Here is a 55,191-nt window from a genome sequence, read left to right on the forward strand (position 1 = left end):
GAAAAATGCCAACGGGAATTTGCGGTTCTTCAATCTGCCGCTGAACCGGGTGATTGAGCTGGGGACTCAGGTGGAGATGTAGCCGCGCCCTAGCTGGAAAGCCCCCGTCAGCCTTGTGGCTGGCGGGGGCTTTTTTGTGCTTCACATAAACCTCTAACCCACTGCAAATCCCCTGTGGGAGCGAGCTTGCTCGCGAAGGCCGAGTGTCGGTCGAGACATGTGGTGGCTGATCCACCGCATTCGCGAGCAAGCTCGCTCCCACAAGGATTCTGTGGTGTCAGTGGCTTTCAGGCAATTCTTCTTCAGATTCGGTCCTCGTCCGCGCAGGTCGCGGCATCAGCGTTTGGATCACGTCATCAATCAAGGCTTTGCCCATCACGGTGAGGTAATGCGCAGCCCAGGCGTGACGATCGGTATCTCTGATGAAGGCGGCGTCTTCGGTGAATGATTTGGCGAGGGACAGCAGGTCGGAGGATTGGGACAAGGCATCGAGGATCGGGATGCCAGAGCGGACATTGAAGAGCGCTTGATCCGAGTGGTAGAGGAAGAGGGTGAAGCCGATGGTTTTAAGATCAGATGGATTGTTCATTGTCAGTTCCCTTGATTTCGAGAGCTGCCGCATCCGATACCAAGCGAATGGGTGGCAGCTGTGCGCAGGTTGGTAAACCGGGGAATCAAGGAAACCGGCACGCTCGAAAGCGTCCCACACACAGCTGCCATAACACAGGGGCTCGGACGGGATAACGCCTGAGTCGTGTCGGGTGCGCTGTTGCGCCTTATTCCACCGGGTTACCAAGCCCGATCGCTGAATGGGTCAGCGACGTCCAGAGAGTATCCCGTCGAAAAACAGCGCAACAGAGCGGAAAAGTGCCTAAACACGAGATTGGGAGTTTGCCTACAAGGTATGCGGATGTCATCTGATATTGCGACACCGGTAACCGGAATTAAGGTGGCGAGCAATCTCGGGGCAGGTGGATTCTTGAGTTGGCGCCACAGGAGCGGGGCCGAATAAAGGGCTTGACTATCGGATATTTTGAATGAGACAAGTGCCCACGTTTTATGGAATGTGGACACTTGGGGTTTTAAGCTTCATGAAGAGTCAAGACATTTTGCTTTTGTTCAAGATGACCAGCCTTCACGCTCAGGAGGAAAACCTCTTTGGGGTAATGGAGTCGGAGTCAAATTCGAACAGAGTCGAGGAGTTGTTGAAGCCCTGCGTGGTCGGTCAAATGACGGCGGCCGGCCGGGTGGGGCAACCATTGGTCACCTACTCCACCGACGGTGAAGATACTGTATTCCGCCGACAGGATTTCGATTCGCCCTTGGACGATGAGGCAGGGTGGGAAGGGTGGTCGGAGCCGGTAGCTGTTCCACCACTGGCGAGCTGGAGTGAAGGTTACTCGTTGCGTGCGTTGTCTGCTTCACTTGGGCTAAGCAAGAGCGAAGTTTCAAATTCCATCGCCAGGTGTCGTGTGTCCGGGCTGCTCACCAATGACTATGACACCGGACTTCCAAAAGTTAACCGGCGGCAGTTGCTAAACATCACCGAGCACGCTCTGAAATACTTTTTCCCTGTAAAGCCCGGGGCAATGGTTCGCGGCATCCCGACGGGTTTTGCAGCACCGGCACTGTCCAATAGCATCAAAAGTGCTGGCGGACTGATTCCGGTTTGGCCAGATGCACTTGGAGCGGAGCGTGGTCAGGCGATAGAGCCGCTCTACAAGACAGTGCCGGAAGCGGTGAAGAAGGACAGGACTCTTTACCACTATCTTGCGCTTGCTGATGCAATCCGCCTTGGAGGTCCGCGAGAGTGTGGTGTTGCGGTCAACATTCTAAAAGCAGGGATGGGACTGAAATAACATGTCATCCAACGCTGATCACAACTACGAGCTTATAGAGTTTGTTACTGAGGGTTTGGGAGAGGCGTTTCTCGCGGAGGTTGCCTTTGTCGGAGGTTGCACCACAGCCATGCTGGTAACTGATGCTGTTGTGCTGGACGACATTCGCTTCACCGATGATGTTGACCTGGTGATCGAGCTGGCAGGCATTGGCGCCTGGCAGCAGCTTACCGAACGGTTGGCGGCCAGGAATTTCAAGATTACTGGCGAGGATGAAGTGAACTGTCGTTTCCGCTTCAACGACATCGTCGTTGACGTGATGCCTTCTGATCCCGAGGTTCTCGGATATGCCAATCGCTGGTTTGTAGAGGGGCTGGCGCGGGCCAATAAATTTACGTTGCCCAGCGGTACCGTCATCCAGATATTCAAACCGACCTATTTTCTCGCGACAAAACTGGAAGCCTTCAGTGGTCGTGGCGGTGGCGATCCATACCATAAAGACGTCGAAGACATCATTATCTTGATTGATGGACGTCCAGAGCTTTTAGAGGAGGTTCGGCAGGCGGAATCCGAGCTCAAAGAATTCATCACGAATGGAGTTCGAGCACTCAGGGTTCTCAGTGGCATTGACTATGTGATTGAAAGCTCGGGCTCGGTACAGGCCAATCCGGGAAGAGGGCAAATCATTCATGGGCGCATGAAAGAACTGGGCAGCGCATGAAATACCACTTCAGATCGGTAGCAGGGCGAGCCAGGAGAACCAATCATGACTTTGCTGGAGCGCTCTGTGATGGAGAAAACGGCGTATTTGTTATCACGGACGGTACCTCAAGGGTTGGCAGTGGCCAGTTGGCTGAGTCCTTTGTGAAAGGTGTTTTAGAGGTATGGTCAAAACACATTGATCACGGCCTCGATATCACTGAGTGCGAAGCTGTTGAACAGGTACTGCTTTCTATACTGGCCAACCTCCACCCCGTTTTGTTTGCAAGTCACACGGGCGCCACTTGTTATGTGGTGGGTGTCGCTGCTCATGGGAAACTCACGCTTGCGTATGAGGGTGATTGTTCGTGCGGTGTTGTGACGCCGGCAGGCGCGATCGAATGGATTACGTCGCCCCACTGTAAGGCTAACTGGAGGCGCGACCGTTCTCACTCCGAGCTGGCGCAAGATCCCGCTCGACACCGGGTGACTCGATGCTTGAAGGCGAGTCGCGCACCGAACCCTGACTTTGTGTTTCATTCATTGACCCCAAGAGAACGACTGGTATTTGCAACCGATGGCTTTTGGGCGGAGCTAACCGAGTTACAGCAAAGCTACTTGCTAGCAGCGCCGGATGGCAGCTGTATCGATGTAGAAGATGACATCACGTGGATAGATGTTCAGCTTTAGTCTCGGTATCGATAGAAGTTTCGACTGGCAGGAAGTGCTGCAAGTTTGCGTAAAAAAGCCCCCGCAACCGTGAAGTTGCGGGGGCTTTCCGTTGGTGCGCTTCAGATCACTCTGCCGGTTGATCCTTGCTCTGACGCTTCTCGATCAAGTCCACCAGACGCTTGGCCAGCGCCGGGTAGTTCTCGTCGAAGTGGTGGCCGCCGGGCAGTTTCACCGCTTCGCCAACTGCCGTCTTGTCGGTGCAGCCGCTTTCGTCGGTTTCTTCGGCGCCGTAGATGCACACCACTTTGGCCGCTGGCAGCTTGGCCATTTCCGGGCCGGTGGCGGCTTCTTTGCCGGCGTTGCCGAGCCAGCCTTCGACTTCGATTTCGAAGCTGCCGGTGCGGGCGAAGGCCAGCAGGATAATGGCGTCGACGCGTTGCTGCTCGGTGTCCGGCAGGCGGTTGTAGATCGCCGGCAGGACGTCGGCACCGAACGAGTAACCGGTGAGGATGAAGCGCTTGGTGCCCCATTTCTGCCGGTAGTGCTGCATCAGTTCGGTCAGATCCAGTGCGCTTTGTTCAGGGCTCTTGTGCTGCCAGTAGTAGCGCAGGGTGTCGATGCCGACCACCGGGTAGCCAATCTTCGCCATCTCGCCGGCCACGTCGCGGTCGAGGTCGCGCCAGCCGCCGTCACCGGAGAGGAACAGGGTCACGGTGTCTTTGGCCTGACCGGCCGGCACTTCCACTACCGGGATCGCCAGACCGCCGTTGGCCTTGTCGCCGCCGACGAGGATCTTGCGCAGTTCGTTGTTCAGCACCTGCGGCAGGTTGATGTCGTAGTCGCTGATGCTGGTTTCGGCGTTCGGTTGATCGCGCACGAAACCGGCGCTGGTGTCGTCCGGGTTGTCGTTCCATGCCACCAGCCAGTGGCCATGAGCCGCGGATTTCGGCAGCAGGTGGGTGCAACCGGGTTTTTCCAGCGCCAGGTCGACCGAGATCGCCTGGGCCTTGTCGTCCTTCTGCTCGGACAACCAGCGCCAGGCCAGTACCGCGCCAGGGCCGATACCGCTGACCAGCGTGGCCGGGCCATTCAGTTCGCGCAGGCCGGTTTGCAGGGCGCGGCTCTGTTGCAGGCAGTCCTTGGGCAGAATCACCTGAACGATCTGCGCCGAGGCGCTGCGGCTCAGGGTGCTCAGTTGGTTGTCGGTCAACTTCTGGTCGTCATTGACCGCGACCAGCACCTGAGCCTTGGGCTGGGTGCCGGGAATGACGCGGGTCATGACCGTGCCGTCGGCGGCCGTCAGTGGTTGCAGAGTCGGTTGCGGTGCCGGGCGTTTGAGGTACCAGTAACCGCCGCCGGCAATCACGGCCAGCACGATCAGTGCGGCCAGGATGTACTTCAGGGAGCGTTGAATCATCAGCGTTTCACCAATCCAGTCAAGCCGCCCGCGATCAGGGCAGCAGTATCGGCCAGTGCCACCAGCGGATCGAGTCCGGCGGGCACTGCCATATAACGGGGTTCCCAGTCAGGCTGGAACTTGTCTTTGAAGCGGCGCAAGCCTTGGAAGTTGTACAGCTGCTCACCACGGCGGAAGACCATCGAGCCCAGACGCTGGGTCAGCGGTGCACCACGCCGGGGTTGCAACCCCGACAACGGCACCATGCCCAGGCTGAAGCGCGCGTATCCGTGACTCTTATAGTGTTGAATCAGGCCGACCATCAGGAATTCCATGGTCAGCTTGGGGGCGTCCGGGTGCGAGCGCATCAGGTCGAGACTGGCCAGGTCATGGCTGAAAGTCTCGAGCAGGTTGGCGAACGCCACCGGGCGACCTTCGAAGCGAATCACCGCAATGCGGAAATGCTTCAGGTAATCGTCGCTGAATCGACCGAGGGAGAAACCTTTCTCGCGCACGTTCTTGCCGGTCAGCCACGCATCGGAAATCACTTTCAACTCGTCCATCGGCGCCTGGCCCGGCTCATGGATTTCCAGCGACAGACCATCGCGGGTACCACGGTTCCAGGTGTAGCGCAGGTCTTTCATCTCTTTGCCCTTGGCTTCCAGGTCAAAGCGCTGCAGATCGACCCGGGCTTCTTCGCCGAGCTTGATCGCGGTCAGGCCGATGTCCATGTAGTACGGCAGGTTTTCCGCACGTACCTGATAGAACACCGGGCGAGCGTGATGGATGTCGCACAGATCGCGGAACTGCCAGATCATCTCGGCGCGTTGCTGACCGGGGCCGATCGGATCGTACAGTGCCACCAGGCTACGGCCACGGCGGGCGTACATCAGGAAGGCTTCGTCGTTCTGGTGAAACAGCAACGCCTTGTCACCGGTCAGCGCGAGGCCGCCATCGGGTTGCGACGAAGCCATCAGGATTTTCGCCGCGCGATCCAGTTCGTCCGGGGTCGGCAGGTGGATCACCGGGCGCGCGGTACGCAGCAGCCAGGTCAGGGCGATCACCAGCAACAGCACGGCGGCGCCGAGCAGCGAACGCAAGCCGCGCGGGGCGTCAGCGTCGAGGGTGAACTGCCACCACAGTTGATGGCTGTAAGGCACGTCCTGATAGGCGAACAGCAGCAACCAGGTCGAGGCGCCCAACACGCAAAGGCTGGCCACCAGATACAGCGGCGAGAAGGGCAGCTCGGTCAATCGGCTCGGGCGATAAAACGAACGGCGGAACACTCCCAGCAGCGCAGCGGTGAGGGTCATCAGCGTGGCTTCTTCCCAGTCGAAGCCTTTGAGCAGCGAGAGCAGCGCGCCGACCAGCAACAGAATGGTGGTCAGCATCCACGCGGCTGACAGGCGACGGCGCAGGCCCTGCGCCAGCATCAGACACAGCACGCCGATCAGGCTGGCGCCGAAGTGCGAGGCGTCGACCAGGCGATGCGGGATCAGAAAACCGATGTGTTCCAGACGCGTGTCGATCTCCGGGGTGGCGCCGGAAAACAGCAGTACCACACCGGACAGGAACACCAGCACCGCCAGAATCGGTGCGGCCAGACCGGATGCGGCGCGCATGGTCTGGGTCTGGAACAGGCGCTGGCCTTCGTTGATCAGCAAAAACAGGCAGGCCACCAGCAGCGGCAGCACGACGTAGATCAGACGATAGAGCAGCAGGGCGGCGGCCAGCGGCGCGGCACCAAGGGTGTCGGCAAACGCGGCCAGCAGGATCGCTTCGAAGACCCCGACCCCCCCCGGCACATGGCTGAGGACGCCGGCGGCCAGGGCCAGCAGGTACACCAGCAGGAAAGCGCCGAACGGCGGGGCTTCCGGCAGCAGCAGATACAGTACGGTGGCCGCTGCGGCGACGTCGAGGGCGGTGATGATCAGTTGCAGGAAGGTCAGGCGTCGGCCGGGCAGGCGCAGCGTCCGGCGACCGGCCCTGACCAGCAGGTTGTCGCGGTACGGCTGCTCCGGCAGGCGTCGGCGATAGATGCCGATCGCGAGAATCGCGCCCAGACCCAGCACCACCATGGCAATCGTGCCGAGCAGGCCTTCTGACAGGCCCAGTGCGGCGGAGGCGGCGGGCAGGTCGCTCAGGGTCGCGAGAGCCGCCAGCGGTGGCAGGGCGCAACCCAGCGACAGGCTGGCGAACAGCGTCATGTGCGCGACTTCGGAGGCGCCCAGCCCATGGCGTGCATATAAACGGTAGCGCACCGAGCCGCCGGACAGCAGCGACAGGCCGATGGCGTTGCCAATCGCAAATGCGGTGAAGCCGCCCAGCGCCAGAGTGCGCGGCGGCAGTGTCACGCCGGCATAGCGGCTGGCCGACCATTCATAGCCCAGCAAGATGATGAAGCCGACCACCGTCGCAGCCACTGCGCCGAGCAGGGCCGGTTTTGGCACCGCCAGGATCGAGTCGTGCAATGCGTAGAGATCGAGCTCGCTCAGCAGATGGCGACAGGCAATCAGCGCAATGGCAAACAGCAGCAACGTGACCGCCAGACCGATCGGCTGGCGATATTTGCTCAACCGATCCAGCAAGCGCAGGCGCTCGGGTTTGATCGGATGTTCTGCTGTGACGGTGTCTTGTGAATCAGACGAGTTGGCGCGCATCAATCACCTCTTGGATTGTGCGCGACAGGATGGAGGTATCCAGCCAAGTTACCAATCCCTGTAGAAAAAAATAATCACAAAATACTACGCCTCTCATCCGGGATCGGCGAGGGCGGGTCATGGATTGCAGACGTCTTGCCTGCGACTCAAGCATAGTCGCAACTTGGCGGGTCTGATGATCCTGAGCGTTTCACTGCAGCGTGACAGATCATTGTTGCGAAAGGACTTTTTCCACAGATACAAAAAAGGCCACTCTTTCGAGCAGCCTTTTTTGATGTTTGGTTGCGGGAGCCGGATTTGAACCGACGACCTTCGGGTTATGAGCCCGACGAGCTACCAGACTGCTCCATCCCGCGTCTGTGTGGCGGCATTCTACAGGCGAACGGCGAGGTGTCAACCGCTAATCCCGTAAAGGGTCAAATAAGTGTGAATTTGCGTCAAACGGTCGCAGCCCAGCGGTAAGTTTCGGAAATGCAACGAATTCCTGTTCGTGCGGCTGCGCGTGATACAGCACGTCGGTTGAAAAACAGGCGCGCACAAAAAAGGCCACTCTTTCGAGTAGCCTTTTTTGATGTTTGGTTGCGGGAGCCGGATTTGAACCGACGACCTTCGGGTTATGAGCCCGACGAGCTACCAGACTGCTCCATCCCGCGTCTGTGTGTCGGCATTCTACAGAGGATCACCGGGGTGTCAACCTTGAATCTGGATAAATCTGTTCCTGTTCAATCGCTTAGCGCTTTTTGCAGTGCAGGAGAAGGGCGCGCAGGGCAGGTGGGGCAAGGCTTTCAGCTCTATCGGTCGGCGATTCTCGATTGAGAAAATAAATTCATGGTTGTTTTCCTACAACCTGAAAAGAACATTCAGACCACTGGTGCTATATACAGGTGTCAGTGAGATACTGCGTTTCCGGCTCGCCATGTTTCCTTTTCTGTCATGACCCAGCGAAAAATCATCCACGTCGACTGTGACTGTTTCTACGCCGCCATCGAAATGCGCGACGACCCGAACCTGGCCGGCAAGCCCCTGGCGGTGGGCGGGTTGGCGGATCGGCGTGGGGTGATTGCGACCTGCAACTACGAAGCGCGGGCGTATGGCGTACGTTCGGCAATGTCGTCCGGGCATGCCTTGAAACTGTGTCCCGACTTGACCATCGTCAAGCCGCGCATGGAGGCCTATCGCGAAGCCTCGAAGGAAATCCATACGATCTTTCGCGATTACACCGACCTGATCGAGCCACTGTCGCTGGATGAGGCTTATCTCGACGTCTCCGACAGCGCGCATTTTGGCGGCAGCGCCACGCGCATCGCTCAGGATATTCGCCGGCGGGTCTCCAATCAGTTGCACATCACCGTCTCTGCTGGCGTGGCCCCGAACAAGTTTCTGGCCAAGATCGCCAGTGACTGGAAGAAGCCCAACGGGTTGTTCGTGATTACCCCGGATCAGGTCGATGATTTCGTCAGTGGCTTGCCGGTGAGCAAGTTGCACGGCGTCGGCAAAGTCACTGCCGACAAACTGGGCAAGCTCGGCATCGTCGATTGCCTGCAACTGCGCGAGTGGGACAAGCTGGCACTGGTGCGCGAATTCGGCAGTTTCGGTGAGCGACTCTGGAGCCTGGCCCGTGGGATCGATGACCGGTTGGTGCACAACGACAGCCGCCGTCAGTCAATCAGCGTGGAAAATACCTACGACGTCGATCTGCCGGATCTGCGCAGTTGCCTCGACAAACTGCCGGAGCTGCTGGAAACCCTGAAAACCCGCATGGAGCGGATCGACAGCAGCTATCGCCCGGGCAAGCCGTTCGTCAAAGTGAAGTTCCATGACTTTACTCAGACCACACTGGAGCAAGCCGGCGCAGGGCGCGATCTGGGCAGTTATCAGTTGATGCTGACCCAGGCGTTCAACCGGGGCGGGAAACCGGTGCGGTTGTTGGGTGTGGGGGTGAGGCTGGAGGATTTGCGCGGTGGGTTTGAGCAGATGGAGCTGTTTGAGCGGTAGATTTGCGGTGTCCGTCAGGACCTCTTCGCGAGCAAGCTCGCTCCCACATTAGATTGCATTCCACTGTGGGAGCGAGCCTGATCGCGAAGCTTTTGCTGTTAATTCGGTCCTGGATCCGCGACCAGGCGCCCCGCATCCTTGGTCAGCGACTTGAGAAACTCGGCCTGCAACTCAGGATCGTTACGCGTCAGTTCAATGAGGCTTTGTTCCAGCTCGCTGGCCTCTTCCTCCAGACCCAGTTCCGACAGACGCTTGACCCGGTGGACCCACTGGCTCACTTCGTCGTCTTCCAGATCGTCGTAAATCAACCCGTGCGCTTCGAGCAACTTGCTGCGCAAATGGCTGCTGATCGCCAGGGATGAGTCGCTGTGCACGTCATCCTTGCCGTCTTCGACGCTGATCTGCAGCTTGCCGATATGATTCAGGTCATTTTCGGCGAACGGACTGTCCAGCAGGTTCAGGCGCAGCACGCCGTTGCGGTCGGTGGTCATGTCGAAGGTCTGTTTGCCGGCCTTGACCTGCACCGGGCGCTCGCTCCACGGCAGGCTCGAATACTCCATGCGCTTGTCGCGCTGGACTTCATCGATACCGGCCAGGTTCTGTTGCGCACGGCCGTGGGACTGCACGTTCATGAACGGGTTGACCCCGGCAATGCCATAGTTCAACCAGTCTTTGGTCACGCTGTCCGGCAGGTTGCCCAGAGCGAATACGTTGACCACATTGGCGCCGATACCGGCGACCACGGCCACTGCGCCCAGCGGGATCTCGTAGATTTCGCGCCAGGGCTGATAAGGCGTGTAGCGATCGTAACGACGGGTGACTTCGAACTCGGTGACTTCGAAGGTCTTCTGTTCGTTGATTTTCACGCGACGCTGCGGCAGCTCGAGCTCCTTGGGCTCACCGACATCGATCTGCAGGCTGTGATCGAGCAATTTGCGCTCGACCCGCTCTTCGTGCTCGCTGCGCTGTGACATCTGATTGGCACAGCCGCTGACCAGCAGGGCGCCGCACAAGGCGGCACCACCGAGGCCCAAGGTGTTTCGCTTGAACATGAGGTCTCTATCTGGATTCAGCGGCGGATACGGGCCTGAAGGAAGGACAGCACATCGGCGACCGGCAGCGCTTGCGCTTCGGCCTCGGTGCGGCTCTTGTATTCCAGGTTGCCTTCGGCGAGGCTGCGGTCGCTGACCACGATCCGGTGAGGAATGCCGATCAGCTCCATGTCCGCGAACTTGATGCCCGGGCTGGTTTTCTTGTCGCGATCGTCCAGCAGCACTTCGAAACCGGCCGCCGTCAGTTCTGCGTACAGCTTGTCAGTGGCTTCGCGCACCTGCTCGGTTTCATAACGCAGCGGTACCAGAGCGATCTGGAACGGTGCCAGGGTGTCGCTCCAGATGATGCCTTTTTCGTCGTTGTTCTGCTCGATGGCGGCAGCGACCACGCGGGATACGCCGATACCGTAGCAACCCATTTCCAGGGTGACCGGCTTGCCGTTCTCGCCCAGCACTTCGCACTTCATCGCCTTGCTGTACTTGTTGCCCAGCTGGAAGATGTGCCCGACTTCGATGCCGCGCTTGATTTCCAGGGTGCCTTTGCCGTCCGGGCTTGGGTCACCGGCCACGACGTTACGCAGGTCGGCAACGGTTGGAACCGGCAGATCGCGCTCCCAGTTCACGCCGAAGTAGTGCTTGTCGTCGATGTTCGCACCGATGCCGAAGTCGCTCATCAGTTCGACCGAGCGGTCGATGATGATCGGCAGCGGCAGATTCAGCGGGCCGAGCGAACCGGCGCCGGCGCCAATGGCGTCACGCAGTTCGGCATCGGAAGCCATGACCAGCGGGCTGGCCACGCCTGGTTGGTTGGCAGCCTTGATTTCGTTCAGCTCATGGTCGCCACGGATGATCAGGGCAATCAGCTTGCCTGGCTCTTCGGCGTGGACGATAAGGGTCTTGATGGTCTTTTCAATCGGCAGATTGAATTTTTCCACCAGCGCGGCAATGGTCTTGGTGTCTGGAGTGTCGACCAGGCGCAGCTCTTCGGCCGGCGCTGGACGCGAGGTTTCCCGTGGCACGGCTTCGGCTTTCTCGATGTTTGCCGCGTAGTCGGAACCGTTGCTGAAGACGATGTCGTCTTCGCCGGACTCGGCCAGTACGTGGAATTCGTGGGAGCCGGCGCCACCGATCGAGCCGTTGTCGGCTTCAACCGGACGGAATTTCAGGCCCAGACGGGTGAACACGTTGCAGTACGCCTGATGCATGCGGTCGTAGGTGACCTGCAGCGAAGCCTGATCGGCGTGGAACGAGTAGGCGTCCTTCATGATGAATTCGCGGCCGCGCATCAAACCGAAGCGTGGGCGGATTTCGTCACGGAATTTGGTCTGGATCTGGTACAGGTTGATCGGCAGCTGTTTGTAGCTGCTCAACTCGTTGCGCATCAGATCGGTGATCACTTCTTCGTGGGTCGGGCCCGCGCAGAAGTCGCGACCGTGGCGGTCTTTGATGCGCAGCAACTCAGGGCCGTATTCTTCCCAGCGTCCCGATTCCTGCCACAGCTCGGCCGGTTGGGTGCTCGGCATCAACACTTCAAGAGAGCCGGCAGCGTTCATCTCTTCGCGAACGATGGCTTCAACCTTGCGCATTACCCGCAAGCCCATCGGCAGCCAGGTGTACAGGCCCGAAGCGAGTTTGCGGATCATGCCGGCGCGCAGCATCAGCTGGTGGCTGACGACGACCGCATCGGAAGGCGTTTCTTTCTGTGTGGCGAGCAAAAATTGACTGGTGCGCATGGTTGGCCGTTGTCGGTTGCTATGACTGGAAATGACGGAGCAGTGTACCGGCGAGATTTGCCGACGTACAGGATTGCGCTCGGCGGTGAGGCGCTACGGCGGGAATCCTCCCGCCGTAGCTGAAGTGTCCTACGACTCTTCGACGACGGAGGTTGGTGCCGGCTCTGGCGTTGGCGTCGGGCCCGCACGGCGATTTTCCTGGAACCAGTGCAGGGCGATCAGCAGCAGTGTCGGCACGCCGAGCAGTGCGGTGATCATGAAGAAGCTGTGGTAGCCGAACTTCTCGACCATCACCCCTGAATAGCCACCCATCAGGCGTGGCAGCAACAGCATGATCGAACTGAGCAGGGCGTACTGGGTGGCCGAGAACTTCAGGTTGGTCAGGCTCGACAGGTAGGCGACGAACGCCGAGGTCGCAAGCCCTGAACTGAAGTTGTCGAGGGAAATGGTCACCACCAGCATCTTCAGGTTCGGCCCCATATCGGCGAGCATCACGAACAGCAGATTGGTTGCCGCTGACGCCGCGCCACCGATGAACAGGATCGGCAGGATACCGAAGCGCACAATCAGCAGGCCGCCCATACCGGCGCCGACGAGGGTCATGATCAGGCCAAAGATCTTGCTGACGCTGGCGATCTGATCCTTGGTGAAGCCCTGGTCGATGTAGAACACGTTGGCCATCACGCCCATCACCGTGTCGGACATCCGATAGGTCGCGATCAGTCCGAGTAGCAGCAACGCCTGCCAGCGGTAGCGCAGGATGAAGTCATTGACTGGCGTCAGCACCGGGGCCAGGCCGCGACGGCCCATGGTCGACAGGCACAGGCCGGTGAGCAGGGTGTAGAGAATGGCGCGCAGGAAGGCGCGGTCTTCGAGCAGCAGGTCGAGCGGACTCATGTTGCCGAACAACACGCTGGCGAAATCGGTGTTATAGAGCTGGGTAAACATCGCCGGAACTGACACCAACAGCACGATCAGCACGAATACCGAGGCCAGTTGATGCACGAAGCTGTAGCGACCGGCCTGCAGTTGCGTGCGCAGTGGCACCGGCGGCTCGCGCATCAGCAGCGAAGTCAGCAGGGCAGGGACCATCAACACGCCGAACAGGGCGTAGGTGCCGGTCCAGGCCGAATGTTGATAGTTGAAGCCGGTGGAGCCGAAGCCTTCGGCGAAGAACAGTGCGCCCGCCGTGGCCAACAGGGCGGCGACGCGATAGCCGGACATGTAACTGGCCGCCAGCGCAGCCTGCCGGCTGTCGTCGGCAATTTCCAGGCGATAGGCGTCGACCGCGATGTCTTGGGTGGCGGAGGCGAAAGCGACGATAACGGCAATCGCAATCAGCCAGGACAGGTGTTTCTGCGGATCACAGAAGCCCATGCCGATCAGGCCCAGAATCACCAGGGTCTGCGAGAGCACCAGCCACGAACGGCGGCGGCCCAGCTTGCCCAATAAAGGCAGGCGCCATTGGTCGAGCAACGGTGACCAGACCCATTTGAAGGCGTACGCCAGACCGATCAGGCTGGCGTAGCCGATGGTTTCACGGGCAACGCCGGCCTCACGCAGCCAGACGGAAAGCGTCGAAAACACCAGCATGTACGGCAGGCCGGCAGCAAAACCGAGCAACAACAGCACGAGCGTCGAGGGACTGGCATAGGCGGCGAGCGCGGCGCGCCAGGTTTTACGGGGCATGGGCTGAAGTCTGCCTCAAGATTGCGAAAACAAAGCGCGCACTCTAACCGCTGTGCTCTACCGGACGCCAGCCATGGCGCTGAATATCCACACGATTGTTCAGGACGGTGACGCTTTCAGAGCGTAATCGTGCCCGTTGTTCGTCCCCCGAGGGGCTGCCCAGCGGCAGACTGATCCGACCGCCGGCACCCAGTACCCGGTGCCACGGCAGTTTGGTATCTCCGGGTAATTGGCTCAGGGTCCGACCGACCCAGCGGGCGGCACGCCCCAGCCCTGCGAGTTCAGCCAACTGACCATAGCTGACCACCTTGCCTTCAGGTACTTGAGCAAGGGTCGAATAAAGCGCCGTGCGTCGGATTTGCGCCTCGCTTTCATCGGGATGGTTCGGCTCTTTCACCTGCGCGATTCCTGAATATCAGTCGTGTGGATGGGCTTAAGCGTAATCGCTCGTTGGCCAGATGAGAAATGAACTCAATGGAAATCGCCCGGTCAGTCCTTGTCAGGGTCTTATTCCCACGGATAATGCCGACCTTTTCGCAAACTTGAGCCCTCGATCCGCTTATGTTGTCCAGAACCTTGTTGTGCCTTGCTGTCTTCAGTGCCTCCACGCCGCTGCTTGCCGATACCGTCTGGTTGAAAAACGGTGACAAGTTGAGCGGCAAGATTTCCGTTTTCGATGGCGGCAAATTGCTGATCCAGACCCAGTATGCAGGTGCGGTCAGCATCGACTGGAAAGAGGTCAAGACCCTGCAAAGCGATCAGGAGCTGCTGGTCAAACAGGACGCCTACAACGGTGAAAAAGCCAAGTCGCTGACCGCTGCCGATGACGGCAAGGTCACCCTGGCCAACGGCGAAGCGCCGAAAACCGTGGAGCTGGCGAGCATTCAGCAGATTCTCAAGCCGAAACCGGTGGTCGAGGATCTGGTGTGGAAGGGTAACGTTGGCCTGGCCCTGGATTATCAGCGTGCGGAAAAGGACACCGACGACTACGACATCGACTTCAAGACCACCGCGCGTCATGGCCGCTGGCGGCACACCGCCGAGGGCGAATACAACCGCGAAGTGCAGGACGAGCAGGTCACCACCAATAACTGGCGTGCCGAATACGCACTCGACCGCTTCCTGACTGACAAGTGGTTCTGGCAGGGTCGCCTGAACTACAAGCGTGACTACGTTGAAGAGCTGTCGCGTCAGCGTGTGGTCGGCACCGGTCCGGGTTACCAGTTCTGGGATGACGAACTGGGCGCGTTCTCGCTCGGCTCGCTGCTCAACCGCACCGATTACGAGTACAGCGATGGCGGCAAGGACAACTTCTACTCGGTCGCCATGAAGTGGGATTACAACCGTTACCTGATCGGCAAAAAAGTCGAGTTCTTCACCAATGGCGAACTGGGCAAGCCGCTATCTGACGTAGCCAACTACGCGCTGGATGCCGAGATGGGCTTGCGCTACAAGGTCACCGACTGGGCCTCGCTCAACCTCAAGGCTGAGCGCGACATCATCAGCGGCACCAAGGATGCGGATTTGAACAAGACCCGCTACACCGCAGGGTTTGGCGTGGCCTGGTAAAGCAGAAGCAAAAGATCGCAGCCTGCGGCAGCTCCTACAGGAGGACTGTCGCAGGCTGCGATCTTTTTTTGCGCATGGAAAAACACGCGCCCACAAAAAAGCCCCGCTTTTGAGGGCGGGGCTCTTTTCTAAAGAAGCTACAAGTTAGATAACTTGTACTTCTTCAGCTTGCATGCCTTTCTGACCGCGGGTAGCGATGAAAGAAACCTGTTGGCCTTCTTTCAGGCTTTTGAAGCCGTCGGACTGGATAGCTTTGAAGTGAACGAACAGGTCGTCACCGGATTGTGGAGTGATGAAGCCGAAGCCTTTTTCATCGTTGAACCACTTAACGGTACCGGTTTGGCGATTAGACATGGTGTAACTCCTTGAACAAAGATAACTGCGACTCAGGAAGAACCCTGGCCGAGACTGAGTGCAAAGAGCAGGAAAAATTCTTGTAGATGGTTGGATCGAAATTCAACATATCGTGTAGAGATTCTCAGTGACACAAGCAACACAGTGGCGCCACCTTAACCCTTTTTCCGGAACGTGCCAATGTTTCTTGCGAAGGTTTCTCTGTTTTAGGGATCGACGGTGTGACGGTTCGTCGCCAGGGCCTGTATTTCCAGGGTGTTCGGCGAGAATTGCAGCGCGGACTTTGAACCCGGCGGCGCGCCCGGTAAGATGCCGGACAGATTTTTTCCACCTCGCTATTCAGGACACCCGCCATGAGCATCAAATCGGACAAGTGGATTCGCCGCATGGCGCAGGAACACGGCATGATCGAGCCTTTCGTCGAGCGCCAGGTGCGCGGCAGCGACGACAGCCGTGTGATCTCCTACGGTGTGTCGAGCTACGGCTACGACGTGCGCTGCACCAACCATTTCAAGGTGTTCACCAACATCAATTCGGCGATCGTCGATCCGAAGAACTTCGACGCCGGCAGCTTCGTCGACATTCACAGCGACGTCTGCATCATTCCGCCGAACTCCTTCGCCCTCGCCAGCACCGTCGAATACTTCCGCATTCCGCGCAACGTATTGACCATCTGCCTGGGTAAAAGCACCTACGCGCGCTGCGGCATCATCGTCAACGTGACCCCGCTCGAGCCTGAGTGGGAAGGTCACGTGACGCTGGAGTTCTCCAACACCACCAACCTGCCGGCGAAAATCTACGCCAACGAGGGCGTGGCGCAGATGCTGTTCCTCGAATCCGACGAGCAATGTGAAGTTTCGTACAAGGACCGCGGCGGTAAATATCAGGGCCAGCGTGGCGTGACCCTGCCGCGTACCTGATCCATCCGGCAGTTCGCGGGAATTCTTTGGCGGGCAGACACTCTATGGGGTGTACTGCCCGTTTTTGCTTCTGGTAAAGCGGGCCTTCGCCGAGGAGGGTTCCATGAAGATCGATCCGCATATCACCGCCGAACTGGCAAGGCTTGAGCCCAATCAGGTTGGCGTTTTGGCCTGGTCCTTGTTGGCCCACCCGCTGAACATGGCCGGCGGGATTCCCGGTCAGCCTGATCCCGATACCCCCAACGAACAACCGACCGAACCGGGCGAGCCGACGCTGCCGGATGAGCCACCACCCGCGCCAGTGGCCTGAGCCGCTACCCCATGAATGGCCAGTCAGCTGAGGTTTGCCAAAGACCTCAGCTGACTGGCCATATTTCCTCGTCGCCGATGACGAAAATCCTGCAGGCGTGGTCTTTCTCCACCGGATAGCCGCCGGTAAACGCGCCAAACGCCGGAAGCAGGCTCAAACGCTCGCCCAGCCGGAAGCAGGCCAGGCGCAGGCTTTGCCGCCCCTTGCCGGTAAGCCGATAGACCGGGTGCACGTGCCCGGCCAGCACATGCCGTTCGGGGTGCGGGTCGGGTTCGTGTTGCAGGGCAAACGGCCCGAGCAGCAACGGTTCCGGCACCACCCGGATGTTCAATGATGCCGGAGGATCCCCCGCGCGCTTGTCATGGTTGCCACGAATCAGCGTCATCGGCAGATCCGCATGCCGTGTGCGCCATTCGGCCAAGGCATTCAACGTACCGGCCGCATGAGAGCCGGGACCGTGCAGAAAGTCGCCGAGGAAGATCAACTGACGACACGGCAGTTTTGCCAGCAAGCGGTCGATCACTTCGATATTCGCTGTCGTAGTGCCTTGCGGCACTGGCTGGCCGAGGCTGCGATAGGCGGCAGCCTTGCCGAAATGCACATCGGCGATCAACAGCGCTTGCTGCGCCGGCCAGTACAAGGCCTTTTCCGGCAGCAGCCAGAGTTCTTCGCCGGCCAGGCGCACCGGATAACCGCCGCTCATCAGGCTTTACCTTTGTCAGCAGATTTTTCCAGGTCGCCAACCATGCGCCGGATGCGGTCGGCGAGTTTTTCCGAACTCATGCTTTCGCGCATGCGCTCCACCAGCAACGGAAAGCCCAGCGGTGTAGGACGTTTGATCGGGTGCATGTCCAGTTTCATCCGGTTGATCCGCTCCAGTGTCTGTTCCAGACGACGAATATCCAGTTCTTCCCGTAGGACTTCTTCCCCGGCCTGAGCCAGCAGCAGGTTGTCGGCGTCGTATTGCTTGAACACTTCAAAGAACAACCCGCTGGAGGCCTGCACCTGACGGGTGCTTTTCGGCGCGCCGGGATAGCCGGCGAACACCAGCCCGGCGATCCGCGCGATTTCACGGAAGCGCCGCAGCGCCAGCTCCCCGGCATTGAGGCTGGCCAGCACGTCGCGCAACAGATGATCGGGGCTGAGCAGCGCCGCATCGAGTTGCCCGGACCAATCGACCGGCGTGGCGCTGAGCAACTCCAGCCCGTAATCATTGACTGCAATCGAGAACGTCAGTGGCTGGCGTTGACTCACACGCCACGCCAACAGGCTGGCGAGCCCCAGATGCACCTGGCGCCCGGCAAACGGGTAGAGGAAAAGGTGCCAGCCCTCGCGGGATTTCAGTACCTCCGCCAACAGACTGTCAGAGGTGGGCAGACCCGACCAGCGCGCCTGGGTTTGCAGCAACGGCTGCAGCGCGTGCATTTCCGCGCCGACGAACTCACCGCGCGCTGCCGCCGTGAAGCGGCTGACTACGGCGGCGGCCAGTTCGTTGGAGAGTGGCATCCGCCCGCCGTTCCAGCGTGGTACGGCGGCCTTTTTCGCGGTGCTGCGTTTGACGTAAGCGGTCATGTTTTCCACCCGCACCAATTCCAGCAGACGCCCGGCGAACAGGAAACCGTCGCCCGGTTTCAGCCGCGCGATAAAACCTTCCTCGACACTGCCCAACTGCTTGCCGCCGCCACCCTTGCTCCAGAATTTCAGGTTGATACTGGCGTCGCTGACGATGGTGCCGATGCTCATGCGATGCCGGCGGGCGAGTCGTGCGTCGGGGACGCGCCAGACGCCGTGTTCATCCGGTTCGACCCGGCGGTAATCCGGATAGGCCGTCAGCGACATCCCGCCATGACGTACGAAAGCCAGCGCCCAGGCCCAATCCGCCAGCGTGAGGTCACGATAGGCCCAGGCACCACGGACTTCTTCGTACAGCTCTTCGGGAATGAAGCCACCGCCCAGCGCCATGCTGACCAGATGCTGCACCAACACATCGAGCGGTTTGTGCGGCGACAGGCGCGGTTCGATGAGTCGTTGCGCCACGGCGTCGCCTGCGGCAGCGGCTTCGATCAGTTCCAGGCTGTGGGTCGGCACCAGCGTCACTCGCGAGGTGCGCCCCGGCGCGTGACCGGAGCGCCCGGCGCGTTGCATCAGCCGCGCCACGCCTTTCGCCGAGCCGATTTGCAGCACCCGCTCCACCGGCAGAAAGTCCACGCCCAGATCCAGGCTCGACGTGCAGACCACGGCTTTCAACTGCCCGTCCTTCAACGCTTGCTCGACCCAGTCGCGGGTCTCGCGGGACAGTGAGCTGTGGTGCAGCGCGATCAACCCGGCCCAGTCCGGCCGCGCCTCGAGCAGCGCCTGATACCAGATTTCCGATTGTGCGCGGGTATTGGTGAACACCAGGCTGCTGGCGCAGGCGTCCAGTTCGGCAACAACCTGCGGCAGCATCTTCAGACCGATGTGCCCGGCCCACGGAAACCGCTCGATGGCCGGTGGGATCAAGGTGTCGACCTCGAGTGATTTTTCACTCTGGCCCTGCACGCTGATGCCGCCACCCTGTGGGATCAGCACCTGTTCGGCGTGGGCTTGATTACCGAGGGTGGCGGACACGCCCCAGACGATCAGTTCGGGTTGCCAATGGCGCAGGCGGGCGAGGGCCAGTTGCAGCTGTACGCCGCGTTTGTTGCCGAGCAATTCATGCCATTCATCGACGACGATCATGCGCAGGCTCGACAGCGCGGTTTTCGCATCGGCACGGGCGAGCAGCAGGGTCAGGCTTTCCGGGGTGGTGATCAGCGTGGTCGGCAGGCGCCGGCCCTGACGCGCACGTTCGGCGCTGCTGGTGTCGCCGGTACGCAGGCCGATGCTCCATGGAATCTGTAAATCAGTGACCGGCGCTTGCAAGGCGCGCGTGGTGTCGGCGGCAAGGGCACGCATGGGCGTGATCCATAGCACGGTCAGCGGTTCGCTCTGGGGTTTGCGTTTACTGGTCGTGGCTGCGGACGCCGCTGAACGGGCGAAGCGGTTGAGCGCGGCGAACCACACCGCATAGGTTTTACCGGCGCCGGTGCTGGCGTGGAGCAAACCCGACTGACCTTGTTTGACGGCGGCCCACACCTGCTTTTGAAAGGCGAACGGCTTCCAGTTGCGTGCGCTGAACCAGGTTTTTGCGAGGTCGGGGGATTTCGCCATGCCGGCTGCGCGCTCTGAAAGTGTTCCTTCAGTGACCGCGCGGCAGGTCGACAAGTTTGATTTTTCAGGCTGGAACGGTGTGCTTTTTTGTAGGAGTGAGCCTGCTCGCGATGACGTCAGCACATTGAACATTGATGTGTCTGCAACACCGCTATCGCGAGCAGGCTCACTCCTACAGGGGACGGTGTCCGGGGTTACTTGAGGTTCCCGCTGAGGAACTGCTTCAGCCGTTCGCTCTTCGGGTTGCCCAGCACGTCTTCCGGTGCGCCTTCTTCTTCCACCAGCCCCTGATGCAGGAACAACACCTGGCTGGAAACCTTGCGGGCGAAGCTCATTTCATGGGTCACCATGATCATCGTCCGGCCTTCCTCGGCCAGTCCCTGAATCACCCGCAACACCTCACCCACCAGCTCCGGGTCGAGGGCCGAGGTCGGTTCGTCGAACAGCATCACTTCCGGCTCCATCGCCAGTGCCCGGGCAATCGCCACGCGCTGTTGCTGGCCGCCGGAGAGAAACGCCGGGTACTGATCGGCCACCCGCGCCGGCAGGCCGACCTTGTCCAGGTAGCGGCGGGCGCGGTCTTCGGCTTCCTGCTTGCTGCAGCCCAGCACCCGGCGCGGGGCCATGGTGATGTTTTCCAGCACGGTCATGTGGCTCCACAGGTTGAAATGCTGGAACACCATGGCCAGTCGCGTGCGCAGGCGTTGCAGTTCATTCGGATCGGCGACGTGCATGCCGTGGCGGTCGGTGACCATGCGGATCGCCTGGCCGTCGAGGCTCATGGCGCCATCGTTGGGTTGTTCGAGGAAGTTGATGCAGCGCAGAAAGGTGCTTTTACCCGAGCCGCTGGCGCCGATCAGGCTGATCACGTCGCCGGTCTTGGCCTTGAGCGAAACGCCTTTGAGTACCTGATGGTCGCCATAGCTTTTGTGCAGACCTTCAACCGTCAATTTGTACATGGGACAGACATCCTCAAGGCGAAAGTAGGTAGCCGCTGCGATAGGCTTCGGCGCCCGCCACGTGGGCGATCACCATGCCGGCAGTGGCCATGCGCCGCAGCGAGCGGGCGTACAGCAGGCCGGCGGCAGTGCAATGAATGGGGGTGACCCGGTCGTGGATCGGGTCGATGATTTCGGCAATCTGTTGCCCGGCTTGCAGGTATTGCCCGGCCGTGGCGGTGTACACCAGCAAGCCGCCCACCGGCGTGGTCACCGGTTCGACGCCGGCCAGCGGCGTGGCGGGGAAGGGCAGGGGCGGCTGCGGCTTGGTCTCGCCGACGATCGCGTCGAACTGGATCAGGTAATCGATCAAGGCCTGGCAGTCACGGCTGGCCAGCGGGTGATTGACGTCACCCTGGCCGCGCAACTCCACGGTCACCGAAAAACTGCCCAGCGGAATCTCGAAGTGTTCGCCAAAGCGTTCCTGCAGTTGCCACCACAGCAGGGTGAAGCATTCGTCGAACGATTGGCCGCCTGAGTCGGTCGCCAGCAGACTGGCCTGGGCTTCGATGTAACGCGCCAGCGGCTCGACCTGCGGCCACGCCTCGGGGGTGGTGTAGAGGTGAACCACGGATTCGAAATCGCAGTGCAGGTCCAGCACCATGTCGGCGTCGCACGCCAGCCGTTGCAGGGTCAGGCGCTGGGATTGCAGCTGCGTGCCGGGCGTTTGCCGGGCGAGCGCGTTGCGCAGGCTGGCGCGGATCAGCTCAAGGTTGCGTTGCGGGTCGTCGCTCAGCTTGCCTTCGATGTCGTTGCCGATTTCTTCGCTGAGGTCGACGAACCAGCGATTGAAATTCTGCCCGCTTTCCATCTCGTAACGGCCCAGCGGTACGTCCATCAGCACTTGTTCGAGGCCGACCGGATTGGCCACCGGCACCAGCACGATCTGACTGCGCAGGCGCCCGGCGGCTTCCAGCTCCGCCAGGCGCTGCTTGAGGTGCCAGGCCACGAGCATGCCGGGCAGTTCGTCGGCATGCAGCGAGGACTGGATGTAGATCTTGCCTTGGGCCTGCTCCGGGCCGAAGTGGAAGCTGTGGATCTGTCGTGCGGTCCCCGGCACCGGGGCCAACAGGTCATGGATCTGGTGTCGCATTACAAGTTTTCCTAGTGGGTCGGCCCGAGGAACGCCAGCCATCGGCGTTCGGCGAGGCGGAACAGGCCGACCAGCGCAAAGGTAATGGTCAGGTAGATCAGCGCGGCGATGCCGAACGACTGGAAGGTCAGGTAGGTCGCCGAGTTGGCGTCCCGCGCAACTTTCAGGATGTCGGGGATGGTCGCGGTGAAGGCCACGGTGGTCGAGTGCAGCATCAGGATCACTTCGTTGCTGTAATACGGCAACGACCGGCGCAGCGCCGAAGGCATGATCACGTAGGCGTACAGCTTCCAGCCGGTCAGTCCGTAGGCCTTGGCCGCTTCGACTTCGCCATGGTTCATGCTGCGGATCGCCCCGGCGAAAATCTCCGTGGTGTAGGCGCAGGTGTTCAGGGCGAACGCGAGGATCGTGCAGTTCATCGCATCGCGAAAGAAACTGTCGAGCAACGGCTGCGCGCGCACGGCGGCCAGGCTGTAGATCCCGGTGTAGCAGATCAGCAACTGGATGTAGAGCGGCGTGCCACGGAACAGGTAGGTGTAGAACTGCACCGGCCAGCGCACATAAAAATGCGAAGACACACGGGCGATCGACAACGGGATCGACACCAGAAAACCGATGAAGATCGAGGCGCTGAGCAGCCACATGGTCATCGCCAGACCGGTGATGTTGTTGCCGTCGGTATAAAGGAAGGGTTTCCAGTATTCCTGCAGGAGTTCGATCATCGTACGGCCTCCCGGGCACCGGCGGCGTAGCGACGCTCGAGCCAGCGCAGGATGACGTTGGATGCACTGGTGATCAGCAGATAGATCAAGGCGGCGAGTACCAGGAAGTAGAACAGTTGATAGGTGCTTTTACCGGCGTCCTGCGCGGCTTTGACCAGATCGGCCAGACCGATGATCGACACCAGTGCGGTGGCCTTGAGCATCACCATCCAGTTGTTGCCGATGCCCGGCAGAGCAAAGCGCATCATTTGCGGGAACACCACAAAGCGAAAACGCTGGCCGCGCTTGAGGCCGTAGGCGGTGGCCGCTTCGACCTGACCGCGTGGTACGGCGAGGATCGCCCCACGGAAGGTTTCGGTGAAATACGCGCCATAGATGAAGCCCAGGGTGATCACCCCGGCGGTAAAGGAGTCGATCTCGATGTAGTCCCACTCCATGACGTCGGTCAGGGCGGTCAGCCAGGTTTGCAGGCTGTAGAAAATCAGCAGCATCAGCACCAGGTCCGGCACCCCGCGAATCAGCGTGGTGTAGAGCTGGGCAGGCAGGCGCAGCAGTTTCGATTTCGACAGTTTGGCACTGGCGCCCAAGAGGCCGAGCAACACGGCCACCAGCAGCGACAACGCCGACAATTTGATGGTCATCCAGGTGCCTTCCAACAGCAACGGACCGAAGCCCTTGAGGCTGAAGGCGGAGAGCCCCAGATTTTGTAAGAGGTTTTCGAACATAAATCAGCAACCTGAGCGGATGGAAAAGGCGCCCATCGTGGATGGGCGCCGGGGGCATTATTTGCCGCTGTACAGATTCAGATCGCCAAAGTGTTTCTTTTGAATCTCGGCGTATTTGCCGTCATCGTGTAACGCTTTGATACCTTTATCTAAAAGCGCCTTCAGCTCTTTGTTACCTTTCTTAATACCGACAGCGGTTTTGGCTGGCAGCAATTCACTGTCGACCGGCTTGCTGACTTCGTAGTTGGCGCCATCCGGCGACTTCAAAAAGCCCAGTTCGGCTTGCAGCATGTCCTGAATCGAGGCGTCGAGACGGCCGTTTTTCAGGTCGGCGTAGACCTGATCCTGGTTGGCGTAAGCCTGGATTTTCACCCCGGCCTTCTCCAGCACAGCCTTGGCGTAGGCTTCCTGAATGGTGCCTTGCTCGTAACCGACCGATTTGCCCTTGAGGGACGCGACGTCATCGCTCAGGCCGGAGCCCTTCTTGAACACGTAGGAAGTCGGGCCGGAGAACAGCTCGCTGGAGAAGTCGATCGCCTTTTCACGGGCCGGGGTCACGGTCATCGACGAGATCACACCGTCGAATTTGTTGGCGTTGAGGCCCGGAATCATGCCGTCGAAGTCGCTTTCAACCCATTTGCACTTGACCTTCAGCTCGGCGCAGATCGCGTTGCCCAGGTCGATGTCGAAGCCCACCAGGCTGCCGTCAGCCGCTTTCGACTCGAACGGTGCGTAGGAAGGATCAACGCCAAAACGCAGCTCTTTGTATTCCTTGGCCAGCGCGGAGCCGGCAGCCATGCACAACGCCAGTGCAGAAAGGGTCAGCAATGCTTTTTTCATTATTCAATCCCTAAGAACCAATATGAGCGCTTGTGGCGCAGAATTATTGTTACTGCAACGCGTACGACCTATAGAAAGTAGCAATTTCCGAACCAGAGTCCCGAACAAGTGTTTTAAAAGGTTGGGGGAGGGAGAAGGGAGAGGGATTGGTGCACGAAAATGGGCGCGGGGAATGAGCTGCACCAAGTTGGGTCGATGCAGAATTTTTTAGTGATGTGATGAGCTATTGTGGCGAGGGAGCTTGCTCCCGCTGGAGGGCGAAGCACTCCCCCAGGATTTTTCAGACAGACCGCATTTTTTGCGACTGCCGCGCAGTCGGGCGGGAGCAAGCTCCCTCGCCACAGGGAGTGCATTCAGTTGATTGTAATCAGTGTCCCGGAAAACCCGGTCAGGCCAGCAAATCCTGCAATGTCGCCAGGCTGTCGGCCTCATCCACCGTTTTATCCTGCCGCCAGCGCAGCATGCGCGGAAAACGCACGGCGATCCCGCTCTTGTGCCGCCGCGACAGGGCGATGCCTTCGAACCCCAACTCGAACACCAGACTCGGTTTGACGCTGCTGACCGGGCCGAATTTTTCCACGGTGGTCTTGCGCACAATGCTGTCGACCTGGCGCATCTCTTCGTCGGTCAGCCCCGAATAGGCCTTGGCGAACGGCACCAGCGCGCGTTGGCTGGACTCCGGCGGGCCGTCCCATACGGCGAAGGTGTAATCGCTGTAGAGACTGGCGCGCCGGCCATGTCCGCGCTGGGCATAGATCAACACCGCATCGACGCTGAACGGATCGACCTTCCACTTCCACCACACGCCCATGTCCTTGGTGCGGCCCACGCCATACAGGGCATCGCGGGCCTTGAGCATCATGCCCTCGACCCCGAGGCGCCGTGACGCCTCGCGCTGACGGGCCAGATCGAACCAGTCACTGCCGGTCAGAATCGGCGAGGGCAGTAACACCGGGTTGTTACCGTGGGCGATCACTTGTTCCAGTTGCGCCCGCCGTTCGGCCTGCGGACGGTTACGCCAGTCCTCGCCCTGCCACTCCAGCAAATCGTAAGCGAGCACCACCACCGGCACCTCTTCGAGGATTTTCCTGTCCAGGGTCTTGCGCCCGATCCGTTGCTGCAGCAGGGCGAACGGTTGCACCGCGGGTGGCTCTGTCGATTGCGGATCGAAGGCGTCTTCGGTGCTCGGGTGGGTACTTTTCCAGACCACGATTTCGCCGTCGATCACCGTGCCGTCAGGTAACGAGTGGATCAAGGTATCGAATTCGGGGAAGCGTTCGGTCACCAGCTCTTCACCCCGTGACCAGACCCACAACCGACCCTCGCGCTTGACCACCTGCGCGCGGATGCCATCCCACTTCCATTCCACCTGCCATTTGCTCGCCGGCCCCAGCAGCCCTTCAAATTCCTCGACCGGTTGCGACAAGGCATGCGCGAGGAAAAACGGGTAGGGCTGGCCGCCACGTTGCGCATGTTCGTCGGCGGATTCCGGCGCGATCAGTTTCAGGTAGCTGGTCGCGTTCGGCCGGTTCGACAGGTCGGTGTAACCCACCAGGCGCTGCGCCACGCGTTTGCTGTCGAGGCCGGCCATCGACGCCAGAGCGCGAGTGACCAACAGTTTCGACACGCCGACGCGGAAGCTGCCGGTGATCAACTTGATGCACAGCATCAGGCTCGGCCGATCCAGTTGCGCCCACAGCGCGGGCAGATGGCGAGCGAGGTATTCCGGGGTTTCACCGCGCAGCGGCAGCAGCTTGTGTTCGATCCATTCGGCAAGGCCGGCCTCGGAGCTGTGCAGATTTTCCGGCAGCACCAGGGAAATGGTTTCCGCCAGATCGCCGACAGCCTGATAACTTTCCTCGAACAGCCACGGCTCCAGCCCCGAGACCTCGACGGCCAGTTCGCGCAGGATGCGCACCGGCACCAATTGTCTTGGGCGCCCACCGGACAGAAAGTACACCGCCCACGCCGCATCCTGCGGTGCAGCCTTGGCGAAGTAGGTTTGCATGGCGGCCAATTTGGCGTTGCTGGACGTGGTGGCGTCGAGTTCGGCATACAACTCGGCGAAGGCTTTCATGCTTGCACCTCGGCGATCACAGGTTCGGCGCTGATGTTTTCCTCTTCATCGTCGCCGTATTCGGTGTTGAAACCCTGCGCATCCAGACCCTTTTCTCGCAGATGCCGCACCAGCACGCCGATCGAACCGTGGGTGACCATCACCCGTTCGGCGCCGGTCTGTTCGATGGCCCAGAGCAGGCCGGGCCAGTCGGCGTGATCCGACAACACGAAACCGCGATCCACACCGCGCCGCCGGCGGGTGCCGCGCAAACGCATCCAGCCACTGGCAAACGCATCGCTGAAATCACCGAAGCGGCGCATCCAGGTGCTGCCGCCCGCCGAGGGCGGGGCGATGACCAGCGCCTGGCGCATGATCGGGTCAGACTTTTTCACATCACCGGCGTAGATCGTCGGCGGCAGGTACACGCCGGCCTCGCGGTAAACCCGGTTCAGCGGCTCGACTGCACCGTGGCTGAGGATCGGGCCGAGGCTGGCGTCGATGCCGTGAAGAATCCGCTGAGCCTTGCCGAATGAATAACAGAACAGCACGCTGGCCTTGCCCGCCGCAATGTTCGCCTGCCACCACTGGTTGATCTCGTTGAACACCTGCGCCTGTGGCTGCCAGCGATAGATTGGCAGGCCGAAAGTCGATTCGGTGATGAAGGTGTGGCAGCGCACCGGTTCGAACGGCGCGCAGGTGCCATCAGGTTCGATCTTGTAGTCGCCGGATGCGACCCAGACTTCGCCACCGTATTCCAGACGCACCTGTGCCGAACCGAGCACATGCCCGGCGGGATGGAAACTCAAGGTCACGCCGTGGTGGGTCAGTCGCTGGCCGTAGGCGAGGGTTTGCAAGTTGATGTCCTGACCCAGACGCGCACGCAAAATCCCTTCGCTGGCGCTGCTGGCAAGGTAATGCTGGTTGCCGCCACGGGCATGATCGCCGTGGGCATGGGTGATCACCGAGCGCTCGACCGGGCGCCACGGATCAATATAGAAATCCCCGGCAGGGCAATACAAACCTTCGGGGCGGGCGATAACAAGGTCCATGTCGTTACCAGAATGGGGGGCTTGTTAGCTATGAGGTTGGCGCGAGTCCGGAAGTTCTATCGATTATTTTAGAGTCGCTACAAAACCAATGTGGGAGCGAGCCTGCTCGCGAAAGCGGTTTAACTGACACATCTATTCTGACTGTGTCTCCGTCTTCGCGAGCAGGCTCGCTCCCACAAGGGAACTGCGTTTATTTGCCCGGAGTGAGGGTCAAACGCGTCTTGCCATATACCCGGTCAAAGTTCTGCGGCTGCAGCGGCAAGCCGATGTACTGGCCCTTGAGCCAGGCGTCGATGCCGTTGAGGTAGTTCGGACTGGCCGGGTTGCCGGACTGGCCGGTGCCGTTCTGGCCCATCAGCGGTTCGCTCTGGCTGAAGTCGACGATGAAACGCATCGACGGCGCACGGGTGGTGTTGAAGTCCTGACCCCAGGCAAACGCCGCGGTGTTGAGCGTGGTGTGATCGCCACCAGCAGCCAGCGGGCCGCGAACGGTCTGGCCGTTGGCGTTTTTCCACGTGTAGCTGTGCAGTTTGCCCCACTGCCAGGCCTTGTGATCGCCACCCAACTGACTGTCGCCAGCGTTGATCGCGGCGGCCAGACTGCGCGCCAGAATCACAGCTTTGTCTTCTTTCTGCGGGGTACGCAAGTCATCCCAGAACGGGCTGTCTTCGCGCCCGAGCAGGTGATCGGCCTGCGCCGCGTAGGACAAGTCGCCATTGGCAACAAAGGCTTTCCACGCCGAGCTGGACTCGGGGCCAAGTTCGTCGAGGAAGATCTGCTTCATGCTTTCCTGCAGGAACAGTTCATAGATCGCCGCATCCGCCGAGGTCGGGCTGAGCTTGCCGTCGAACGCCATCAACCGGGTAAACGCTTCGCGGGCCTTGCTGCGATCGGCTTCCGGCAGGGCGTCGATCGCCTGTTTCAGCGGCTGCTTCATGCCCGGCGCTTCGAACATTTTCTTCAGCTTGGCGGCAAAGGTGGTGGTCTGGTCGTACTGCATGGCGATCACGCTGCGACCGTCCTGTTTGCCACTGCCGGCCAGTTCTGCCAGACGTTCGCCGCGCTCCGGCGCCGCCCACGAGTTGGACAACTGCATGCCGTAGCCGTGAGGAATGACCCGCTGGTTGGCGGTGCCGAGCCAGCCCTGGGTCGGGTCCTGATCGTACGGGTGCAACATCGGGTCGGCGTAACCGTCCCAGTCGTAACGACCCTCCCAGCCCGGCGATGGCAGCAAACCTTCGCCTTCGCGACGGTTGGGGAAACGTCCGGTGACCTGCCAGCCGATATTGCTGGCGTCGGCGAACACCATGTTCAGGGCGATCGCACGGATCTCGCGGCTGGCGTCTGACGCGCGTTCAACGTTCTGCGCACGGGTCAGGTCGAAAAATGCGTCCAGCGATTTGTCGTCGGTGAAGCTCGGGGTTTGCAGGGCCAGGCCGAAACCGTTGACTTGCGCCGCAGCCTGGGCACTGTTGAGCAGCGCGCCGTGGCGGGTTTCGTACACGGCTTCGCGAATCGGCCGCTGGCCTTTGACGAAATAGGTTTCATTGCGCACGCCCAGCGGCTGCCATTTGCCGTTGACCTCGTAGGTCAGGCTGCTGCCCTGACGGCGGATTTTTTCCAGGAACAGGTCCTGGTTGTCGCCGAGCACGCTGGTGGCGCTCCACGCGACTTTGCCGTTGAAGCCACCGAGGACCATCGGCAAACCGGCGACGGTGACACCGGCGGCCTGATATTTCGGCGCGCGGATCTGCACGAAAGTCCACAGCGACGGCGCTGCCAGTGGGCCATGGGCATCGCTGGCGAGAATGCTCTTGCCGCTGCGGCTGCGTTGCGGGCCGATGGCCCAGTTGTTCGAGGTGCTGGCGCCCAGCAGATTCACCGCCGCCAGTTGCTGGCTGGCGTTGCTCAGTTCGGTCAGGCCGGGGACCTGCCCGTTGAGCTTGAGGCCTTGCAGCTTGTCAGCCTCGGCCAATGGCAAGTTCTCGTCCGGCGCGGACGGGGTCAGCCAGGCGAGTTTGTCGCTGCTCACGGTTTGCGCCAGCACCAGCGAGGAAATCTCTTCCGGCAGGTTGGCCGACTGGCTGAAGTTCAACAGCGCAAAGATCAGCGCCGAGTCTTCCGGTTTCCAGTATTCAGGCTTGTAGCCGCTGGACGCGAGGTCGCCCGGCAGTTTGTCGGCGTAGCGGAACAGGTAGGCGTTGACGCCCCGCGCATAGACTTCGAAGAAACGCTTGAGGCGTGGCGACGAGGCCTTGTACAGCTCGTCGGCGCTTTTCTTCAGGTTGACCGCGCGCATGTAGCGGTCGGCGTCGAGCATCGAAGCGCCGGACATTTCCGCCAGGCGCCCCTGGGCCAGCAGGCGCAGGGTGACCATCTGGTTGATGCGGTCGCTGGCGTGGACGTAACCGAGGGTGAACAGTGCGTCGTGGAAGCTATTGCTTTCGATCAACGGCATGCCCATGGCATTGCGTCGCACCGAAACGTTCTGCGCCAGACCCTTGAGCGGTTGCACGCCGGAGGTGGGCGGGAGGGTGTCCTGCGCGTTCCAGGTCTGGCAACCGGACAGGCTCAAGACACCGGCCACTGCTGCGGCAACGCCGAACCGGGGAAGAAAATGTATGAGGGCTGGCGAGGCCATGGCAAAGCTCCTGCGGGGGTGTAGAGGCTGGGGGCGCAATAAAGCCGCTACGTTAGTGAGCAGGAGATGGCCGCGCAAGCGGGGCGAGCGGTTATTTCTGTATTTGTCTGACCAACAGCAAATCTGCAGAGATAACAGTGTTTTTGTGGCGAGGGAGCTTGCTCCCGCTCGGCTGCGCAGCAGTCGTTATCCAGACTGCGCATTTTACTGATAGATCGCGGCGACCAGTTTGGGAGCGTTTCGCACTCCAGCGGGAGCAAGCTCCCTCGCCACAACAACGATCCATCCAGATATCAGGATTTCGGCGGGTTGATCTTCTGCACCAAGACATACGCGTTCACCGTCGCCGGGCGATCCTTGATCGGGTTGAATCAGAGCTTGCTCACCCCGTGGCGGTGATGCTGAAGTGCGGGAAACTCAATGACCCTGCGTGAGACAAATCGCCATGGAGCTTCAGACCAACGCAGCACTGATCATTATCGACCAGCAACAAGGCATTCTGCAGCCGCGCCTGGGGCGGCGGAACAATCCACAGGCCGAAGAACGCATGCTCGATTTACTGAGGGCGTGGCGCAGTAGCGGACGGCCGGTGATTCATGTGCAGCATCTGTCGCGCGAACAGGGTTCGGTGTTCTGGCCCGGACAGTCAGGAGTTGAATTTCAGCAGAGATTCTTGCCGCAGGACGGCGAATGGCTGATCCAGAAGCAAGTGCCGGATGCGTTCTGTGCCACGGGTCTGGAAGGGCAGTTGCGTGAGGCCGGGATCGGGCAATTGATCATTGTTGGTGTCGCGACCAACAACTCGGTGGAATCCACGGCGCGTACGGCGGGTAATCTGGGGTTTGAGGCGTGGGTGGTGGAGGATGCGTGTTTCACCTTCGACAAGGCCGATTACTTCGGCACACCGCGTTCAGCCGAAGAGGTGCACGGGATGTCGCTGGGGAATTTGCACGGGGAGTATGCGACGGTGGTTAGTGCTGCGCGGATTCTGGCAGTCGCCTGAGGAACCTGTGGAAGCTGGCTTGCCAGCGATAGCGGAGTGTCAGGCTGCATCAATGCTGGATGTGCCGGCCTCATCGCTGGCAAGCCAGCTCCCACAGTCGACTGCGTAGGAATGCGGTCAACTGTGGGAGCGAGCTTGCTCGCGAAGGCAATGTGTCAGGCGAAGAATATCTTCACCGGAAACATCAAGCGCCGTGGCACTTCTTGAATTTCTTGCCGTTGCCGCATGGGCAAGGGTCGTTGCGGCCGACGTCCTTCAGGGCGTTGCGCACCGGTTCCTGGTGGGTGTGGCCGCAGTTCGGGCCGTGGACATGGCCATGGTCGTGATCGTGATGATGGTCATGATCGTGGTTGCAGTCAGGGCCATGGACATGAGGTTGCTGAGTCATCGGTTGTGCTCCGGAATTAAATCGGCGGGGATTATCACGCCATTGCGCTCCAGGTGCACGTAGTGGGCGATGAATAAACCGGTTTCCATTTCGCCCTGCAGCCGATAGGGAATCTGCTGATTGGGACTTTTCAGCATTTTCACCACGTCTTTTACCCGAGGCCACAGGTTGGTGCGGATCGGTATCCGGTAGAACCCGCTGCTTTTCGGCCCCACGGTGATCCAGTGTTCATGCTCGCCTTCGGCCAGCAGCATATCGGCCAGATGAATGCGATATTCCATGCCGCGCACGGTCAGGTCGCTGTCGTTGGGATTGTCGATACGAAAGTGCAGGATGAATTTCTGCTCGAGCAGCTTGGCCCGCACCACCTCGACTTTCACCAGGTGCACGGCGGGGTCGATGCTGTCGTCGCTGAACCATGAGGCGCAACCGCCGAGGTTCAGGATCAACAGCAGGGGAAGAATGTTGAATGTGCGCCATAGTCCGAGCATGAGTTAACTCCCTTTGCAGCCAGTCTAGACGCTAAAAAGATCGCAGCCTGCGGCAGCTCCTACATGCGTTGCGTTCCCTGTAGGAGCTGCCGCAGGCTGCGATCTTTTGATCCTACACGCCGAAATACCCCGCACAGCACTTCTTGAACTTCTGCCCGCTGGCACACGGGCAACTGTCATTGCGCCCCAGCTTCAACTGCACGGTCGGGTCGATGAAGTACCAGCGGCCGCTGTTCTGCACGAACGAGGAGCGCTCGCGGTGGCTGTGTTCGCCCTGGCTGTCGTGCCAGCGCGCGGTGAAAGTGACGAAGGCGTGTTCGGGCTGGCCGCCGAACACTTCCGAGCTTTCGACTTCAAGACCGAGCCAGGTGCTCTGCGCGCTCCAGGCGCTGATCGCCTGGCGATCCAGACCGGCCTGCTGAGCGGGCAGGGTGGTGGCCACCAGATAGTCGATCAGCCCCAGCACGTAGGCGCTGTAGCGTGAACGCATCAGCGCTTCGGCGCACGGCGCCGGGTGGCCTTCGTGATAGTGACCGCAGCAGGCTTCCAGCAGGTTGCCGCTGCCGCACGGGCAAATGGCTGTACTCATTGCATTACCACCAGTATTTCCCGAAGTTTTCCGGATTGGCCCAGAACCGTGAGTTGAGCCAGTCGGGGACTTGTTTGTAGTCAAGCAGATCGTAGGTGAACAGGGTCAGTACCTGCTCGTCGCGCTGAAAACGTTCGCTGGCTTGCAGCGCCAGTGAGTAGAAATCGGTTTCCTGCCAGCCGCTGGCCGGCAGATCCGCCAGCACGGCGATGCGGCTGGCGTTGAGGTTGCGGATCCCGCCCAGCAGATTCAAACCGTCACGCTTGGGCAGATGTTCAAGGCAATCGACCACCAGCGCCAGATCGAAGCGCCGCGCTGCCAGTTCGGCGGGCAATGCACCGGGTTCGGCGTGGGCCACGCAGCAGTCCGGGTGCGCCTGCTTGAACGCGGCGAGCGCCGGAAATTCGCTGGCGCCGATCAGCAGCAGACGCGCCGGGGCATAGCGATCCAGTAAAGCGGCCAGCGCCTGTTGCGGCGTGCGCGGAGAAATGGCGACGTTCATCGGAGCTCCTCAATCAGATCGCCAAGACTAGCGCGCCAGACGGATCCGGCCTAGACCCCGTTTTGTCACGCATGGCAAAAGTGCCAAATCCCTGTGAACACGGTCCCAAATGACGCTGGCCTATTGCTGGCGGAGATTAAAACTCCGGTCTTTACTCCGTGAATCGGTTCTAAGCCGATCCCTCAGGAGAAAACCAGATGAGCATAGTTCGGACAGCATTACCTTTGATTCTGCTAACCAGTGTGTTGACTGGTTGCGCAGGTTTGCAGAAAACCGACTGGCCGACCTGTGCGGCGGTCGGTGGTGTGGTCGGTGCCGGTCTCGGTGCGACGGAAAGTTCGGCGTGGGCCGGCTACGGCGCCCTGCTGGTCGGCGGTACGGCAGCAGCCTATTGCTGGGTGCACGGTGATGGCGACGAAGACGGCGATGGTGTGCCGGACAGTCGCGACAAGTGCCCGCACACCCCTAAAGGCGTGCAGGTTGATGCTGACGGCTGCCCTCCACCAGCCCCGGCGCCAGTGGTAGAGGAGGCGGTTGTGGTCAAGGAAGAAACCATCGTCATTCGCGATGTGCACTTCCAGTTCGACAAAGCCACTCTGACCGGAGCCGATAAACAGGTTCTGGACAAAGTCGCCACGCGCCTGAAACAAGAGTCGTCCACGGCGCAACTGACCGTGACCGGCCACACCGACAGCGTCGGCAGCGATGCCTACAACAAGAAACTCTCGGATCGTCGCGCGCACTCGGTGGTGGAATACCTGATTTCGCAAGGTGTGCCGCGTGCCAGCTTCGTCTCGGTATCGGGCATGGGTGAAAGCCAGCCAGTGGCGGATAACAAAACCGCCGATGGCCGCGCACAGAACCGTCGCACCGAAATCAAAATCGTCCGCTAGTCCCTCTCGCATCCGCGGCTTGTGCAGTCGCGGATGCGGGTCTTTACTCCTGTGTAACCGGTATGGGCCGGTGACACAGGAGCTTTCACAATGACTGTTTTCTCAAGGTCCGTCTTGCCGGTGCTGCTGCTGGGCAGCCTGCTCACCGGTTGCGCCACTCATAGCGATGGCGATGCCCCCCTCAATCAACGTACGTGGCCGATCTGCAGCCTGATCGGCGGGCTGGTCGGTGGCGGTCTTGGCGCCATTGAAAGTGGCGGCTGGGCCGGTGGCGGTGCGGCGTTGGGGATTCTTACCGGCGGGCTGATCTGCTATGCCCAGGATGGCGATGAAGACGGCGATGGCGTGTTCGACCGCCGCGACCGTTGCCCTGACACCCCGGCCAATACCCCGGTCGATCATCGCGGCTGTCCGCTGCCGCAATATCCGGTCACTGCAAAAGCTCCCGAACCTGCGCCGCAATCGGAAGTCATTACCCTCAGCGATGCCGGTAATGTGTTGTTCGATTTCGACAAGTCGGACCTGACCCCGGCCGCCAAGGCCCAGCTCGATACGTTGATGGACAAGTTGCGCAATGCCGACGTGGTCAGCATCAAGGTTATCGGCCATACCGACAGCAAAGGTTCGGACGCCTACAACCAGGCACTGTCGGAACGACGCGCCAGCAGCGTGGCGGCGTACCTGCTGAGTCAGGGCCTGGCGCCGGACAAACTGACCAGTGAAGGGCGTGGCGAGAGCGAGCCGGTGGCTGATAACGCAACGGACGAGGGACGGGCAAAAAACCGTCGGGTGGAGTTGCATATCAATCGCTAGGACTTGTCTGTAGTCCGCAGGCTAGAGCTGCCGGTCGACGATCGTCGTCGAACCGGCAGCGATCCGACGACTGACAAAAGTTTTTTCTTTTGCCCCTCTGGCTTATCCCCCGCGTAAGCCGTTACTGTGCGCCCAAAGAATAATTCCGACACGGGGGAGCGTATGAAGGTTTTCTGGGGGCTGGGGCGTTTGCTGACCCTGCTGTTCTGGTGCGTGGTGGTGGTCAATCTGCTGCTGCCGTTTGTGCATCCGCTGCATCTGCTGGTCAATCTGGCCGGCGGCTTGTTGCTGGCGCTGCATGTACTCGAATTGCTGTTCTCGCGCCTCAAGGGGCGTCCCAATCCGTGGCGCGACCGTCTGCGCATCCTGCTGTTCGGCGTTTTTCACCTGCAAACCATCCCGGCCCCGGCCGCTCCGGAGGCTTCTTCCCATGCGTAAACTTTGCCTGCTCGCTGCACTCATCAGTCCCCTGGCCTGCGCCCAGGTGGTCAGCGTCGAAACCAATTCCCTGATGCGCTTGCCCAACACCGCCAGCACCTTGCAGCTGGAACGGCTGGAAGTGGCGGATTACGGCACCCTGCTGATTCCCTCCAACGTGACCGAGCTGACTGTCGGCGAACTGCGCCTGGGCCACGAAGCGCGCATCGCGATCGTCCCGAGTGAACAAGCGCTGGACATGAAAGTCAGCCGTGCGCAGTTGTCCGAAGGCAGCCTGATCACTGCACGCGGGGCGCCGGGCACCTATGAAAAAGCTGCCCGCGCCGGGCGCAATCTGAATTTGCAATTCAAGGCGCTGGACGCGCCAAAACTGTTTGTCGACGCCCGCGGCGGCACCGGCGCACCGGGTTTCGTCGGCCTCGATGGCGGCAATGGTGAAGATCCGGGCTGCACCTGGGGCGCGGCCGGTCACGGTTTTGATGGTAGTAATGGCAGTGACGGCCAGCCGGGTGCACCGGGTGCGTTGGTGCGTCTTGAAGTGCCGCGCGAGTTTCCGGCCGAGCTGATCAAGGTCAACGTTGCGGGCGGCGCCGGTGGCCCGGCGGGTGTTGGCGGCAAAGCGGGCAAGGGCGGCCAGTCCAAGGGCTGCCTGGTGTATCGCGCCGATGGCGGCAAGAACGGCAAGGCCGGGGCCGATGGTCAGCCAGGGCCGGTGGGCGCGGCAGGGGCTGTGACCGTACAGCGCCTCTAAATAACAGCGCTATTCACAACTGTGGCGAGGGAGCTTGCTCCCGCTGGGTCGCGTAGCGGCCCCACCCCAGATACTGCGTTTCGTCAGATTGAACGCGCCCGTTGATTTGGGGCTGCTGCGCAGCCCAGCGGGAGCAAGCTCCCTCGCCACAAATAGTGCTTGTGGTCAGTGGATCAGAACATCGGCCGCGCCGCCGTGATCGCCAACAGAACGGATCGCCAGCCTGGGCCTGCGGGTGCGGCGGGGGCTGTGACTATGCAGCGCCTCTAAATAACAGTGCTATTCACAACTGTGGCGAGGGAGCTTGCTCCCGCTGGGTCGCGTAGCGGCCCCACCCCGGATACCGCGTTTCTTCAAATTGAACGCGCCAGCTGATTTGGGGCTGCTGCGCAGCCCGGCGGGAGCAAGCTCCCTCGCCACAAATAGTGCAGGTCAGTGGGTCAGAACATCGGCCGAGCGGCCGCAATTGCCACCAGCACCAACCCGACAATCAGGTTGATCCCCACCACCCGGCGAATCCGCCCCAGCACCGCTGCACCCGCCGGCCAGTCTTTCGCCTCTACTGCTTTGCGCAACTCCGGCAGCATCAAGCCCTGAATTCGAATAAACAGCGCCGTCATCACCACATACAGTCCGATCATCACCTGCACGTACTTCGGCGCGGTCTCGAAACCGACCTGTTGCAAATGCAACATGCCGACACCGCTGATCGGCAACAGGATCACCGCGACCCAGACCCAGCGGAAAAAACCTTGAAACACTTCCACCCACAAGGTCAGGCGGGCGGGGCCGTCGAGTGCCTTCATCGCCGCCGGGCGCAGGACCATCCAGGCGAAAAACATGCCGCCGACCCAGACCAAGGCGGACAGGACATGCAGTGGATAAACGAGGCTAAAAGGTGTCATTGGGGCACTCCGTTCTGCGCGGGACTGATTAGCGGGGTATGATAGCCGCCATCCGAAACCACTGAAAATTTATCCAGCGTTTTTTGCGCCCGACAATCAATGATCAGCACTGAACTCAAAACCACGATCCAGGGCGCCTATTCGCGTTTTCTTGAAGCCAAGAGCCTCAAGCCGCGTTACGGCCAGCGCCTGATGATCGCCGAAGTCGCCAAAGTCCTCGGGGATATCGACACCGACGACGAAGGCCGGCGCAGTGGCGACCCCGCGATTGTCGCGGTGGAAGCCGGCACCGGTACCGGCAAGACAGTGGCCTACAGCCTGGCCGCGATTCCGACGGCGAAGCTGGCCGGCAAACGCCTGGTGATCGCCACCGCGACCGTGGCTCTGCAAGAGCAGATCGTCTACAAGGACTTGCCCGACCTGATGCGCAACAGCGGGCTGAACTTCAGCTTCGCGCTGGCCAAGGGCCGTGGCCGCTACATGTGCCTGTCCAAGCTCGACATGCTGCTGCAGGAAGGCCACGCGCAAACCGCCACCGCGCAGCTGTTCGAAGAGGAAGGTTTCAAGATCGAGGTCGACGAGGCCAGTCAGAAGCTGTTCACCAGCATGATCGAGAAACTCGCCGGCAATAAATGGGACGGCGACCGCGACAGCTGGCCAAACGCCCTGGAAGACGCCGACTGGGCACGGCTGACCACCGATCACAGCCAGTGCACCAATCGCCACTGCCCCAACTTCGGCCAGTGCGCCTTCTACAAGGCGCGCGAAGGCATGGGCAAGGTCGACGTGATCGTCACCAACCACGACATGGTGCTGGCTGACCTCGCCCTCGGCGGCGGCGCGGTGCTGCCCGATCCGCGCGACACCATTTATGTATTCGACGAAGGTCACCATTTGCCGGACAAGGCCATCGGCCACTTCGCCCACTACACGCGCCTGCGTTCCACCGCCGACTGGCTGGAAACCACCGCCAAGAACCTCACCAAACTGCTGGCCCAGCATCCGTTGCCGGGGGATCTCGGCAAGCTGATCGAACAAGTGCCCGAGCTGGCGCGCGAGATCAAGACCCAGCAGCAGTTCATGTTCACCGCGTGCGAGCAGATTGCCGATTTCAAACCCGGCGAAGACGTCGAAGGTCGCGAGCGGCCCCGCCATCGTTTCGTCGGCGGGGTGATTCCCGAGCACATGCGCGAAATGGGCATCGAGCTGAAAAAGGGCTACTCGCGGCTCAATGATCTGTTCACCCGTCTGACCGACCTGCTCAAGGAAGGCATGGACGGCGAGGTCAACATCGGCATCGCCAGCAACCAGGCCGAAGAGTGGTATCCGCTGTTTGGCAGCCTGTTGTCGCGGGCGTCGGGCAACTGGGAGTTGTGGACCGCGTTCACCGCCGAAGATCCGGAAGACAGCCCGCCGATGGCGCGTTGGCTGACCCTGGCCGAAAGCGGTTCGCTGTTCGACATCGAGGTCAACGCCAGCCCGATTCTTGCTGCCGAAACCCTGCGTCGCAGCCTGTGGAACGTGGCTTACGGCTGTCTGGTGACGTCGGCAACCTTGACTGCACTGGGCACTTTCGACCGTTTCCGCATGCGCGCCGGTCTGCCGAAGAAAGCTGTCACCGCCGTGGTGCCGAGCCCGTTCCATCACGCCGATGCCGGTGTGCTGCGGGTGCCGGACCTGAAGGCCGACCCACGCGACGCCGCTGCTCACACCGCGGCGATCATCCGCGAGTTGCCGGATCTGGTCGAAGGCTCGCGCGGCACGCTGGTGCTGTTCTCTTCGCGCAAACAGATGCAGGACGTGTTCGACGGTCTCGACCGCGACTGGCGCAAGCAGGTGTTCATTCAAGGCAACCTGTCGAAACAGGAAACCCTGAACAAGCACAAGGCGCGGGTCGATGGCGGCGATTCCAGCGTGCTGTTCGGCCTCGCCAGTTTCGCCGAAGGCGTGGACTTGCCGGGGGCGTACTGCGAGCACGTGGTGATCGCCAAGATCCCGTTCTCGGTGCCGGACGATCCGGTCGAGGCCGCACTGTCGGAGTGGATCGAGGCCCGTGGCGGCAATCCGTTCATGGAAATCTCGGTGCCCGACGCCTCGTTGAAGCTGGTCCAGGCCTGCGGGCGTCTGCTGCGTACCGAAGAAGACCGCGGCACCATCACCTTGCTCGACCGGCGCCTGGTCACCCAGCGCTACGGCAAGGCGATCCTCAATGCGTTGCCGCCTTTCCGTCGTGAAATATCCTGAGACAACGGTGGGCAGTTTTGCCCGCCGCGCTGTCTATCTCTCTGCCATGCTTTTCCATTGGCCTTAGTTGGTCGTTAGGGAGAACTCCGTTCTTATGATTCGCCGTTCGTTGCCTGCCGTATTCGCCTTGATTTTCGCTGCCCCGTTACTGGCGGCGCCTGCGGGTCAGCAGACCCTGTTCAACTTCGTTCGCCCCGCCGACGTGGTGAAAGTCGTCACCGAAAACACTGACCTGCCACAAGCCAACGCCGAGCAGACCCCGGAAGGTGAAGTGCTGCGCCGGGTGACGTTCAACCCGGTAGCCCGCCCAACCTTGCGCCTGACTCCGCAAACCGGCGCCTGGGACTGGTCGCAGTCGGGCATGATGAGCCTGCGTCTGCAGAGCGCGATGAACTGGGCCGTGACGGTCTACGTGCAAATCCAGAGCAACAACGGCCAGACCTTGACCAGCCGCGTCGATCTGCCGGCCGGCCCCGCGCAAACCCTGCTGGTGCCGCTGGTGGCGACTTCGCCGCTGAGCCAGGGCATGAAGGCCGGGCCGCCGATGCCGATGACCGTCGATGGTCAGCGGATTCTGCTGGCCAGCAGCAGCGGTGAACTGGATCGCAGTCAGGTAGTGTCGGTGAGCCTGTGGATGGATCAGCCCAAAGCCGCGCAGAGCCTGCTGCTCGAACGTTTCGGCGTGCAGGATGGCGATGCCGTGACCCAGGCTGTCTACGGCAATCTGGTGGACGCCTACGGTCAATCGACCCGCAGCAAATGGCCGGAAAAAGTCAGCAACGATGAACAACTGAAATCCGCCGCCGCCAAGGAACAGCAACAGCTGAAAACCTGGCTGGCCGAGCGCGAAAAGTCCTCGCTGGACAAGTTCGGCGGCTGGAACAAAGGCCCGGCGTTCAAGGCCAGCGGCTTTTTCCGCACCGAAAAACGTGACGGCCGCTGGTACCTGGTGACTCCTGAAGGGCATCCGTTCTATTCGCTGGGGGTCAACACCGTCAGCCCGCAGGTCAACCAGACCTACGTCGCCGGGCGTGAGTGGATGTTCGAATCCCTGCCCAAGGCCGACGAGCCGCTCGCCAGCCATTTCGGCGAAGGCGACAACCGTGGTGGCAACGGCGCCGATCAGGGCCGCGGCTATGGCAACGGGCGCTGGTACGATTTCTATGGTGCCAACCTGCAGCGCCTGTATGGCGAACCTTGCGCAGCACCGGCGCAAACCGAACCGGCGAACGCCGCTCCATGCAAAGCCACGGTCGATGAACAGAAGTGGGCTGCGCACACTCTCGATCGCTTGCAGGCCTGGGGTTTCAACACCGTCGGCAACTGGAGTGCCGACTCGCTCGCCGAGGCCGAGCGGGTGCCGTACACCTTGCCGCTGTCGATCGTCGGCGACTACACCAGCATCAGCACCGGCAGCGACTGGTGGGGCGGCATGCCTGACCCGTTCGACCCGCGTTTCGCCATGGCCACCGAGCGTGCCGTGGCCATCGCCGCCCGCGATCACCGTGATGATCCATGGCTGATCGGTTACTACGCCGACAACGAACTGGCCTGGGCCGGTCCGGGCGATGACCCGCAATCGCGCTATGCCCTGGCCTACGGCACGTTGAAAATGACCACCGACGTGCCAGCCAAGCGCGCGTTCCTCAAGCAACTGCGCGACAAGTACCGCAACCAGGAAGGCCTGTCGAAGGCGTGGGGCATTGATTTGCCGGCGTGGGAGTTGATGGAGGATCCGGGGTTTGTGCCACCGATGCCGAATCCGGAACACCCGGAGATCGAAAACGACTTCAAATACTTCCAGAAGGTGTTCGCCGACACCTACTTCAAAACCATCTCCGATTCGCTGAAGTGGCACGCGCCGAATCAGTTGCTGCTCGGTGGCCGTTTCGCCACCAGCACTCCGGAGGCTGTGGCGTCCTGCGCGCAGTATTGCGACGTGTTGAGTTTCAACATGTACACGCTGAAACCGCAGGACGGCTATGACTTCGCCGCCCTGCGTGCTCTCGACAAACCGGTGCTGATCACCGAATTCAACTTCGGCTCCAGTGATCGTGGCCCGTTTTGGGGTGGCGTGACGCAACTGGCCAAGGAAGAAGACCGTGGTCCGGCTTACGCCAACTTCCTCAAACAGGCGTTGAGCGAACCGTCGATTGTCGGCGTGCACTGGTTCCAGTATCTGGATCAACCGGTGACCGGGCGTCTGCTCGATGGCGAGAACGGGCACTTTGGTCTGGTGGGGATTACCGATCTGCCGTATCAGGGCTTTGTCGAAACGGTGCGCAAGAGCAATCTGCAAGCGGTTGATCAGCTCGGCAAAGAGGCTGAGAAGGCGGCCGCCGCTGCTGGACATGAGGCCGAAGGCGGGCGCAAGGGTGAAGCCGGCAAAGGCCCGGGGGGCGGACATGCCGGTGGGCACTCGGGCAATGGTCATTAAGGTTTAGACCGCGTTATCGTTTTTCGCGAGCAAGCTCGCTCCCACACTGGATCTCTGCCACACCAAAGAATCTCTGTGGGAGCGAGCTTGCTCGCGAAGGCGTCAGCCGCGTCACCGCATCATTCAACCGTCCGGCCCGCAGCTGTTCCCAAATCCCTCAAGGGCTGGAACAATGCGGGCCACTTTGTAGAGCGTTTTCGCGGGGGAGTTGCGGGTGCAGATTCAGGGACATTACGAGCTTCAATTCGAAGCGGTGCGCGAGGCATTCGCGGCACTGTTCGACGATCCCCAGGAACGCGGCGCAGCCCTGTGCATCAAGGTCGGCGGAGAAACCGTCCTCGACCTCTGGTCCGGTACGGCCGACAAGGACGGCACCGAAGCCTGGCACAGCGACACCATCGCCAACCTGTTTTCCTGCACCAAAACCTTTACCGCGGTCACCGCATTGCAATTGGTCGCCGAAGGCAAACTGCAACTGGATGCACCGGTTGCCCGCTACTGGCCGGAATTTGCAGCCGCCGGCAAAGAATCCGTCACCCTGCGCCAATTGCTCTGCCATCAGGCCGGCCTGCCGGCCCTGCGCGAGTTGCTGGCGCCCGCGGCCCTCTACGAATGGCAAACCATGGTCGACGCCCTGGCGGCCGAAGCGCCGTGGTGGACGCCGGGCACCGGCCACGGTTATGCCGCCATCACCTATGGCTGGCTGGTCGGGGAATTGCTGCGCCGCGCTGACGGTCGCGGGCCGGGCGAGTCGATCGTCGCCCGTGTCGCAAAGCCGCTGGGCCTGGATTTCCACGTCGGCCTGGCGGACGAAGAATTCCACCGCGTGGCGCATATTGCTCGCGGCAAGGGCAACGTTGGTGACGCTGCGGCCCAGCGCCTGTTGCAAGTGACCATGCGCGAACCGACCGCCATGACCACCCGCGCCTTCACCAATCCGCCGTCGGTGCTTACCAGCACCAACAAACCGGAATGGCGGCGCATGCAGCAGCCGGCCGCCAATGGCCACGGCAACGCACGCAGCCTGGCCGGTTTCTACGCCGGTTTGCTCGACGGCAGCCTGCTCGAAAGCGAAATGCTCGAAGAGCTGACCCGCGAACACAGCTACGGCGAGGACAAGACCCTGCTGACCCGAACCCGTTTCGGCCTGGGCTGCATGCTCGATCAGCCGGACATGGTGAACGCCACTTACGGCCTCGGCCCACGTGCATTCGGTCATCCGGGTGCGGGTGGTTCAGTGGGGTTTGCTGATCCTGAGCACGATGTCGCGTTCGGTTTTGTGACAAATACCCTTGGGCCGTACGTCTTGATGGATCCGCGCGCGCAGCAACTGGCGCGGGTACTTGCCACTTGTCTGTAAAGCGTTACATGAGGTTCCAGGGTTGGAACCAGATCCGGTTTTTCGATTCAAAGCGTCAGTTTATCCGGGCAAAAGAGCTCTGATTTTTCATTACTTCACTTTGTGGATTTTCAATGTCATCCAAAAAAACTCTCGCCCTGGCCCTGTGTGTTGCGATCACCGGTTGCGCACAGACTCCTAAAAACGATGCGGATGGCGGCAGCTGGTGGCCGTTCGGATCCTCTGACAAAGTAGCGGCCAAAGAGCCGGCCCCGGCTCCTGCCGCAGCCCCTGCGCCGCTCAAGCCTGCCGCTGCCGCACCGGTGGCCAAGACTGAAAGCAGCAGCCACTGGTACTGGCCGTTCGGCGGTTCCGATGATTCGACCGCCAAGGCCGATGTGAAACCCGAGGTAAAACCCGAAGCCAAACCGGCGGTAGTGGCCAAGGCCGATGCCGACACCAAGTGGTGGTGGCCGTTTGGCGGCAAGGATCAGTCGACTGCCAAAGTGGTGCCGATGCCTGATCCGAAAGTCACCCAGGCCTGGCTGGATGATTACGAACCGCGCTTGCGTGCGGCGATCAAGGACAGCAATCTGCAACTCGAGCGCCGTGACAACGTGCTGGTGGTGATCGCGCCGGTTGAAGGCTCGTTCAACCCGAAGCGTCCGGCCATGCTGCTGCCGGTGACCCTCAGTCCGTTCACCAATGTCGCGAAAATCCTCGAAGCTGACCCGAAAACTGCAGTGCTGGTGCTCGGTCACAGCGACAACACCGGTGCCGCGCCGGCCAACGTCAAACTCAGCCAGGAGCGCGCCCAGTCCGTGGCGGCGATCTTCCGCCTGAGCGGCTTGCAGCGTGATCGCCTGATGCTGCGCGGCATGGGCGGCGATGCCCCGCGTGCCGCCAACGACAGCGCTGAAGGCCGTGCCCTGAACCGTCGTGTCGAGCTGCTGGTGACCCCGCAGAACACCATGGTTGCGCTGTTGAGCAAGTACAACATGCCGGCGCCGGCACCGACCACGATGCTTGCCGCACAGGACGTCAAGCCTGCAGCCAAACCGGTCACCCCGGCGCCGGCCGCTTCGAAGGCCGCCGTACCTGCAACCAAAAAGGCGCCGGCGAAAAAAGCCGCCGCCAAGGCACCTGCGAAAAAAGCCGCGACCAAGGCACCGGCAAAAACGCCTGCCAAGAAAACCGCTCCGGCCAAAGCGGCGACCACAGACAAGAAAGTCGCCGCCAGCGATACTTCCAAGCAGTGATCCGCTAACGAAAAGGAATGCGCCATGACCCAGGCTCTGGCAGATATGCGTCGTGATTACACCCGGGACGGTCTGACCGAGGCGCAAGCCCCGGCCGAACCGTTTGCGCTGTTCCACCAATGGTTTGCCGACGCGGTGAAAACCGAACAGGCGCCAGTGGAAGCCAACGCCATGAACCTGGCTACGGTCGATGCGGACGGTCGCCCGCATTGTCGCATTCTGCTGCTCAAGGGCCTGGACGCGCAGGGCTTCACCTTTTTCACCAACTACGACAGCGCCAAGGGCCAGCATCTGGCGGCGAATCCTTTCGCGGCCATGACGTTTTTCTGGCCAACCCTGGAGCGCCAGGTGCGCATCGAAGGGCGGGTGGTGAAGGTCACGCCGCAAGAGTCCGACGCGTATTATCAGGTGCGTCCGCTGGGCAGTCGGCTCGGCGCCTGGGCCTCACCGCAAAGCCGGGTGATCAACGGGCGTGGCGAGCTGGAAGATCTGCTCAAAGCCACCGAGCAGCGCTTCAGCGATACACAGCCCGACTGCCCGGAACACTGGGGCGGTTATCGCTTGCTACCCGAGCGCATCGAGTTCTGGCAGGGCCGTCCAAGTCGTCTGCACGATCGTCTGAACTACCGTCAGCAGGGTGCCAACTGGATTCTTGAACGTCTGGCGCCTTAAGCAGTCTACCGAGCGGGATAGCCTGCCGCAGCGGCCTCAAGCCACTGCGGCAGGTCCCGGCGCTTGATCTTCCGCGCGCGGGCCTCGGCCAGCCGTTCCAGCATGAAGGCGCGTTTGCCTTCATCCTTGCCCGCCAGGGACAGCGCCAGATCATGATCCATCCAGCGTCTGATCCGCACGTACAGCCATCCGTGGAAGTACAGACCGGCGACGGTGGTGACGAAAATGATCAGGTAATCCATGAAAATCCTTGGGTCGGCAGGGCGGATTGGACGATTTGGCGCTACTGTTGGGTGGGTCTGCAGGTGCCTGTACCGGGCCTGAATAAAACCAAGTTTATCCGGGCTGTGTCGTGACAGGCGTCAAGCAGCGGGGTTTAATGAGCACATGTACTTTTGGAGTTGATGCTATGCGTAAGTCTGTTCTGCTGGTTGCTTCCTTTTCCACGATGGCGATGTTGCTGACCGGCTGCCAGTCGAGCCTGACCGGTGACTCCTATTCCCGTGACGAAGCGCGTCGTGTGCAGACGATTCGCATGGGCACCATCGAATCCCTGCGTCCGGTGAAAATCGAAGGCACCAAGACCCCGATCGGCGGCGCTGCAGGCGCAGTGGTCGGCGGTGTCGGCGGCAGCGCCATCGGTGGCGGCAAGGGCAGCATCGTTGCGGCGGTCATCGGCGCCGTGGCCGGTGGCCTGATCGGTTCGGCCACCGAAGAAGGCCTGACCCGTACCCAGGGCGTGGAAATCACTGTGCGCGAAGACGACGGCAGCATGCGCGCCTACGTGCAACAGGTTCAGGAAAACGAAGTGTTCCGTGTTGGTGAGCGCGTGCGTATCTCCACCGTCGGTGGCACCAGCCGCGTTTCGCACTAAGCGGAAACGAGCGGTAAAAGAAAACCCCGATCAGGTGACTGGTCGGGGTTTTTGTTTGTTTCAATTCGCCCGCTCAATGCTGGGCACAGGTGCCCATGAAATACTCCAGCCCCTTCGGGAAGCTGACGTTCAGAAGGACTTCCAATGCACTTACTTGATCCGGGCTCAATAACAACTCCCCAGGCTCCAGTTCGTTAAGCGGCTTGGATTCAATGAGCTGAGCGACTTTTTCATTCATTTCGCCATCGTTGATATCCATTTCAAACTGTAACGAGCTGTCTTGGATTTCGTCAGGATAAAATCCGGTTATTGAAAGGTAACGCATGTTTTAGTCCCTTAATTTCTAGAGGTTCTTCTATCCGGCTCGGCGGGCCCGGTTTGTTCACCAGTAATATGATTGAACTCACCCAAATGAGTGGTTCCCAGTTTGTCGTACTTTTCTACAGCATTGCTTTTGTAATCCCATTCATAGATCCGACCTTTGCGGTCTACCCAGCGTGCTCGTCGCTTTCCTCCACCCTGAACCGATGACTTGGACTTCACTCTCACTGCATCAGGAAACGCAGGAAGCGTCTTTGGGTGGTCGTAGTAGGCATGGTCGCGGGCTCGACTGAGCACAATGTAAACCGGCTTGACCCCCGAATCCGCCGGAAACACCAGAATGAAATCCCGATATTCCGGCGGATAAACCGGATTGACCAGAATCCCGTCCGCCGCTTTCGTCGGCGGATACACCCAGATGTGCGGTGCTTGCGGGGCGGCCTCCAGTGCCGGGATGCCGAGAATGTCAGAACCATCCACCGCCGGCGTCCAGATCAGTTCGACGCCTTCACCAAGGTCCGCAATGAATTGACTGCCACGCGCGGTGAACTGCACGACATCGACCATTTCCCAATCGCGATTCCTGCCGGTGTAGAAGCCGTAGCCCCGCAGGCTGCCGTCGGCCTGTTGTTCGACGCGCAGGCGCACGCGGGTGCGGGCCTGTCTGAGGGCGAGCAACTGGTCTTCGGTGTAGAGGGCGCTGTCGCCCAGGTTCGATGGCATGAGCAACGCCACCAGCCCGACCAAAGGGTTCACAACGGCGGCGGAAGCGATGGCGGGCAATGCCTTGAACGCCTCACCCGCAAGGGCGAAGGTGCCCAGGCCTGCCGGGATGGCAGTGCCGCTGATTTTCTTGAGTGGAACGACGCCGCTGTCATCGGCTTCACGGCCTCCGAGCAGGACCAGATCTCCGTAATCTTTCAGGCTGTCGGTGGGTACCATCCCCGAAGGATTCGAGTAATCGATGATCGCGTCCGGCAACTTGCAGGACTTGGCGAACACGCACCCGGCGCGCACGGGATCAGGCTTTTTCGCCGCAACCTCTCGACTGCGCTCAAAGGCCTCCTGCCGCGCCAGCATGGCGTCGTAAGCGTTTTGGCGGGCTTCTCGCTCGGCCAGTTCGGTGGCCGTCATGTAACGCCAGGTGACGTGATGACCGTCGCCCGCCGGCGGGTTGGGGACCCGGGGAATGTCCTTGTTGCGAGCCACTGAGCGTCCTTTCGTTCATCCATTGACAACCCTTCGAAAGGGCTGTGCGACGTTAACGACGCGGACAAATGCTGGCTGTAGGACGGATCTTTGATTAAGTGCGGATTGTTCGCTATTTGTCTGGCAGGGGGGCGAGCAGGCCGCTTCAGTTCAAAGAACGGGGAGATGGGGTCTGCGCAATTACTGCAAAAGCCTGATACTTATTTGCCCCAGAACCTGGCAGTTGGTGGGTGAATTGAGCCTCAGCTGTATCTGTGAGCCTTGCAGGTTTTTTCCTATGCTGGGTGGCTGAGCCTGTAGCGAGGCAACTTCTGCCCGAACCAACGAGAACATGACCATGAGCGACAACCGACAGTGGGCCCGTGAAGCGATCCGCATCATCGAAGCGGATTTCCAGCGCAGCGCCGACACCCATCTGATCCCCTTGCCGCTGCCGGGGTTTGCAGGCATCGAGTTGTATTTCAAGGACGAGTCGAGCCATCCCACCGGCAGCCTCAAGCATCGTTTGGCGCGTTCGCTGTTTCTGTATGCGTTGTGTAACGGCTGGCTCAAGCCCGGCGCGCCGGTGATCGAGGCGTCCAGCGGTTCGACGGCGATTTCCGAAGCGTATTTCGCGCGCATGCTCGGTTTGCCGTTCATTGCGGTGATGCCGGCGACCACCTCCAAAGAGAAGATTGCGCAGATCGCCTTCTACGGTGGCCAGAGCCATCTGGTGCAGGATCCGACGCAGATTTACGCCGAATCCGAACGTCTGGCCCGCGAGCATGGCGGGCACTTCATCGACCAGTTCACCTATGCCGAGCGGGCCACCGACTGGCGGGCGAACAACAACATCGCCGAGTCGATCTTCCAGCAGATGCGTTTCGAGAAACATCCGGAACCGAGCTGGCTGATTTCCAGCCCCGGCACCGGCGGCACCACCGCGACCCTTGGCCGCTACGTGCGTTATCGCCAGCATTGCACTCGGGTGTTGTGCGCCGATGCCGAGCGCTCGGTGTTCTTCGATTTCTACCAGACCGGCGACGCCAGTCTGCGTCTGGACTGTGGTTCACGGATCGAAGGCATTGGCCGGCCACGGGTCGAGGCCTCATTCCTGCCGAAGGTGATCGATGCGATGGTCAAGGTGCCGGACGCCTTGTCGCTGGCGGCGATGCATTATCTGGCGCAGCGTCTGGGACGGCATGTCGGCGGGTCGAGCGGCACCAATCTGATCGGCGCGCTGATGGCGGCGCAACAGATGACAGCGGCGGGGGAGTCGGGGTCGATCGTGGCGATTCTGTGCGATGGCGGCGAGCGCTATGCCGACACCTATTACGATCAGGCCTGGCTGAAGGCGCAGGGCTATGAGCTGGAGGGATTGATTGCGGCGGTGGCGGCGAGTGCCGAACGGGGTGAGCCGCTGCCAACCACAGTGCTGCGCGCGAATTTCTGATACACCGAAAACCACTGTGGGAGCTGGCTTGCCAGCGATAGCGGATTGTCAGTCAACATCAATGTCGAATCTGAGTCCGTCATCGCTGGCAAGCCAGCTCCCACAGGGTTGGGCGTTTTGCAGATTTGGCTGATCAGGCTTCCAGACCGAGAATGTCCCGCGCCACAGCTTCCGCGATACGTATCCCATCGACACCCGCCGACAGAATCCCGCCCGCATAACCCGCACCTTCACCCGCCGGGAACAGACCTTTGACGTTCATGCTCTGCAGCGACTCGTTACGCGTGATGCGCAGCGGCGACGAGGTGCGGGTTTCGATGCCGGTCAACACCGCATCGTGCAGCGAGTAGCCGCGAATCTGCTTCTCGAATGCCGGCAAAGCTTCACGAATCGCTTCGATGGCAAAGTCCGGCAGCGCCAGGGCCAGGTCGCCCAGGGCTACGCCCGGTTTGTACGACGGCTCGACTTCGCCCAGCTCGGTGGACGGCGTGCCGTTGATGAAGTCACCGACCAGTTGCGCCGGGGCCTTGTAGTCGCTGCCGCCGAGGATGAACGCGTGGGACTCCAGGCGTTCCTGCAACTCGATACCGGCCAGCGGGCCGCCCGGGTAATCGACTTCCGGGGTGATGCCGACGACGATCCCGGAGTTGGCGTTGCGCTCGTTACGCGAGTACTGGCTCATGCCGTTGGTGACCACGCGGTTCGGCTCGGAAGTCGCCGCCACCACGGTACCGCCCGGGCACATGCAGAAGCTGTAGACCGAACGACCGTTCTTGGCGTGGTGCACCAGTTTGTAGTCGGCGGCACCGAGTTTCGGGTGGCCGGCGTATTTGCCCAGCCGCGCGCGGTCGATCAGCGACTGCGGGTGTTCGATGCGGAAACCCACCGAGAACGGCTTGGCTTCCATGAACACGCCGCGGCTGTGGAGCATGCGGAAGGTATCGCGGGCACTGTGGCCGAGGGCCAGAACCACGTGTTTCGAATGCAGGGTTTCGCCGCTCGCCAGCTCGACGCCGACCAGTTGGCCGTCTTCGATCAGCACGTCGGTGACGCGCTCCTGGAAGCGTACTTCGCCACCCAGGGCGCGGATCTCTTCACGCATGGTCTCGACCATGCCGGTCAGACGGAACGTACCGATGTGCGGTTTGCTGACGTAGAGGATTTCTTCCGGCGCGCCGGCCTTGACGAACTCGTGCAGGACTTTTCGGCCGAGGAACTTCGGATCCTTGATCTGGCTGTACAGCTTGCCGTCGGAGAACGTGCCCGCGCCGCCTTCGCCGAACTGCACGTTGGACTCGGGGTTGAGCACGCTTTTGCGCCACAGGCCCCAGGTGTCCTTGGTGCGCTGACGCACTTCGGTGCCGCGTTCGAGGATGATCGGCTTGAAGCCCATCTGCGCCAGCAGCAGGCCGGCAAAAATCCCGCACGGGCCGAAACCGACCACGATAGGGCGCTGGCTCAGGTCGCTCGGCGCCTGACCGACGAATTTGTAGCTGACATCCGGCGCCACGTTGACGTTACGGTCGTCGGCGAACTTGCCCAGCACCTTGGCCTCGTCGCGCACGGTGAGGTCGATGGTGTAGATGAAGCACAGTTCGGAGGACTTTTTGCGCGCGTCGTAGCTGCGCTTGAACAAGGTGAAATCGAGCAAATCATCGCTGGCGATGCCCAGGCGCTGCACGATGGCGGCACGCAGGTCTTCTTCGGGATGGTCGATTGGCAGCTTGAGTTCGGTGATTCGTAACATGGCGAGGATCCGGATTCGCGGGGCGCACAACTGCGCCAGGGCGTTTGAAGGCCGCGATTATAAGCCGCAAAGGCCGGATCCGGTGAGGCTAAAACGCTCAGTCGTTACGCGATCCGCCGAAATACCCGCAACCACGCTCGACCTTGCCGTCGATGCGCAGTTCGGCGCTCATGTGCTGCACGCTGCCGGTGCTGCTGTCGACGCAGCGTTGCGGCGCGACCCACAACTCGATGCGCTGATTATTGGCTTCGCTGCTGAGGTTGAAGCGGCCGTCGCCCAGTTGCTCTTCGACATACGGTACCGCCAGCGCCGGCTGGCCTTCGCGGTCGATGACCATGCCCTTGCCGCTGACTTTGACGTTCCACTCGGGACCGTGGCCGGCGGCACGCAGGATCAACAGCTTGAAATTGGGGTCATCGCAGGCGGTGCCGGAACGCTCGACGCGATACAACTGGCCGAGGTCGAGGCGATCGCCGACGAGCTTGCCGCGCACATCGGCAAACAGCTTGCCCTGTTGGTCGGCGAGGGTCGCAGCCTCTTGCAGGACGCTGGTGCCGCCGATGTCGTTGACCACGTACTGACGCTGTTCGCCACACGGCTGAAACACCAGTTTGCCGTCGGCCGCCGTCAATTGACCCTGCATCCGGGATTGCCCGACGTGGGACGCGCTTTCACGCGGGCCATCGAGCAATTGGCAGGCGGCGAACAATGGCAGCAGGGCAACAACGATCAACGAACGGGCAACACGCATCTTCGGCTCTCCAGACAAGTGCCGCCACGTTACGCAGGCTGACCGTCGATCACAAGACTTGAGTGGCCGGTTCAGGCTGGCTATTGAGTTGCCCGTTACCCGCCAGCATAGTGGCGTACCTGTGCGGGCATGGATTGATGGTGCATGAAGCAAAACCCTTCGGTATTCCCTGAGCGGCTGTACGCGCTGGACGCCCTGCGCGGCATCGCTGCATTGGCGGTAGTATTCTGGCATTGGCAGCACTTCTTTTTTCAAGGCGCAGTACCCGGTCCGTTACAACGTGAAGACCAGCCGTTGTACAGCCTGTTTTCATTGTTCTACCGGCATGGCGGTGATGCCGTATCGCTGTTCTTCAGTCTTTCCGGATTCATTTTTTTCTGGTTGTTCGCCCGAGCGCTGGCGCAACGCGAAATCAGCGGCAAACAGTTCTTCAGCGAACGTTTCAGCCGGATCTATCCCTTGCACCTGGCGACTTTTCTGGCGGTAGCCATGCTGCAGAAAATCTACAGCGCGCACACCAGCAACGCGTTTGTTTACCCGTTCAACGATGCCTGGCATGCGCTGCTCAATGTGTTTCTGGCTCCGGCCTGGGGGCTGGAGCAGGGCTGGTCATTTAACGGCCCGGCCTGGTCGATATCGGTGGAAGTGTTGCTTTACGCAGGGTTTTTCCTGCTGTGGCGTTACTCGCCGGCGCCGCTGCTGATCAGCGCGTTGCTGATTGCCGCGAGCCTGTGGGTGTTTCCGGCGCAGTACAAAATCAGCCTCGGAGTGTTTGGTTTTTTCTGTGGTGGATTGGGTTACATCGCCGTGGAGTGGTTGTTGCGGCGTTTTGATCTGCGTTGGGTCGCTGTCGGCCTGGTGTTGGCCTGTGTGGCGGGCTGGTGGTGGATCGGCAGCGATGAGGCGCAATCACAGCGCATCAGATTTGCCGTGCTGTTCCCGCTGACCATCGTTGCCGTCGCGGCTTGCCACCCATGGTTGCAGCCGCTGGCGCGTCGTTTGTCCTGGCTTGGCGACATCAGCTATGCCTCCTACCTGCTGCACTTTCCGCTGCAGATTGTCGCGGCCCTGCTGGCTGATAAATTCCTGCCCGGACGCGCCGTGTTTTATCAGCCGTGGAGCCTGCTGCTGTTCTTTGCCGTGCTGATCGGCAGCAGCCTGCTATGTCACTACGGGTTCGAACGGCCGGTGCAGCGCTGGTTGCGCGAACGTGCGGGCGGGCGCACCGCAGGAGCCAAAGTAGCCCGTTGATGCACCCTGCCTGCGGGCTCTTCAGTTGACGTGAAAGGTCTGACCGGTTTGCAGACCTTCGACACTTTTCGCATAGGCCAACGCTACATCGGCAGCAGGAACCGGCTTGTAGCCACGGAAGTACGGGGCGTAACTGCCCATCGCTTCCAGCAGTACGGTCGGGCTGATCGAGTTCACCCTCAGACCGCGCGGCAGTTCAATGGCAGCGGCTTTGACGAAGCTGTCCAGCGCACCGTTGACCAGTGCCGCCGAGGCGCCGGTACGGATCGGGTCGTGGCTGAGCACGCCGGTGGTGAAGGTGAACGAGGCGCCGTCGTTGGCGTATTCGCGGCCGATCAGCAGCAGGTTGACCTGGCCCATCAGCTTGTCTTTCAGGCCGAGGGCGAAGCTGTCAGCGTTCATCTCGCCGAGCGGAGCAAATGTCACGTTGCCCGCAGCGCAGACCAGCGCGTCGAACTTGCCGGTCTGCTCGAACAGCTTGCGAATCGATGCGCTGTCGCTGATGTCGACCTGGAAGTCGCCGCTGCTGCGACCGATGCGAATCACTTCGTGACGCTGGCTCAGCTCTTTATCCACGGCCGAACCAATGGTGCCGGCGGCACCGATCAACAGAATCTTCATGGGACTGTTCCTCAATGGGTTGAACGAGGTTTCAGTCTAGAGTGGTTTTTTCTGCGGATAAGCGCACTAATAGGCAACCTTTGGTTTTCAAATGGAAACAATCCATGAGCGAAATGGATGATCTGGCGGCGTTCGCGGTGTTGATCGAGGCCGGCAGTTTTACCTTGGCGGCGCAGCAACTGGGTTGCAGCAAGGGCCAGTTGTCCAAGCGCATCAGCCAGTTGGAAGCGCAGTTTTCCGTGGTGCTGCTGCAGCGCACGACGCGCCGTTTGAGCCTGACTGCCGCCGGCGCCGCTTTGCTGCCCCAGGCGCAGGCGCTGGTCGTTCAGGTGGAGCGCGCGCGGCAGGCACTGGCGCGCTTGAAGGACGACATGGCCGGCCCGGTGCGGATGACGGTGCCGGTGTCGCTGGGGGAAACGTTTTTCGATGGCTTGCTGCTGGAGTTCTCGCAGAAGTATCCCGAGGTGCTGATCGAGCTGGAGCTGAACAACCACTATCGCGACCTGTCACGCGATGGGTTCGACCTGGCGATTCGCAGCGACGTGGCCAATGATGAGCGCCTGGTGGCCAAACCCTTGCTGGCGTGGCAGGAAATGACCTGCGCCAGCCTGGCGTACCTTGAGCAGTTCGGCGAACCCCAAACCCCGCAGGATCTGGTCGAACACCGTTGCCTGCTCAACAGTCACTACAGTGGCCGTGAAGAGTGGCTGTATCACCAACAGCACGAACTGCTCAGGGTGCCGGTGTCGGGACCGTTCGCCAGCAACCATTACAACCTGCTGAAAAAGGCCGCGCTGGCCGGCGCCGGTATCGCGCGGTTGCCGTCGTATCTGCTGCAAACGGAACTGGCTGACGGCCGGTTGCGCTGGCTGCTGCGCGATTTTCAGACGCGACGGATGCCGATGTACCTGGTGCATCCATATCAGGGCGGTTTGCCCAAGCGCACGCAGGTGCTGGCGGATTATCTGATTGGCTGGTTCAAGCGCAGCGGTGAGGCGCTGGATCGCCTTCAGCGCTAACTCATTTCCTGTAGGAGTGAGCCTGCTCGCGATTGCGTAAGCAAATTCAACAGAAATGTTGGCTGTATTACCGCTATCGCGAGCAGGCTCACTCCTACAGTTTGTGGTCAGCTGGCAAAACGTCGTGCGATCAGATGATCGATCGACAATCTGCCCGGCCCGGTCGCCATCAGGTACAGCAACACTGCCGCCCAGGTGCCGTGGGTCGGGTAGGCATCGGGGTAGACGAACACCTCGATGACCAGCGTCATGCCCAGTAGCGCCAGCGCCGAAAACCTCGTGGCGAAGCCGATCAATATCAGCACCGGAAAGAAGTGTTCGGCAAACGCCGCCATGTGCGCGGCGATTTCCGGTGACAGCAGCGGTACGTGGTATTCGCTCTGGAACAACGGAATCGTCGAGTCCGCCAAGCGCGGCCAGCCGAGCTGAAAGGTGCCGTCGATCAAGTCGATGGCCAGCCCCTCGACCTTGGTCTGCCCGGACTTCCAGAACACTGCGGCAATCGAGAACCGCGCGATGAAGGCGATCAGGCTGTGGGGGATTTTTTCCATGAGTCCGATGGCGCGAGTGATGAGGTTGTTCATGGCGATACCTTGGTGTTCAGGTCGGTGATGGCGTTGTGGCCGATCAGCAGGGCGAGGGTCTGCGGCAGATCAAAGGGCGGACTGTTTTGCGCCGCTTGCAGCAGCGGTCGGTGATGGAGCAGATGGCGGATGAATACGCTGGCGCCGTGATCGAGGGCAAAGACCTCGACCTCCAGACCGTTGCGCAGCACCAGTGCGTGTTGCCCTTGATGGATGTCGATGCCCGCCAGTGTGGCGTCCTGCTGATGCGCGGCCCAGATCGAAACCACCGCACAGGCCGAATCGAGCAGGTGCAGCGAGGGATGCAGGGTGATGTTCAGTTCGGCGAGTGTTTGTGGATCGGCCAGTGCAGCGCTGATCTGTTGCGCACTCACCGTCGCGGCATCGGCGGCGTGATAAGCGCGGGTGCGCAAGCGTTCGAGCCGTGCGACATCGGCCAGATACGGCACCTCGGC

Annotated in this window: 53 protein-coding genes and 2 tRNA genes (2 of these 55 cut by a window edge); 22 read left to right on the plus strand and 33 right to left on the minus strand. The window is 60.9% G+C overall.

The features are described from left to right. Positions 1–82, plus strand: partial view of a potassium transporter Kup gene (locus PMI25_RS00565; protein WP_443200884.1) — the 3' portion only. It extends 1,760 nt beyond the left edge of the window; the window shows 82 of its 1,842 coding nt (coding positions 1,761–1,842); its start codon lies beyond the left edge, outside the window; it ends in the stop codon at positions 80–82. 195 nt (positions 83–277) lie between these two features. On the opposite strand, the gene PMI25_RS00570 is transcribed toward PMI25_RS00565, so the two are convergent. After that, positions 278–589, minus strand: a complete 312-nt coding sequence (locus tag PMI25_RS00570; protein WP_007964384.1) for a DUF3077 domain-containing protein — start codon at positions 587–589, stop codon at positions 278–280. A 475-nt stretch (positions 590–1,064) separates the two neighbouring features. Here PMI25_RS00570 and PMI25_RS00575 point away from each other — a divergent pair, with 475 nt between their 5' ends. The 3 genes from PMI25_RS00575 to PMI25_RS27780 are packed head-to-tail and all read left to right on the plus strand — an operon-like array spanning position 1,065 to position 3,227. After that, on the plus strand, positions 1,065–1,859 hold the full coding sequence (locus PMI25_RS00575; protein ID WP_177325686.1) for a MarR family transcriptional regulator: 795 nt from the start codon (positions 1,065–1,067) through the stop codon (positions 1,857–1,859). A 1-nt stretch (position 1,860) separates the two neighbouring features. After that, positions 1,861–2,559, plus strand: a complete 699-nt coding sequence (locus tag PMI25_RS00580; protein ID WP_007964388.1) for a hypothetical protein — start codon at positions 1,861–1,863, stop codon at positions 2,557–2,559. Then, a complete protein-coding gene (locus PMI25_RS27780; RefSeq protein ID WP_081755171.1) occupies positions 2,556–3,227 on the plus strand; it encodes a PP2C family protein-serine/threonine phosphatase in 672 nt (223 codons plus the stop codon). The genes PMI25_RS00580 and PMI25_RS27780 overlap by 4 nt, the downstream gene beginning before the upstream one ends. A 106-nt stretch (positions 3,228–3,333) precedes the next feature. Here the strand turns inward: PMI25_RS27780 and PMI25_RS00585 are convergent, their stop codons facing one another. The 4 genes from PMI25_RS00585 to PMI25_RS00600 all read right to left on the minus strand — a co-directional run bounded on the left by PMI25_RS00585 (position 3,334) and on the right by PMI25_RS00600 (position 7,918). Then, positions 3,334–4,626, minus strand: a complete 1,293-nt coding sequence (locus PMI25_RS00585; protein ID WP_007964390.1) for a virulence factor family protein — start codon at positions 4,624–4,626, stop codon at positions 3,334–3,336. After that, positions 4,626–7,265, minus strand: coding sequence for a bifunctional lysylphosphatidylglycerol flippase/synthetase MprF (gene mprF / locus PMI25_RS00590; protein ID WP_007964392.1), 2,640 nt, complete (start codon positions 7,263–7,265; stop codon positions 4,626–4,628). The genes PMI25_RS00585 and mprF overlap by 1 nt, the downstream gene beginning before the upstream one ends. A 279-nt stretch (positions 7,266–7,544) precedes the next feature. Continuing rightward, positions 7,545–7,621, minus strand: a tRNA-Met gene (locus PMI25_RS00595). A gap of 220 nt (positions 7,622–7,841) precedes the next feature. Next, positions 7,842–7,918: transfer RNA gene (locus tag PMI25_RS00600), tRNA-Met, on the minus strand. Positions 7,919–8,198: 280 nt separating this feature from the next. Between PMI25_RS00600 and dinB the strand changes: the two genes are divergently transcribed. Next, positions 8,199–9,260 carry a DNA polymerase IV gene (gene dinB, locus PMI25_RS00605; protein WP_007966678.1) on the plus strand — a complete coding sequence of 354 codons (1,062 nt, stop codon included), beginning with the start codon at positions 8,199–8,201 and terminating at the stop codon, positions 9,258–9,260. A gap of 98 nt (positions 9,261–9,358) precedes the next feature. Here the strand turns inward: dinB and PMI25_RS00610 are convergent, their stop codons facing one another. The 4 genes from PMI25_RS00610 to PMI25_RS00625 form a co-directional block, all read right to left on the minus strand. After that, positions 9,359–10,312 carry a hypothetical protein gene (locus PMI25_RS00610; protein WP_007966680.1) on the minus strand — a complete coding sequence of 318 codons (954 nt, stop codon included), beginning with the start codon at positions 10,310–10,312 and terminating at the stop codon, positions 9,359–9,361. Positions 10,313–10,329: 17 nt separating this feature from the next. Beyond that, positions 10,330–12,045, minus strand: a complete 1,716-nt coding sequence (locus tag PMI25_RS00615; RefSeq protein ID WP_007966681.1) for a proline--tRNA ligase — start codon at positions 12,043–12,045, stop codon at positions 10,330–10,332. A 129-nt stretch (positions 12,046–12,174) separates the two neighbouring features. Beyond that, positions 12,175–13,734 carry an AmpG family muropeptide MFS transporter gene (locus PMI25_RS00620; RefSeq protein ID WP_007961922.1) on the minus strand — a complete coding sequence of 520 codons (1,560 nt, stop codon included), beginning with the start codon at positions 13,732–13,734 and terminating at the stop codon, positions 12,175–12,177. 43 nt (positions 13,735–13,777) lie between these two features. Next, entirely contained in the window at positions 13,778–14,131 is a 354-nt protein-coding gene (locus tag PMI25_RS00625) for an MGMT family protein (RefSeq protein ID WP_007961920.1), read from the minus strand. Between the two features lie 164 nt (positions 14,132–14,295). Between PMI25_RS00625 and PMI25_RS00630 the strand changes: the two genes are divergently transcribed. Next, the gene (locus PMI25_RS00630; protein WP_007961919.1) at positions 14,296–15,303 is read left to right on the plus strand and encodes a DUF481 domain-containing protein; all 1,008 of its coding nucleotides are present in this window, start codon (positions 14,296–14,298) and stop codon (positions 15,301–15,303) included. Positions 15,304–15,447: 144 nt separating this feature from the next. On the opposite strand, the gene PMI25_RS00635 is transcribed toward PMI25_RS00630, so the two are convergent. Further along, positions 15,448–15,657: a cold-shock protein gene (locus tag PMI25_RS00635; RefSeq protein ID WP_002554837.1), complete on the minus strand. Its 210-nt coding sequence runs from the start codon at positions 15,655–15,657 to the stop codon at positions 15,448–15,450. 353 nt (positions 15,658–16,010) lie between these two features. Here PMI25_RS00635 and dcd point away from each other — a divergent pair, with 353 nt between their 5' ends. After that, entirely contained in the window at positions 16,011–16,577 is a 567-nt protein-coding gene (gene dcd, locus PMI25_RS00640; protein ID WP_003222308.1) for a dCTP deaminase, read from the plus strand. 103 nt (positions 16,578–16,680) lie between these two features. Continuing rightward, positions 16,681–16,887 carry a hypothetical protein gene (locus PMI25_RS00645; protein ID WP_003222309.1) on the plus strand — a complete coding sequence of 69 codons (207 nt, stop codon included), beginning with the start codon at positions 16,681–16,683 and terminating at the stop codon, positions 16,885–16,887. Between the two features lie 46 nt (positions 16,888–16,933). Here the strand turns inward: PMI25_RS00645 and pdeM are convergent, their stop codons facing one another. The 10 genes from pdeM to PMI25_RS00695 all read right to left on the minus strand — a co-directional run bounded on the left by pdeM (position 16,934) and on the right by PMI25_RS00695 (position 30,203). Then, positions 16,934–17,590 carry a ligase-associated DNA damage response endonuclease PdeM gene (pdeM, locus tag PMI25_RS00650; RefSeq protein ID WP_007961918.1) on the minus strand — a complete coding sequence of 219 codons (657 nt, stop codon included), beginning with the start codon at positions 17,588–17,590 and terminating at the stop codon, positions 16,934–16,936. Beyond that, entirely contained in the window at positions 17,590–20,076 is a 2,487-nt protein-coding gene (locus tag PMI25_RS00655; RefSeq protein ID WP_007961917.1) for a ligase-associated DNA damage response DEXH box helicase, read from the minus strand. Before PMI25_RS00655 ends, pdeM begins: the two co-directional genes overlap by 1 nt. Positions 20,077–20,270: 194 nt before the next feature. After that, on the minus strand, positions 20,271–21,035 hold the full coding sequence (locus PMI25_RS00660; RefSeq protein WP_003222314.1) for an ABC transporter ATP-binding protein: 765 nt from the start codon (positions 21,033–21,035) through the stop codon (positions 20,271–20,273). 13 nt (positions 21,036–21,048) lie between these two features. Continuing rightward, positions 21,049–22,167 carry a succinylglutamate desuccinylase/aspartoacylase family protein gene (locus tag PMI25_RS00665; protein ID WP_007961916.1) on the minus strand — a complete coding sequence of 373 codons (1,119 nt, stop codon included), beginning with the start codon at positions 22,165–22,167 and terminating at the stop codon, positions 21,049–21,051. A gap of 11 nt (positions 22,168–22,178) precedes the next feature. Continuing rightward, entirely contained in the window at positions 22,179–22,889 is a 711-nt protein-coding gene (locus PMI25_RS00670) for an ABC transporter permease (RefSeq protein WP_003222318.1), read from the minus strand. Beyond that, positions 22,886–23,614 (minus strand): ABC transporter permease, encoded by a 729-nt coding sequence (locus PMI25_RS00675; RefSeq protein WP_003222319.1) that lies wholly within the window; start codon positions 23,612–23,614, stop codon positions 22,886–22,888. Before PMI25_RS00675 ends, PMI25_RS00670 begins: the two co-directional genes overlap by 4 nt. Positions 23,615–23,671: 57 nt before the next feature. Further along, positions 23,672–24,454: a transporter substrate-binding domain-containing protein gene (locus PMI25_RS00680; RefSeq protein WP_003222321.1), complete on the minus strand. Its 783-nt coding sequence runs from the start codon at positions 24,452–24,454 to the stop codon at positions 23,672–23,674. 388 nt (positions 24,455–24,842) lie between these two features. After that, on the minus strand, positions 24,843–26,531 hold the full coding sequence (locus tag PMI25_RS00685) for an ATP-dependent DNA ligase (protein WP_007961914.1): 1,689 nt from the start codon (positions 26,529–26,531) through the stop codon (positions 24,843–24,845). Continuing rightward, positions 26,528–27,562, minus strand: a complete 1,035-nt coding sequence (locus tag PMI25_RS00690; RefSeq protein WP_007961913.1) for a ligase-associated DNA damage response exonuclease — start codon at positions 27,560–27,562, stop codon at positions 26,528–26,530. Before PMI25_RS00690 ends, PMI25_RS00685 begins: the two co-directional genes overlap by 4 nt. Positions 27,563–27,752: 190 nt before the next feature. After that, positions 27,753–30,203, minus strand: coding sequence for a penicillin acylase family protein (locus tag PMI25_RS00695; protein ID WP_007961912.1), 2,451 nt, complete (start codon positions 30,201–30,203; stop codon positions 27,753–27,755). Positions 30,204–30,648: 445 nt separating this feature from the next. Between PMI25_RS00695 and PMI25_RS00700 the strand changes: the two genes are divergently transcribed. After that, a complete protein-coding gene (locus PMI25_RS00700) occupies positions 30,649–31,206 on the plus strand; it encodes a cysteine hydrolase family protein (RefSeq protein ID WP_007961911.1) in 558 nt (185 codons plus the stop codon). Positions 31,207–31,390: 184 nt separating this feature from the next. Here PMI25_RS00700 and PMI25_RS00705 read toward each other — a convergent pair whose 3' ends face one another. The 4 genes from PMI25_RS00705 to PMI25_RS00720 form a co-directional block, all read right to left on the minus strand. Next, positions 31,391–31,594, minus strand: a complete 204-nt coding sequence (locus PMI25_RS00705) for an SEC-C metal-binding domain-containing protein (protein ID WP_007961910.1) — start codon at positions 31,592–31,594, stop codon at positions 31,391–31,393. Then, entirely contained in the window at positions 31,591–32,085 is a 495-nt protein-coding gene (locus tag PMI25_RS00710) for an LEA type 2 family protein (RefSeq protein WP_007961909.1), read from the minus strand. Before PMI25_RS00710 ends, PMI25_RS00705 begins: the two co-directional genes overlap by 4 nt. Positions 32,086–32,197: 112 nt before the next feature. Further along, positions 32,198–32,674, minus strand: a complete 477-nt coding sequence (locus PMI25_RS00715; protein ID WP_007961901.1) for a YchJ family protein — start codon at positions 32,672–32,674, stop codon at positions 32,198–32,200. Positions 32,675–32,678: 4 nt separating this feature from the next. Then, the gene (locus PMI25_RS00720) at positions 32,679–33,176 is read right to left on the minus strand and encodes a DUF6231 family protein (RefSeq protein WP_007961899.1); all 498 of its coding nucleotides are present in this window, start codon (positions 33,174–33,176) and stop codon (positions 32,679–32,681) included. Between the two features lie 197 nt (positions 33,177–33,373). Between PMI25_RS00720 and PMI25_RS00725 the strand changes: the two genes are divergently transcribed. From PMI25_RS00725 to PMI25_RS00740, 4 genes are all read left to right on the plus strand, one after another. Then, the gene (locus tag PMI25_RS00725; protein WP_007961897.1) at positions 33,374–34,069 is read left to right on the plus strand and encodes an OmpA family protein; all 696 of its coding nucleotides are present in this window, start codon (positions 33,374–33,376) and stop codon (positions 34,067–34,069) included. Positions 34,070–34,159: 90 nt separating this feature from the next. Then, a complete protein-coding gene (locus PMI25_RS00730) occupies positions 34,160–34,882 on the plus strand; it encodes an OmpA family protein (RefSeq protein WP_007961895.1) in 723 nt (240 codons plus the stop codon). A 162-nt stretch (positions 34,883–35,044) separates the two neighbouring features. Continuing rightward, positions 35,045–35,320, plus strand: a complete 276-nt coding sequence (locus tag PMI25_RS00735; protein WP_007961894.1) for a DUF1145 domain-containing protein — start codon at positions 35,045–35,047, stop codon at positions 35,318–35,320. After that, positions 35,313–36,071 carry a hypothetical protein gene (locus PMI25_RS00740; protein ID WP_007961893.1) on the plus strand — a complete coding sequence of 253 codons (759 nt, stop codon included), beginning with the start codon at positions 35,313–35,315 and terminating at the stop codon, positions 36,069–36,071. Before PMI25_RS00735 ends, PMI25_RS00740 begins: the two co-directional genes overlap by 8 nt. A 440-nt stretch (positions 36,072–36,511) precedes the next feature. Here PMI25_RS00740 and PMI25_RS00745 read toward each other — a convergent pair whose 3' ends face one another. Next, complete coding sequence (locus PMI25_RS00745; protein ID WP_007968876.1) at positions 36,512–36,976, minus strand: DUF2269 family protein; 465 nt, start codon at positions 36,974–36,976, stop codon at positions 36,512–36,514. A gap of 99 nt (positions 36,977–37,075) precedes the next feature. Between PMI25_RS00745 and dinG the strand changes: the two genes are divergently transcribed. From dinG to pdxH, 5 genes are all read left to right on the plus strand, one after another. Continuing rightward, the gene (dinG, locus tag PMI25_RS00750) at positions 37,076–39,220 is read left to right on the plus strand and encodes an ATP-dependent DNA helicase DinG (RefSeq protein ID WP_007968875.1); all 2,145 of its coding nucleotides are present in this window, start codon (positions 37,076–37,078) and stop codon (positions 39,218–39,220) included. Between the two features lie 94 nt (positions 39,221–39,314). Next, positions 39,315–41,657: a beta-galactosidase gene (locus tag PMI25_RS00755; RefSeq protein ID WP_007968874.1), complete on the plus strand. Its 2,343-nt coding sequence runs from the start codon at positions 39,315–39,317 to the stop codon at positions 41,655–41,657. A gap of 214 nt (positions 41,658–41,871) precedes the next feature. Further along, positions 41,872–43,017 (plus strand): EstA family serine hydrolase, encoded by a 1,146-nt coding sequence (locus PMI25_RS00760; protein WP_007968873.1) that lies wholly within the window; start codon positions 41,872–41,874, stop codon positions 43,015–43,017. 113 nt (positions 43,018–43,130) lie between these two features. Continuing rightward, entirely contained in the window at positions 43,131–44,255 is a 1,125-nt protein-coding gene (locus PMI25_RS00765; protein ID WP_007968872.1) for an OmpA family protein, read from the plus strand. 24 nt (positions 44,256–44,279) lie between these two features. Next, on the plus strand, positions 44,280–44,927 hold the full coding sequence (gene pdxH, locus PMI25_RS00770; RefSeq protein ID WP_007968870.1) for a pyridoxamine 5'-phosphate oxidase: 648 nt from the start codon (positions 44,280–44,282) through the stop codon (positions 44,925–44,927). A 5-nt stretch (positions 44,928–44,932) separates the two neighbouring features. Here the strand turns inward: pdxH and PMI25_RS00775 are convergent, their stop codons facing one another. Further along, positions 44,933–45,169, minus strand: a complete 237-nt coding sequence (locus PMI25_RS00775; RefSeq protein WP_024164410.1) for a hypothetical protein — start codon at positions 45,167–45,169, stop codon at positions 44,933–44,935. 167 nt (positions 45,170–45,336) lie between these two features. Here PMI25_RS00775 and PMI25_RS00780 point away from each other — a divergent pair, with 167 nt between their 5' ends. Next, complete coding sequence (locus tag PMI25_RS00780) at positions 45,337–45,801, plus strand: glycine zipper 2TM domain-containing protein (protein WP_007969461.1); 465 nt, start codon at positions 45,337–45,339, stop codon at positions 45,799–45,801. 73 nt (positions 45,802–45,874) lie between these two features. On the opposite strand, the gene PMI25_RS00785 is transcribed toward PMI25_RS00780, so the two are convergent. Together PMI25_RS00785 and PMI25_RS00790 are read right to left on the minus strand one after the other, a co-directional pair. After that, complete coding sequence (locus PMI25_RS00785; protein WP_007969462.1) at positions 45,875–46,126, minus strand: pyocin S6 family toxin immunity protein; 252 nt, start codon at positions 46,124–46,126, stop codon at positions 45,875–45,877. Positions 46,127–46,137: 11 nt separating this feature from the next. Continuing rightward, positions 46,138–47,331: an S-type pyocin domain-containing protein gene (locus PMI25_RS00790; protein ID WP_007969463.1), complete on the minus strand. Its 1,194-nt coding sequence runs from the start codon at positions 47,329–47,331 to the stop codon at positions 46,138–46,140. 337 nt (positions 47,332–47,668) lie between these two features. Here PMI25_RS00790 and PMI25_RS00795 point away from each other — a divergent pair, with 337 nt between their 5' ends. Then, positions 47,669–48,763: a PLP-dependent cysteine synthase family protein gene (locus tag PMI25_RS00795; RefSeq protein WP_007969464.1), complete on the plus strand. Its 1,095-nt coding sequence runs from the start codon at positions 47,669–47,671 to the stop codon at positions 48,761–48,763. A gap of 133 nt (positions 48,764–48,896) precedes the next feature. On the opposite strand, the gene PMI25_RS00800 is transcribed toward PMI25_RS00795, so the two are convergent. Together PMI25_RS00800 and PMI25_RS00805 are read right to left on the minus strand one after the other, a co-directional pair. Next, on the minus strand, positions 48,897–50,510 hold the full coding sequence (locus tag PMI25_RS00800) for an NAD(P)/FAD-dependent oxidoreductase (RefSeq protein WP_003222357.1): 1,614 nt from the start codon (positions 50,508–50,510) through the stop codon (positions 48,897–48,899). Positions 50,511–50,607: 97 nt separating this feature from the next. Next, positions 50,608–51,261, minus strand: a complete 654-nt coding sequence (locus PMI25_RS00805; protein WP_007969466.1) for a COG3650 family protein — start codon at positions 51,259–51,261, stop codon at positions 50,608–50,610. A 144-nt stretch (positions 51,262–51,405) separates the two neighbouring features. On the opposite strand from PMI25_RS00805, the gene PMI25_RS00810 reads away from it, so the two are divergent. Beyond that, positions 51,406–52,512 carry an acyltransferase family protein gene (locus PMI25_RS00810; RefSeq protein WP_007969467.1) on the plus strand — a complete coding sequence of 369 codons (1,107 nt, stop codon included), beginning with the start codon at positions 51,406–51,408 and terminating at the stop codon, positions 52,510–52,512. Positions 52,513–52,533: 21 nt separating this feature from the next. On the opposite strand, the gene PMI25_RS00815 is transcribed toward PMI25_RS00810, so the two are convergent. Next, a complete protein-coding gene (locus PMI25_RS00815; protein WP_007969469.1) occupies positions 52,534–53,133 on the minus strand; it encodes a short chain dehydrogenase in 600 nt (199 codons plus the stop codon). Positions 53,134–53,237: 104 nt separating this feature from the next. Between PMI25_RS00815 and PMI25_RS00820 the strand changes: the two genes are divergently transcribed. After that, positions 53,238–54,152 carry a LysR family transcriptional regulator gene (locus PMI25_RS00820; RefSeq protein ID WP_007969471.1) on the plus strand — a complete coding sequence of 305 codons (915 nt, stop codon included), beginning with the start codon at positions 53,238–53,240 and terminating at the stop codon, positions 54,150–54,152. 107 nt (positions 54,153–54,259) lie between these two features. Here the strand turns inward: PMI25_RS00820 and PMI25_RS00825 are convergent, their stop codons facing one another. Both PMI25_RS00825 and PMI25_RS00830 read right to left on the minus strand, forming a co-directional pair. Next, positions 54,260–54,736, minus strand: a complete 477-nt coding sequence (locus tag PMI25_RS00825; RefSeq protein WP_007969472.1) for a DoxX family protein — start codon at positions 54,734–54,736, stop codon at positions 54,260–54,262. After that, a protein-coding gene (locus PMI25_RS00830; RefSeq protein ID WP_007969473.1) for an HvfC/BufC N-terminal domain-containing protein crosses the window boundary here: on the minus strand, positions 54,733–55,191 show its 3' portion. 300 nt of this gene lie beyond the right edge of the window; only the last 459 of its 759 coding nucleotides appear in the window; its start codon lies beyond the right edge, outside the window; the stop codon is at positions 54,733–54,735. Before PMI25_RS00830 ends, PMI25_RS00825 begins: the two co-directional genes overlap by 4 nt.

The sequence above is a fragment of the Pseudomonas sp. GM30 genome (genome assembly GCF_000282275.2).
Classification (GTDB): Bacteria; Pseudomonadota; Gammaproteobacteria; order Pseudomonadales; family Pseudomonadaceae; genus Aquipseudomonas.

Excerpts from the sequence above, each read along its gene's own strand:
- PMI25_RS00570 (WP_007964384.1), bottom strand. The coding sequence starts at position 589 with ATGAACAATCCATCTGATCTTAAAACCATCGGCTTCACCCTCTTCCTC.
- PMI25_RS00575 (WP_177325686.1), top strand. The coding sequence starts at position 1,065 with ATGTGGACACTTGGGGTTTTAAGCTTCATGAAGAGTCAAGACATTTTG.
- PMI25_RS00580 (WP_007964388.1), top strand. The coding sequence starts at position 1,861 with ATGTCATCCAACGCTGATCACAACTACGAGCTTATAGAGTTTGTTACT.
- PMI25_RS27780 (WP_081755171.1), top strand. The coding sequence starts at position 2,556 with ATGAAATACCACTTCAGATCGGTAGCAGGGCGAGCCAGGAGAACCAAT.
- PMI25_RS00585 (WP_007964390.1), bottom strand. The coding sequence starts at position 4,626 with ATGATTCAACGCTCCCTGAAGTACATCCTGGCCGCACTGATCGTGCTG.
- mprF (WP_007964392.1), bottom strand. The coding sequence starts at position 7,265 with ATGCGCGCCAACTCGTCTGATTCACAAGACACCGTCACAGCAGAACAT.
- dinB (WP_007966678.1), top strand. The coding sequence starts at position 8,199 with ATGACCCAGCGAAAAATCATCCACGTCGACTGTGACTGTTTCTACGCC.
- PMI25_RS00610 (WP_007966680.1), bottom strand. The coding sequence starts at position 10,312 with ATGTTCAAGCGAAACACCTTGGGCCTCGGTGGTGCCGCCTTGTGCGGC.
- PMI25_RS00615 (WP_007966681.1), bottom strand. The coding sequence starts at position 12,045 with ATGCGCACCAGTCAATTTTTGCTCGCCACACAGAAAGAAACGCCTTCC.
- PMI25_RS00620 (WP_007961922.1), bottom strand. The coding sequence starts at position 13,734 with ATGCCCCGTAAAACCTGGCGCGCCGCGCTCGCCGCCTATGCCAGTCCC.
- PMI25_RS00630 (WP_007961919.1), top strand. The coding sequence starts at position 14,296 with ATGTTGTCCAGAACCTTGTTGTGCCTTGCTGTCTTCAGTGCCTCCACG.
- PMI25_RS00635 (WP_002554837.1), bottom strand. The coding sequence starts at position 15,657 with ATGTCTAATCGCCAAACCGGTACCGTTAAGTGGTTCAACGATGAAAAA.
- dcd (WP_003222308.1), top strand. The coding sequence starts at position 16,011 with ATGAGCATCAAATCGGACAAGTGGATTCGCCGCATGGCGCAGGAACAC.
- PMI25_RS00645 (WP_003222309.1), top strand. The coding sequence starts at position 16,681 with ATGAAGATCGATCCGCATATCACCGCCGAACTGGCAAGGCTTGAGCCC.
- pdeM (WP_007961918.1), bottom strand. The coding sequence starts at position 17,590 with ATGAGCGGCGGTTATCCGGTGCGCCTGGCCGGCGAAGAACTCTGGCTG.
- PMI25_RS00655 (WP_007961917.1), bottom strand. The coding sequence starts at position 20,076 with ATGGCGAAATCCCCCGACCTCGCAAAAACCTGGTTCAGCGCACGCAAC.
- PMI25_RS00660 (WP_003222314.1), bottom strand. The coding sequence starts at position 21,035 with ATGTACAAATTGACGGTTGAAGGTCTGCACAAAAGCTATGGCGACCAT.
- PMI25_RS00665 (WP_007961916.1), bottom strand. The coding sequence starts at position 22,167 with ATGCGACACCAGATCCATGACCTGTTGGCCCCGGTGCCGGGGACCGCA.
- PMI25_RS00670 (WP_003222318.1), bottom strand. The coding sequence starts at position 22,889 with ATGATCGAACTCCTGCAGGAATACTGGAAACCCTTCCTTTATACCGAC.
- PMI25_RS00675 (WP_003222319.1), bottom strand. The coding sequence starts at position 23,614 with ATGTTCGAAAACCTCTTACAAAATCTGGGGCTCTCCGCCTTCAGCCTC.
- PMI25_RS00680 (WP_003222321.1), bottom strand. The coding sequence starts at position 24,454 with ATGAAAAAAGCATTGCTGACCCTTTCTGCACTGGCGTTGTGCATGGCT.
- PMI25_RS00685 (WP_007961914.1), bottom strand. The coding sequence starts at position 26,531 with ATGAAAGCCTTCGCCGAGTTGTATGCCGAACTCGACGCCACCACGTCC.
- PMI25_RS00690 (WP_007961913.1), bottom strand. The coding sequence starts at position 27,562 with ATGGACCTTGTTATCGCCCGCCCCGAAGGTTTGTATTGCCCTGCCGGG.
- PMI25_RS00695 (WP_007961912.1), bottom strand. The coding sequence starts at position 30,203 with ATGGCCTCGCCAGCCCTCATACATTTTCTTCCCCGGTTCGGCGTTGCC.
- PMI25_RS00700 (WP_007961911.1), top strand. The coding sequence starts at position 30,649 with ATGGAGCTTCAGACCAACGCAGCACTGATCATTATCGACCAGCAACAA.
- PMI25_RS00705 (WP_007961910.1), bottom strand. The coding sequence starts at position 31,594 with ATGACTCAGCAACCTCATGTCCATGGCCCTGACTGCAACCACGATCAT.
- PMI25_RS00710 (WP_007961909.1), bottom strand. The coding sequence starts at position 32,085 with ATGCTCGGACTATGGCGCACATTCAACATTCTTCCCCTGCTGTTGATC.
- PMI25_RS00715 (WP_007961901.1), bottom strand. The coding sequence starts at position 32,674 with ATGAGTACAGCCATTTGCCCGTGCGGCAGCGGCAACCTGCTGGAAGCC.
- PMI25_RS00720 (WP_007961899.1), bottom strand. The coding sequence starts at position 33,176 with ATGAACGTCGCCATTTCTCCGCGCACGCCGCAACAGGCGCTGGCCGCT.
- PMI25_RS00725 (WP_007961897.1), top strand. The coding sequence starts at position 33,374 with ATGAGCATAGTTCGGACAGCATTACCTTTGATTCTGCTAACCAGTGTG.
- PMI25_RS00730 (WP_007961895.1), top strand. The coding sequence starts at position 34,160 with ATGACTGTTTTCTCAAGGTCCGTCTTGCCGGTGCTGCTGCTGGGCAGC.
- PMI25_RS00735 (WP_007961894.1), top strand. The coding sequence starts at position 35,045 with ATGAAGGTTTTCTGGGGGCTGGGGCGTTTGCTGACCCTGCTGTTCTGG.
- PMI25_RS00740 (WP_007961893.1), top strand. The coding sequence starts at position 35,313 with ATGCGTAAACTTTGCCTGCTCGCTGCACTCATCAGTCCCCTGGCCTGC.
- PMI25_RS00745 (WP_007968876.1), bottom strand. The coding sequence starts at position 36,976 with ATGACACCTTTTAGCCTCGTTTATCCACTGCATGTCCTGTCCGCCTTG.
- dinG (WP_007968875.1), top strand. The coding sequence starts at position 37,076 with ATGATCAGCACTGAACTCAAAACCACGATCCAGGGCGCCTATTCGCGT.
- PMI25_RS00755 (WP_007968874.1), top strand. The coding sequence starts at position 39,315 with ATGATTCGCCGTTCGTTGCCTGCCGTATTCGCCTTGATTTTCGCTGCC.
- PMI25_RS00765 (WP_007968872.1), top strand. The coding sequence starts at position 43,131 with ATGTCATCCAAAAAAACTCTCGCCCTGGCCCTGTGTGTTGCGATCACC.
- pdxH (WP_007968870.1), top strand. The coding sequence starts at position 44,280 with ATGACCCAGGCTCTGGCAGATATGCGTCGTGATTACACCCGGGACGGT.
- PMI25_RS00775 (WP_024164410.1), bottom strand. The coding sequence starts at position 45,169 with ATGGATTACCTGATCATTTTCGTCACCACCGTCGCCGGTCTGTACTTC.
- PMI25_RS00780 (WP_007969461.1), top strand. The coding sequence starts at position 45,337 with ATGCGTAAGTCTGTTCTGCTGGTTGCTTCCTTTTCCACGATGGCGATG.
- PMI25_RS00785 (WP_007969462.1), bottom strand. The coding sequence starts at position 46,126 with ATGCGTTACCTTTCAATAACCGGATTTTATCCTGACGAAATCCAAGAC.
- PMI25_RS00795 (WP_007969464.1), top strand. The coding sequence starts at position 47,669 with ATGAGCGACAACCGACAGTGGGCCCGTGAAGCGATCCGCATCATCGAA.
- PMI25_RS00800 (WP_003222357.1), bottom strand. The coding sequence starts at position 50,510 with ATGTTACGAATCACCGAACTCAAGCTGCCAATCGACCATCCCGAAGAA.
- PMI25_RS00805 (WP_007969466.1), bottom strand. The coding sequence starts at position 51,261 with ATGCGTGTTGCCCGTTCGTTGATCGTTGTTGCCCTGCTGCCATTGTTC.
- PMI25_RS00810 (WP_007969467.1), top strand. The coding sequence starts at position 51,406 with ATGAAGCAAAACCCTTCGGTATTCCCTGAGCGGCTGTACGCGCTGGAC.
- PMI25_RS00815 (WP_007969469.1), bottom strand. The coding sequence starts at position 53,133 with ATGAAGATTCTGTTGATCGGTGCCGCCGGCACCATTGGTTCGGCCGTG.
- PMI25_RS00820 (WP_007969471.1), top strand. The coding sequence starts at position 53,238 with ATGAGCGAAATGGATGATCTGGCGGCGTTCGCGGTGTTGATCGAGGCC.
- PMI25_RS00825 (WP_007969472.1), bottom strand. The coding sequence starts at position 54,736 with ATGAACAACCTCATCACTCGCGCCATCGGACTCATGGAAAAAATCCCC.